The sequence below is a fragment of the Streptomyces sp. NPDC034670 genome (assembly GCF_055574875.1).
The window spans coordinates 30,465-88,135 of the sequence record NZ_JBVITR010000029.1 but is presented as its reverse complement, the minus strand read 5'-3'; the positions used below and the strand labels follow the sequence as shown (position 1 = coordinate 88,135).

Annotated in this window: 44 protein-coding genes and 2 pseudogenes (1 of these 46 only partly in view); 31 read left to right on the top strand and 15 right to left on the bottom strand. The window is 72.9% G+C overall.

Annotated features, from left to right (window positions below; translation table 11 throughout):
- On the bottom strand, positions 1-664 hold the beginning of the coding sequence (locus ACZ56B_RS20010) for a SpoIIE family protein phosphatase (RefSeq protein WP_468791867.1). The gene continues 2,093 nt to the left of window position 1, outside the view; 664 of the gene's 2,757 nt are visible here — the first part of the coding sequence; its start codon is at positions 662-664; its stop codon lies beyond the left edge, outside the window.
- 412 nt (positions 665-1,076) lie between these two features.
- Here ACZ56B_RS20010 and ACZ56B_RS20005 point away from each other — a divergent pair, with 412 nt between their 5' ends.
- From ACZ56B_RS20005 to ACZ56B_RS19960, 10 genes are all read left to right on the top strand, one after another.
- Positions 1,077-6,545, top strand: coding sequence for a HAMP domain-containing protein (locus ACZ56B_RS20005; protein WP_468791864.1), 5,469 nt, complete (start codon positions 1,077-1,079; stop codon positions 6,543-6,545).
- 304 nt (positions 6,546-6,849) lie between these two features.
- Complete coding sequence (locus ACZ56B_RS20000; protein ID WP_468791861.1) at positions 6,850-7,527, top strand: response regulator; 678 nt, start codon at positions 6,850-6,852, stop codon at positions 7,525-7,527.
- A gap of 204 nt (positions 7,528-7,731) precedes the next feature.
- Entirely contained in the window at positions 7,732-10,455 is a 2,724-nt protein-coding gene (locus tag ACZ56B_RS19995) for a DNA translocase FtsK (protein WP_468791858.1), read from the top strand.
- 252 nt (positions 10,456-10,707) lie between these two features.
- The gene (locus tag ACZ56B_RS19990; protein ID WP_468791855.1) at positions 10,708-11,541 is read left to right on the top strand and encodes a helix-turn-helix domain-containing protein; all 834 of its coding nucleotides are present in this window, start codon (positions 10,708-10,710) and stop codon (positions 11,539-11,541) included.
- Positions 11,542-11,634: 93 nt separating this feature from the next.
- Positions 11,635-13,107, top strand: coding sequence for a 30S ribosomal protein S12 methylthiotransferase RimO (rimO, locus tag ACZ56B_RS19985; RefSeq protein WP_468791852.1), 1,473 nt, complete (start codon positions 11,635-11,637; stop codon positions 13,105-13,107).
- Entirely contained in the window at positions 13,104-13,934 is an 831-nt protein-coding gene (gene pgsA, locus ACZ56B_RS19980) for a CDP-diacylglycerol--glycerol-3-phosphate 3-phosphatidyltransferase (protein ID WP_468791849.1), read from the top strand. Before rimO ends, pgsA begins: the two co-directional genes overlap by 4 nt.
- On the top strand, positions 13,931-14,476 hold the full coding sequence (locus ACZ56B_RS19975) for a CinA family protein (RefSeq protein WP_468791846.1): 546 nt from the start codon (positions 13,931-13,933) through the stop codon (positions 14,474-14,476). The genes pgsA and ACZ56B_RS19975 overlap by 4 nt, the downstream gene beginning before the upstream one ends.
- Positions 14,477-14,585: 109 nt before the next feature.
- A complete protein-coding gene (locus tag ACZ56B_RS19970; protein WP_003993396.1) occupies positions 14,586-14,966 on the top strand; it encodes a helix-turn-helix domain-containing protein in 381 nt (126 codons plus the stop codon).
- A 178-nt stretch (positions 14,967-15,144) separates the two neighbouring features.
- Positions 15,145-15,615: a Dps family protein gene (locus ACZ56B_RS19965; RefSeq protein ID WP_468791842.1), complete on the top strand. Its 471-nt coding sequence runs from the start codon at positions 15,145-15,147 to the stop codon at positions 15,613-15,615.
- Between the two features lie 156 nt (positions 15,616-15,771).
- Complete coding sequence (locus ACZ56B_RS19960) at positions 15,772-16,062, top strand: hypothetical protein (protein WP_468791839.1); 291 nt, start codon at positions 15,772-15,774, stop codon at positions 16,060-16,062.
- A gap of 68 nt (positions 16,063-16,130) precedes the next feature.
- On the opposite strand, the gene ACZ56B_RS19955 is transcribed toward ACZ56B_RS19960, so the two are convergent.
- Positions 16,131-16,964 (bottom strand): Fpg/Nei family DNA glycosylase, encoded by an 834-nt coding sequence (locus tag ACZ56B_RS19955; RefSeq protein WP_468791836.1) that lies wholly within the window; start codon positions 16,962-16,964, stop codon positions 16,131-16,133.
- 32 nt (positions 16,965-16,996) lie between these two features.
- Complete coding sequence (locus tag ACZ56B_RS19950; protein ID WP_468791833.1) at positions 16,997-21,916, bottom strand: ATP-dependent helicase; 4,920 nt, start codon at positions 21,914-21,916, stop codon at positions 16,997-16,999.
- A gap of 98 nt (positions 21,917-22,014) precedes the next feature.
- Between ACZ56B_RS19950 and ACZ56B_RS19945 the strand changes: the two are divergent.
- The 7 genes and pseudogenes from ACZ56B_RS19945 to recX all read left to right on the top strand — a co-directional run.
- Positions 22,015-22,767, top strand: a pseudogene (locus ACZ56B_RS19945) (AraC family transcriptional regulator); the annotation flags it as partial.
- 113 nt (positions 22,768-22,880) lie between these two features.
- Positions 22,881-23,630 carry an AzlC family ABC transporter permease gene (locus ACZ56B_RS19940; RefSeq protein ID WP_468791830.1) on the top strand — a complete coding sequence of 250 codons (750 nt, stop codon included), beginning with the start codon at positions 22,881-22,883 and terminating at the stop codon, positions 23,628-23,630.
- Entirely contained in the window at positions 23,627-23,935 is a 309-nt protein-coding gene (locus ACZ56B_RS19935) for an AzlD domain-containing protein (protein WP_468791827.1), read from the top strand. The genes ACZ56B_RS19940 and ACZ56B_RS19935 overlap by 4 nt, the downstream gene beginning before the upstream one ends.
- A gap of 319 nt (positions 23,936-24,254) precedes the next feature.
- Complete coding sequence (locus ACZ56B_RS19930) at positions 24,255-24,449, top strand: DUF3046 domain-containing protein (RefSeq protein ID WP_468791824.1); 195 nt, start codon at positions 24,255-24,257, stop codon at positions 24,447-24,449.
- A gap of 170 nt (positions 24,450-24,619) precedes the next feature.
- Entirely contained in the window at positions 24,620-25,771 is a 1,152-nt protein-coding gene (locus ACZ56B_RS19925) for an AI-2E family transporter (protein ID WP_468791873.1), read from the top strand.
- 313 nt (positions 25,772-26,084) lie between these two features.
- Positions 26,085-27,203 carry a recombinase RecA gene (gene recA / locus ACZ56B_RS19920; protein ID WP_468791821.1) on the top strand — a complete coding sequence of 373 codons (1,119 nt, stop codon included), beginning with the start codon at positions 26,085-26,087 and terminating at the stop codon, positions 27,201-27,203.
- Positions 27,204-27,206: 3 nt separating this feature from the next.
- A complete protein-coding gene (recX, locus tag ACZ56B_RS19915) occupies positions 27,207-28,019 on the top strand; it encodes a recombination regulator RecX (RefSeq protein ID WP_468791818.1) in 813 nt (270 codons plus the stop codon).
- A gap of 73 nt (positions 28,020-28,092) precedes the next feature.
- Here the strand turns inward: recX and ACZ56B_RS19910 are convergent, their stop codons facing one another.
- From ACZ56B_RS19910 to ACZ56B_RS19875, 8 genes are all read right to left on the bottom strand, one after another.
- Positions 28,093-28,512 carry a rhodanese-like domain-containing protein gene (locus tag ACZ56B_RS19910; RefSeq protein WP_468791815.1) on the bottom strand — a complete coding sequence of 140 codons (420 nt, stop codon included), beginning with the start codon at positions 28,510-28,512 and terminating at the stop codon, positions 28,093-28,095.
- On the bottom strand, positions 28,509-29,048 hold the full coding sequence (locus ACZ56B_RS19905) for a cupin domain-containing protein (protein WP_468791812.1): 540 nt from the start codon (positions 29,046-29,048) through the stop codon (positions 28,509-28,511). Before ACZ56B_RS19905 ends, ACZ56B_RS19910 begins: the two co-directional genes overlap by 4 nt.
- A gap of 91 nt (positions 29,049-29,139) precedes the next feature.
- Positions 29,140-29,187 carry a hypothetical protein gene (locus ACZ56B_RS19900; RefSeq protein ID WP_309506048.1) on the bottom strand — a complete coding sequence of 16 codons (48 nt, stop codon included), beginning with the start codon at positions 29,185-29,187 and terminating at the stop codon, positions 29,140-29,142.
- A gap of 183 nt (positions 29,188-29,370) precedes the next feature.
- Complete coding sequence (locus tag ACZ56B_RS19895; RefSeq protein ID WP_468791809.1) at positions 29,371-31,014, bottom strand: FAD-dependent monooxygenase; 1,644 nt, start codon at positions 31,012-31,014, stop codon at positions 29,371-29,373.
- A gap of 302 nt (positions 31,015-31,316) precedes the next feature.
- Positions 31,317-32,222, bottom strand: coding sequence for an amino acid ABC transporter permease (locus tag ACZ56B_RS19890; protein ID WP_468791806.1), 906 nt, complete (start codon positions 32,220-32,222; stop codon positions 31,317-31,319).
- Positions 32,219-32,884 (bottom strand): amino acid ABC transporter permease, encoded by a 666-nt coding sequence (locus ACZ56B_RS19885; protein ID WP_468791803.1) that lies wholly within the window; start codon positions 32,882-32,884, stop codon positions 32,219-32,221. The genes ACZ56B_RS19890 and ACZ56B_RS19885 overlap by 4 nt, the downstream gene beginning before the upstream one ends.
- A gap of 84 nt (positions 32,885-32,968) precedes the next feature.
- A complete protein-coding gene (locus tag ACZ56B_RS19880) occupies positions 32,969-33,811 on the bottom strand; it encodes a glutamate ABC transporter substrate-binding protein (protein WP_468791800.1) in 843 nt (280 codons plus the stop codon).
- A gap of 83 nt (positions 33,812-33,894) precedes the next feature.
- Entirely contained in the window at positions 33,895-34,671 is a 777-nt protein-coding gene (locus ACZ56B_RS19875) for an amino acid ABC transporter ATP-binding protein (protein WP_468791797.1), read from the bottom strand.
- Positions 34,672-34,955: 284 nt separating this feature from the next.
- On the opposite strand from ACZ56B_RS19875, the gene ACZ56B_RS19870 reads away from it, so the two are divergent.
- Together ACZ56B_RS19870 and ACZ56B_RS19865 are read left to right on the top strand one after the other, a co-directional pair.
- On the top strand, positions 34,956-35,642 hold the full coding sequence (locus tag ACZ56B_RS19870; protein WP_468791794.1) for a response regulator transcription factor: 687 nt from the start codon (positions 34,956-34,958) through the stop codon (positions 35,640-35,642).
- A gap of 9 nt (positions 35,643-35,651) precedes the next feature.
- Positions 35,652-37,085 carry a sensor histidine kinase gene (locus ACZ56B_RS19865; protein ID WP_468791791.1) on the top strand — a complete coding sequence of 478 codons (1,434 nt, stop codon included), beginning with the start codon at positions 35,652-35,654 and terminating at the stop codon, positions 37,083-37,085.
- Here the strand turns inward: ACZ56B_RS19865 and ACZ56B_RS19860 are convergent.
- Positions 37,064-38,059: a TAXI family TRAP transporter solute-binding subunit gene (locus ACZ56B_RS19860; protein WP_468791788.1), complete on the bottom strand. Its 996-nt coding sequence runs from the start codon at positions 38,057-38,059 to the stop codon at positions 37,064-37,066. The two genes, ACZ56B_RS19865 and ACZ56B_RS19860, sit on opposite strands and share 22 nt — an antisense overlap.
- Positions 38,060-38,164: 105 nt before the next feature.
- On the opposite strand from ACZ56B_RS19860, the pseudogene ACZ56B_RS19855 reads away from it, so the two are divergent.
- The 3 genes and pseudogenes from ACZ56B_RS19855 to ACZ56B_RS19845 form a co-directional block, all read left to right on the top strand.
- Positions 38,165-38,559, top strand: a pseudogene (locus ACZ56B_RS19855) (pyrophosphohydrolase domain-containing protein); the annotation flags it as partial.
- A 408-nt stretch (positions 38,560-38,967) separates the two neighbouring features.
- The gene (miaB, locus tag ACZ56B_RS19850) at positions 38,968-40,494 is read left to right on the top strand and encodes a tRNA (N6-isopentenyl adenosine(37)-C2)-methylthiotransferase MiaB (protein WP_468791785.1); all 1,527 of its coding nucleotides are present in this window, start codon (positions 38,968-38,970) and stop codon (positions 40,492-40,494) included.
- A 106-nt stretch (positions 40,495-40,600) separates the two neighbouring features.
- On the top strand, positions 40,601-41,317 hold the full coding sequence (locus ACZ56B_RS19845) for a class III extradiol dioxygenase subunit B-like domain-containing protein (RefSeq protein WP_468791782.1): 717 nt from the start codon (positions 40,601-40,603) through the stop codon (positions 41,315-41,317).
- A gap of 85 nt (positions 41,318-41,402) precedes the next feature.
- Here the strand turns inward: ACZ56B_RS19845 and ACZ56B_RS19840 are convergent, their stop codons facing one another.
- Positions 41,403-41,672 carry an antitoxin gene (locus tag ACZ56B_RS19840; RefSeq protein WP_468791779.1) on the bottom strand — a complete coding sequence of 90 codons (270 nt, stop codon included), beginning with the start codon at positions 41,670-41,672 and terminating at the stop codon, positions 41,403-41,405.
- A 23-nt stretch (positions 41,673-41,695) separates the two neighbouring features.
- Positions 41,696-41,974, bottom strand: coding sequence for a hypothetical protein (locus ACZ56B_RS19835; protein ID WP_468791776.1), 279 nt, complete (start codon positions 41,972-41,974; stop codon positions 41,696-41,698).
- A gap of 182 nt (positions 41,975-42,156) precedes the next feature.
- On the opposite strand from ACZ56B_RS19835, the gene miaA reads away from it, so the two are divergent.
- From miaA to hflX, 5 genes are all read left to right on the top strand, one after another.
- Positions 42,157-43,095, top strand: coding sequence for a tRNA (adenosine(37)-N6)-dimethylallyltransferase MiaA (gene miaA, locus ACZ56B_RS19830; RefSeq protein ID WP_468791773.1), 939 nt, complete (start codon positions 42,157-42,159; stop codon positions 43,093-43,095).
- A gap of 107 nt (positions 43,096-43,202) precedes the next feature.
- Positions 43,203-43,706, top strand: a complete 504-nt coding sequence (locus tag ACZ56B_RS19825) for a hypothetical protein (RefSeq protein WP_468791870.1) — start codon at positions 43,203-43,205, stop codon at positions 43,704-43,706.
- A gap of 58 nt (positions 43,707-43,764) precedes the next feature.
- The gene (gene dapF / locus ACZ56B_RS19820) at positions 43,765-44,634 is read left to right on the top strand and encodes a diaminopimelate epimerase (protein WP_468791770.1); all 870 of its coding nucleotides are present in this window, start codon (positions 43,765-43,767) and stop codon (positions 44,632-44,634) included.
- A gap of 300 nt (positions 44,635-44,934) precedes the next feature.
- Positions 44,935-47,115, top strand: coding sequence for a RelA/SpoT family protein (locus ACZ56B_RS19815; RefSeq protein ID WP_468791767.1), 2,181 nt, complete (start codon positions 44,935-44,937; stop codon positions 47,113-47,115).
- A gap of 621 nt (positions 47,116-47,736) precedes the next feature.
- The gene (hflX, locus tag ACZ56B_RS19810) at positions 47,737-49,230 is read left to right on the top strand and encodes a GTPase HflX (RefSeq protein WP_468791764.1); all 1,494 of its coding nucleotides are present in this window, start codon (positions 47,737-47,739) and stop codon (positions 49,228-49,230) included.
- Positions 49,231-49,470: 240 nt separating this feature from the next.
- Here the strand turns inward: hflX and ACZ56B_RS19805 are convergent, their stop codons facing one another.
- Positions 49,471-50,688 (bottom strand): trypsin-like serine peptidase, encoded by a 1,218-nt coding sequence (locus ACZ56B_RS19805; protein ID WP_468791761.1) that lies wholly within the window; start codon positions 50,686-50,688, stop codon positions 49,471-49,473.
- Positions 50,689-50,977: 289 nt separating this feature from the next.
- Here ACZ56B_RS19805 and ACZ56B_RS19800 point away from each other — a divergent pair, with 289 nt between their 5' ends.
- The 4 genes from ACZ56B_RS19800 (at position 50,978) to ACZ56B_RS19785 (ending at position 57,576) form a co-directional block, all read left to right on the top strand.
- Positions 50,978-52,447, top strand: a complete 1,470-nt coding sequence (locus tag ACZ56B_RS19800; protein WP_468791758.1) for an aminotransferase class III-fold pyridoxal phosphate-dependent enzyme — start codon at positions 50,978-50,980, stop codon at positions 52,445-52,447.
- 140 nt (positions 52,448-52,587) lie between these two features.
- Positions 52,588-54,729 (top strand): IucA/IucC family protein, encoded by a 2,142-nt coding sequence (locus ACZ56B_RS19795; RefSeq protein WP_468791755.1) that lies wholly within the window; start codon positions 52,588-52,590, stop codon positions 54,727-54,729.
- Positions 54,624-55,370 carry a GNAT family N-acetyltransferase gene (locus ACZ56B_RS19790; protein ID WP_468791752.1) on the top strand — a complete coding sequence of 249 codons (747 nt, stop codon included), beginning with the start codon at positions 54,624-54,626 and terminating at the stop codon, positions 55,368-55,370. Before ACZ56B_RS19795 ends, ACZ56B_RS19790 begins: the two co-directional genes overlap by 106 nt.
- A gap of 220 nt (positions 55,371-55,590) precedes the next feature.
- Complete coding sequence (locus ACZ56B_RS19785; protein WP_468791749.1) at positions 55,591-57,576, top strand: ATP-dependent DNA helicase; 1,986 nt, start codon at positions 55,591-55,593, stop codon at positions 57,574-57,576.
- Positions 57,577-57,671: the final 95 nt, after the last annotated feature.

Genomic DNA, 57,671 nt, shown 5'->3' with positions numbered 1-57,671 from the left:
AGAGTTCCTCCGCGTCCTCGTTCCAGGCGGTGACGGAGCCGGTCCGGTCGATCTGGACGACGGCCACGCGGACCCGGGTGTCGGCGAGCGGGAGGAGGTCGGCCGGCAGGGACGGACCGGCGGAGCGGGTCCCCACCGGGCGTTCGGGGAGGTCGAGTCGGAACCAGACGGTCTTGTGGGTGGGGGTGTACTCCACGCCCCAGCGGCCGGCCAGGGCCGCGCACAGCTGGAGGCCGCGGCCTCCTTCGCGGTCGGGGCTGCCCATGTTGACGGCCGAGCCCTGGACGGGGATCTCGCGCTCCGGATACCGGTCGGACACCTCGATCCGCACGCCGTCCTCGCCGCGCAGGCACAGCAGGTCGGCGGAGGTGCCCGCGTGGACGACGGCGTTGGTCACCAGTTCGCTGGTGAGGACCACCGCGTCGTCCACGACGTCACCGAAGCCCCAGCCCTGGAGGGTGTCGCGGACGAAGGAGCGGGCGCTCGCGACCGATCGCCCGACGGGCTCGAAGCTGGCGGCCGCACGCGCGGTGATCACAGAACTCCTCGACCGGTCGTCGGCGGACATGGTCCCGTGGCCGTCGGGCTCGAGCCGCTGTTGCGGCAGGCCGCCCCTCGGCCGTGGTTCCGGGGGCTGCTCCCCCGGGATCAGTCCGGTGGTCATGTGTGCGGCCGCCCTCCATGCCCGCTCGTCTCCCTGCCACCACCCAGGCCGGACGGACCGGCATGGCTGGACAGCCGGATGCAAGGTTACTTACCTTCGCGGTCCCCGTGGACGCCGGTCTGCCGTGTTTCCGTCCGGGGGTGTCCCGGGTCCGGAGGGCGTGCGGACGATGTGCGAAGCTGCCGAACTGTTATGGCCTGGTTCGGCAGGGGTGAAACACTGGGCAGGCTGGTGATGGAGATCCGGGCAGACCGTGTGTCTTCCGCGCCGGGCGGGCAGCAGCCCCCTCGGCGGCGTCCCGGTACGTCCGGCGGGAATCGCAGCAGTACGGGAACGGGCAGGAACAGGTACGCCCTCAGGGGTGGTACCCGAGAGCACAGCAGCAATGGTCGACCCCTGCGGGAGGGACACAGTGGAGTCTGGCGCAGCGACGCGGGGCACGAAGGCGCGCGCGAAAGGCGGACAGTCCCTGAACGGCCCACGCAAGACGAAGGGCGGGACCACCGTGGTGGACACGGCGGCGCTGAACCGGCTGCTGGTGGCCCTGGTGGCGATGCGGGACGGGAACTTCCGCAAGCGGCTCACGGTGTCCGGCGACGGTGTGATGTCGGAGATCGCGGCGGTCTTCAACGAGGTGGCCGACCGCAATCTGCACCTGACGGGTGAGCTGGCGCGGGTGCGGCGCATGGTCGGGCGGGAGGGGAAGCTCACCGAGCGGCTGGAGACGGGGGCCTCCGAGGGCTCCTGGGCGACCGCGATCGAGCACTCGAACGCGCTGGTGGACGATCTCGTACGGCCCGTGTCCGAGGTCAGCAGGGTGCTGTCCGCGGTGGCCGAGGGCGATCTGTCGCCGCGCATGGAGCTGCGGACCCAGGGGCCGGACGGGACCGGACACCCGCTGCGCGGCGAGTTCCTGAAGGTCGGGCGCACCGTCAACAATCTGGTCGACCAGTTGTCGACGTTCACCGACGAGGTCACGCGCGTGGCCAGCGAGGTGGGTACCGAGGGCAAGCTGGGCGGGCAGGCCCGGGTGCGCGGGATGTCCGGTTCGTGGAAGGACCTCACGGACTCCGTCAACACCATGGCGGAGCGGCTGACGGCGCAGGTGCGCGACATCGCGCTGGTGACCACGGCGGTCGCCCGCGGCGACCTGTCGCGCAAGGTGACCGTGCACGTCGAGGGGGAGATGCTGGAGCTGAAGAACACCGTCAACACGATGGTGGACCAGCTCTCCGCGTTCTCCTCCGAGGTGACCCGGGTCGCGCGCGAGGTGGGCACCGAGGGCGCGCTGGGCGGTCAGGCGCAGGTGCCCGGGGTGGACGGCGTCTGGAAGGAGCTCACCGACTCCGTCAACACCATGGCCGGGAACCTCACGGCCCAGGTGCGCGGGATCGCCGAGGTGACGACCGCGGTCGCCAACGGCGACCTGTCGCGGCAGGTGACCGTGCCGGCGCGCGGCGAGGTCGCGCAACTGGCCAAGACGATCAACCAGATGACCGAGACGCTGCGGATCTTCGCGGACGAGGTCACACGGGTCGCCAACGAGGTCGGCGCCGAGGGCCGGCTGGGCGGTCAGGCGAACGTGCCGGGGGCGGCGGGCACCTGGAAGGACCTGACGGACTCCGTCAACACGGTGTTCCGGAACCTGACCACGCAGGTGCGGGACATCGCGGCGGTGACGACGGCGGTGGCCAACGGCGACCTGTCGCAGAAGGTCACCGTGGACGTGGCCGGCGAGATGCTGGAGCTGAAGAACACCGTCAACACGATGGTGGACCAGCTGTCCGCCTTCGGCGCCGAGGTCACGCGCGTGGCGCGCGAGATCGGGGTCGAGGGCGAACTGGGCGGTCAGGCGCAGGTGCCGGGGGCGGCGGGCACCTGGAAGGACCTGACGGACTCCGTCAACACGGCGTTCCGCAATCTCACCGGACAGGTGAGGAACATCGCCCAGGTGACGACGGCGGTGGCCAACGGCGACCTGTCGCAGAAGGTCACGGTCGACGTGTCCGGCGAGATGCTCCAGCTGAAGAACACCGTGAACACGATGGTGGACCAGCTGTCGAGCTTCGCCGACCAGGTCACGCGGATGGCCCGGGACGTGGGCACGGAGGGCCGGCTGGGCGGTCAGGCGCGCGTGGACGGGGTGTCGGGCACCTGGAAGGAACTCACCGACTCCGTCAACTCGATGGCGGGCAACCTGACGTCCCAGGTGCGCAACATCGCGCAGGTCACGACGGCCGTCGCGCGGGGCGACCTGTCGCAGAAGATCGACGTGGACGCGCGCGGGGAGATCCTGGAGCTGAAGAACACCATCAACACGATGGTGGACCAGTTGTCCTCCTTCGCCGACCAGGTCACGCGCGTGGCGCGCGAGGTGGGCACCGAGGGCCGGCTGGGCGGTCAGGCGCAGGTGCCGGGGGTCGCCGGCGTGTGGCGGGACCTGACCGACTCGGTGAACGGCATGGCCGGCAATCTCACCGCGCAGGTGCGCAACATCGCCCAGGTGGCCACCGCGGTGGCCCGCGGCGACCTGTCCCAGAAGATCACCGTGGACGCGCGCGGGGAGATCCTGGAGCTGAAGAACACGCTGAACACGATGGTGGACCAGCTGTCGTCGTTCGCCCAGGAGGTCACGCGGGTGGCCCGTGAGGTGGGTACGGAGGGCATCCTCGGCGGTCAGGCCGAGGTGCAGGGCGTCTCCGGCACCTGGAAGGACCTCACGCAGTCGGTGAACGGCATGGCGAACAACCTGACCCTCCAGGTGCGCAACATCGCCGAGGTCACCACCGCGGTCGCCAAGGGCGACCTGTCGAAGAAGATCACCGTCGACGCCAAGGGCGAGATCCTCGAGCTGGTCACCACCGTCAACACGATGGTGGACCAGCTGTCGTCGTTCGCCGAGCAGGTGACCCGGGTGGCCCGCGAGGTGGGTACGGAGGGCATCCTCGGCGGTCAGGCCAACGTGCCGGGCGTGACGGGCATCTGGAAGGACCTGAGCGACAACGTCAACCTGATGGCCAAGAACCTGACCACCCAGGTGCGGAACATCTCCCAGGTCTCCGCCGCCGTCGCCAACGGCGACCTGACGCGGCAGGTCAGCATCGAGGCGCGCGGCGAGGTGGCGCAGCTCGCCGACACCATCAACACCATGGTGAAGACGCTGAGCGCGTTCGCCGAGCAGGTCACCAAGGTGGCCCGCGAGGTGGGCACGGACGGCATCCTCGGCGGTCAGGCGCAGGTGCCGGGCGTGGCCGGCACGTGGAAGGACCTCACCGAGTCGGTGAACCAGATGGCGTCCAACCTGACCGGTCAGGTGCGCAACATCGCGATGGTGACCACGGCCATCGCCAAGGGCGACCTGACGAAGAAGATCGACATCGACGCGCGCGGGGAGATCCTGGAGCTGAAGACGACCATCAACACGATGGTGGACCAGCTCTCCTCGTTCGCGGAGGAGGTCACGCGGGTGGCCCGCGAGGTGGGCACGGAGGGCCAGCTGGGCGGTCAGGCACGCGTGCGGGACGTCGACGGCACCTGGCGGGACCTGACCGAGTCCGTGAACGAGATGGCCGGGAACCTGACCCGGCAGGTGCGAGCCATCGCGCGCGTGGCGACCGCGGTGACCCGCGGCGACCTGAACCTGAAGATCGACGTGGACGCGTCCGGGGAGATCCAGGAGCTCCAGGACTACATCAACAAGATGATCGCCAACCTGCGCGACACCACCATCGCCAACAAGGAGCAGGACTGGCTCAAGGGCAATCTCGCCAGGATCTCCGCGCTGATGCAGGGCCGCCGGGACCTGGAGGACGTGGCCTCGCTGATCATGAGCGAGCTGACGCCGGTGGTCTCCGCGCAGCACGGCGCGTTCTTCCTGGCGATGCCGCTGGTCGACGGCGAGGACGTGAGCGGCGCGGACGACGAGCAGTTCGAGCTGCGCATGCTCGGTTCGTACGGCTACTCCATGGGTTCCATGCCGACGTCGTTCCGGCCCGGTGAGGGGCTCGTCGGGACGGCGGCCGTGGAGAAGCGCACGATCCTCGTGGAGAACGCGCCCAGCGGCTACCTGAAGATCTCCTCGGGGCTCGGGGAGGCACCGCCGGCGCAGGTGATCGTGCTGCCGGTGCTGTTCGAGGGGAAGGTGCTCGGCGTCGTCGAGCTGGCGTCGTTCACGCCGTTCACGGCGATCCAGAAGGACTTCCTCAACCAGATCGCCGAGATGATCGCGACGAGCGTCAACACCATCTCGGTCAACACCAAGACGGAACGGCTGCTGAAGCAGTCCCAGGAGCTGACCGAGCAGCTGCGGGAGCGGTCGGCGGAGTTGGAGCAGCGGCAGAAGGCGCTCCAGGCCTCCAACGCCGAACTGGAGGAGAAGGCCGAGCTGCTGGCCCGGCAGAACCGCGACATCGAGGTGAAGAACACCGAGATCGAGGAGGCGCGGCAGGTCCTGGAGGAGCGCGCCGAGCAGCTCGCGGTCTCCATGCGGTACAAGAGCGAGTTCCTGGCCAACATGTCGCACGAGCTGCGTACGCCGCTCAACTCGCTGCTGATCCTGGCCAAGCTGCTCGCCGACAACGCGGAGGGGAACCTCTCCCCGAAGCAGGTCGAGTTCGCCGAGACCATCCACGGTGCCGGGTCCGACCTGCTCCAGCTCATCAACGACATCCTCGACCTGTCCAAGGTCGAGGCGGGCAAGATGGACGTCTCCCCGACGCGCATCGCGCTGGTCCAGCTCGTGGACTACGTGGAGGCGACCTTCCGGCCGCTGACCGCGGAGAAGGGCCTGGACCTGTCGGTGCGCGTGTCCCCGGAGCTGCCGGCCACCCTGCACACCGACGAGCAGCGGCTGCTGCAGGTGCTGCGGAACCTGCTCTCCAACGCGGTGAAGTTCACCGACTCCGGATCGGTCGAGCTGGTCATCCGGCCGGCCCGGGACGACGTCCCGCAGGCCATCCGGGAGCAGTTGCTGGAGACCGGCTCGTTGGCCGACCCGGACGCGGACCTGATCGCGTTCTCGGTGAGCGACACGGGCATCGGCATCGCGGCCAGCAAGATGCGGGTGATCTTCGAGGCGTTCAAGCAGGCCGACGGGACGACCAGCCGCAAGTACGGCGGCACGGGCCTGGGGCTGTCCATCTCGCGGGAGATCGCGCAGCTCCTCGGCGGTGAGATCCACGCGCAGAGCGAGCCGGGCCGCGGCTCGACGTTCACGCTGTACCTCCCCCTGCATCCGAGCGAGTTGCCCCCGCACGGCTACCAGCAGTCCCTGCCCGCCCCGGAGGCCGCCGGCCTGGCGGCGCCGGACGGTCCGGCCCTGCCGGAGGCCGAGACGTCCGCCGAGGCGGCGTCGTACCGGGAGCCCCGGAACGGTCCGGCCGCGCTGTTCCGGCGCCGCCGCAGGGCCCTGCCCCAGCCGGAGCAGCGGCCCGCGCCGGAGCCGGAGCAGTGGTCGGCTGCGGAGCAGCCGGAGCCGGCGCCCCGGTCGCACCGCGGCATCCGCTTCGGCGGGCAGAAGGTGCTGATCGTCGACGACGACATCCGCAACGTCTTCGCGCTCACCAGCGTCCTGGAGCAGCACGGTCTGTCCGTGCTGTACGCGGAGAACGGCCGCGAGGGCATCGAGGTGCTGGAGCAGCACGAGGACCTGGCGGTGGTGCTGATGGACATCATGATGCCGGAGATGGACGGGTACGCGACGACCACGGCGATCCGCCGGATGCCGCAGTTCGCCGGGCTCCCGATCATCGCGCTCACCGCGAAGGCGATGAAGGGCGACCGGGAGAAGGCGATCGAGTCGGGCGCCTCCGACTACGTGACCAAGCCGGTGGACCCCGACCACCTGCTGTCGGTGATGGAGCAGTGGATGCGAGGGGAGTGAGGACGGCGTCCGAGGGCGCGCGACGTGCCGGGAGCTTCGGAAACCGCACGGAGTTGCTCACATGGTGTGCGCGAAGTCGTGTAGAAGTGCGGGATTCGGGGAACCTTCTGGTCTCCCGCCGCGTTTCTGCTACGTGCACAGTGACATCACGGTGACAGGGTGTGGTGACGGGCGGGGTGCGGCTACGATGACCGGCACAGGGACGGACGGCGCAAGGGAGCCGTCCTCTGGGGCGGCACCCACCGGTGCCTCTTCAGGCCCTGCGGACAGGGGAGGCCCCAAGCCGGGGCGAGGAGGGCGGGCCATGGTGCAGAAGGCCAAGATCCTCCTGGTCGATGACCGGCCGGAGAATCTGCTGGCGCTGGAGGCGATCCTCTCGGCGCTCGATCAGACGCTGGTGCGGGCATCGTCCGGGGAGGAAGCGCTCAAGGCGCTGCTCACGGACGATTTCGCGGTCATTCTGCTGGACGTCCAGATGCCGGGCATGGACGGTTTCGAGACCGCCGCGCACATCAAGCGGCGGGAGCGGACCCGGGACATTCCGATCATCTTCCTCACCGCGATCAACCACGGCCCGCACCACACGTTCCGCGGCTATGCGGCGGGCGCGGTCGACTACATCTCCAAGCCGTTCGACCCGTGGGTGCTGCGGGCGAAGGTCTCGGTGTTCGTCGAGCTGTACATGAAGAACTGCCAGCTGCGGGAGCAGGCGGCGCTGTTGCGGCTCCAGTTGGAGGGCGGCGAGAAGGACGCGGGCGAGCCGAAGGAGCCGGCGGGTCTGCTCGCCGAGCTCTCGGCGCGGCTCGCGGCCGTCGAGGAGCAGGCCGAGGCGCTCACCAAGCAGCTCAACGACGAGTCGACCGACGCGGCCGCGGTGGCCACGGCGGCGCACCTGGAGCGCAAACTCACGGGGTTGCGGCGGGCGCTGGACGCGCTGGAGCCGGGTACCGGCAGCACGTCGTCGGTGCCGTCGCAGAACTGAACCCGGCCGCAGGGGCGTTGGCCGGATACCCGCTGACGGGCACGGGCCCGCGCGTGATGTCGCGTCAGTTCCGCGGGCCCGAGCGCCTTCCCGTGCCTGTCCGCAGCCCTCGTTGTCAGCTTCACGCCTCCGGGAGAGCGACACGAACGGGTGAAGCATCCGTCACGCGTGTCCCCTGCCTCCTCCACCGGTAACCTCACACCCATGGCCTCACGTCCCTCCGCAGCCAAGAAGCCGCCCGCGAAGAAGGCGGCCGCTTCCGCGAAGGCTCCGGCGAAGAAGGCCGTCGCCAAGAAGGCCCCCCCGAAGAAGGCCCCCGCCAGGAAGGCGGCGGCGAAGAGGCCCGCGCCCAAACCGGTGTCGAGCCCGACCGGAGGCGTCTACCGCCTCGTGCGCGCCCTGTGGCTGGGGCTGGCGCACGCCGTCGGCGCCGTCTTCCGCGGTATGGGGCAGGGAGCCAGGAACCTCGACCCCGCGCACCGCAAGGACGGTCTGGCGCTGCTGCTGCTCGGTGTCGCGCTGGTCGTCGCCGCGGGCACCTGGGCCGACCTCGAGGGGCCGGTCGGCGACCTGGTGGAGATCCTGGTCACCGGAGCCTTCGGCCGACTGGACCTGCTCGTGCCGATCCTGGTCGCGGTCGTCGCCGTGCGCCTCATGCGGCACCCGGAGAAGCCGGAGGCCAACGGCCGGATCGTCATCGGCCTGTCCGCGCTCGTCATCGGCGTGCTCGGCCAGATCCACATCGCCTGCGGCTCACCCGCCCGCGACGACGGCATGCAGGGCATAAGGGACGCCGGTGGCCTCATCGGCTGGAGCGCGGCCACCCCGCTGTCGTACACCATGACCGACGTGCTCGCCGTGCCGCTGCTGGTGCTGCTCACGGTCTTCGGCCTGCTGGTCGTCACCGCCACCCCGGTGAACGCCGTCCCGCAGCGGTTGCGGCTGCTCGGTGTGAGGCTCGGACTCGTCCACGAGCCCGGGCCGGAGGAGTTCGGCGAGGACGACGAGCGCTACGAGGAGCAGTGGCGCGAGGCGCTGCCCGCGGGCCGCCGCGGGCGGAGGCCCGCGCCCCCGGAGTACGGCCCGGACGACGTGGAGCAGGAGGCGCCGTCCCGGCGCCGCGGCAGGTCCGCGGTGCCGCAGCCCGACGTGCGCCGGCCCATGGACGCCGTGGACGTGGCCGCCGCCGCGGCCGCCGCGCTCGACGGTGCCGTCCTGCACGGGATGCCGCCCTCGCCGGTCGTCGCCGACCTGACCCAGGGCGTGCGCACCGGGGACCGCGAGCCGACCACGCCGACGCCGGTCCCGGCCGCCCGCCCGCAGCAGGAGGAGCCGGAGCCGGACCGGCCCGGGCGGGCGAAGCCGAAGGCCGGCGTCCTGGACATGACGAAGGCGCCGCCCCGCGAACCCCGCGACCTGCCCGCCCGCGCGGAGCAACTGCGCCTCTCCGGCGACATCACCTACTCCCTGCCCTCCCTCGACCTGCTCCACCGCGGCGGCCCGGGCAAGGCGCGCAGCGCCGCCAACGACGCCGTCGTCGAGGCCCTGCGGAAGGTCTTCACCGAGTTCAAGGTGGACGCCGACGTCACCGGCTTCACCCGTGGCCCGACGGTCACCCGCTATGTCGTGGAACTCGGCCCGGCCGTGAAGGTCGAGCGGGTGACCGCCCTGACCAAGAACATCGCGTACGCCGTCGCCAGCCCGGACGTGCGGATCATCAGCCCGATCCCCGGCAAGTCCGCGGTCGGCATCGAGATCCCGAACACCGACCGGGAGATGGTCAACCTCGGCGACGTGCTGCGGCTCGCGGAGTCCGCCGAGGACGACGACCCGATGCTGGTGGCCTTCGGCAAGGACGTCGAGGGCGGCTACGTCATGGACTCGCTGGCGAAGATGCCGCACATGCTGGTCGCCGGCGCCACCGGTTCCGGAAAGTCGTCCTGCATCAACTGCCTCATCACCTCGATCATGATGCGGGCGACCCCCGAGGACGTCCGGATGATCCTGGTCGACCCCAAGCGGGTGGAGCTGACCGCGTACGAGGGCATCCCGCACCTGATCACGCCGATCATCACCAACCCCAAGCGGGCCGCCGAGGCGCTGCAGTGGGTCGTGCGCGAGATGGACCTGCGCTACGACGACCTGGCCGCCTACGGCTACCGGCACATCGACGACTTCAACCGCGCGGTGCGCGAGGGCAAGGTCGAGCCGCCCGAGGGCAGTGAGCGCGAACTCCAGCCGTATCCGTACCTGCTGGTGATCGTCGACGAGCTGGCCGACCTGATGATGGTCGCCCCGCGGGACGTCGAGGACGCCATCGTGCGCATCACGCAGCTCGCGCGGGCGGCCGGCATCCACCTGGTGCTCGCCACGCAGCGGCCGTCGGTCGACGTCGTCACCGGTCTGATCAAGGCGAACGTGCCCTCCCGGCTGGCGTTCGCCACCTCCTCGCTCGCCGACTCGCGGGTCATCCTCGACCAGCCCGGTGCCGAGAAGCTGATCGGCAAGGGTGACGGGCTGTTCCTGCCGATGGGAGCGAACAAACCGACCCGCATGCAGGGCGCGTTCGTGACCGAGGAGGAGGTCGCGGCGGTCGTCCGGCACTGCAAGGAGCAGATGGCCCCCGTCTTCCGGGACGACGTGGTCGTCGGGACCAAGCAGAAGAAGGAGATCGACGAGGACATCGGCGACGACCTCGACCTGCTGTGCCAGGCGGCCGAGCTGGTCGTCTCCACGCAGTTCGGGTCGACGTCCATGCTCCAGCGCAAGCTGCGCGTGGGCTTCGCCAAGGCCGGCCGGCTGATGGACCTGATGGAGTCCCGGAACATCGTGGGACCGAGCGAGGGTTCGAAGGCTCGTGACGTTCTGGTGAAGCCCGATGACCTGGACGGCGTGCTCGCGCTGATCCGGGGAGAGACCGAAGGGTAGGGGGACGGGACGCGGTTGTCGCTCCGGAGCATCCGGGCGGCCGATCGTGACCCACCCGTAAGGGACCGGTGGGCAACCGTTTCCCCTCGGCGCACGTCAAGTTGAGGAAAGCGACGAACAGCAGGTCCACCATCGGGTTGTCGGGCCATTCCGATGGCGTACAAAGTGCTACCGCCCGGTTGCCCCACCCATTTGTACCCCCCCTAGACTGAACCTCCAGCACAGGCGGCTACACGCTCGAAAGGCGCCCCCGTGTCCATCGGCAACTCCCCTGAAGACGAGCGTCCGTTCGAAGACGTTTCCGAGGAAGCCCGCCCCTCCGTCGGCCGTGCGCTGCAGCAGGCCCGCATCGCCGCCGGGCTCACCGTCGACGACGTCAGTACCGCCACCCGGGTCCGCACCGCCATCGTGCACGCCATCGAGGCGGACGACTTCACGCCCTGCGGCGGTGACGTCTACGCGCGCGGGCACATCCGGACCCTGGCCAGGGCCGTGAGCCTCGATCCGGCCCCGCTGATCGCCCAGTACGAGACCGAGCACGGCACGGGCCGCCCGGCCCCGACCCCGGCCGCGCCCCTCTTCGAGGCGGAACGCATCCGTCCGGAGCGGCGCGGGCCGAACTGGACCGCGGCCATGGTCGCCGCGATCGTCGTGGTGATCGGTTTCGTCGGTTTCACGATGGTCAAGGGCGGTGACGACGGCGGAGAGGGGAACGTCGCCGACGGCACCGCGCCCACCGAGTCCGCCTCGCCCACGCCCATGTCGGAGAAGACCGTCGCCCCCGAGCCCGAGCCGTCGGACAGCGCCATCGCCGCCGTGCCGCAGGACAAGGTGACGGTGCAGGTGAGCGCCACCGACGGACGCAGCTGGATCTCGGCCAAGGACCACAGCGGCCGGCTGCTGTTCGACGGTCTGCTCAAGCAGGGCGAGTCCAAGACCTTCCAGGACAGTTCGAAGATCAATCTGGTGCTCGGCGACGCCGGTGCGATCGACCTGTTCGTGAACGGCAAGAAGATCGAGGACGACTTCCAGCCGGGGGCCGTCGAGCGTCTCACCTACACCAAGGGCGACCCGCAGGCCGGATGAGCGGTCCCGGGCGGTGGACCGGCGACGGGGTCGGCCCGGGTCGGCCAACCCCGTCGACGTGGGCCGTCGACGGGACGAAGTAGTCTTGAGCCCATGCCTGAACGCCGTACCGTCGCACTCGTCACCCTTGGCTGCGCCCGTAACGAGGTGGACTCGGAGGAGCTCGCAGGCCGTTTGGAGGCGGACGGCTGGCGGCTCGTCGAGGACGCCGCCGATGCGGACGTCGCCGTCGTGAACACCTGCGGTTTCGTCGAGGCCGCCAAGAAGGACTCGGTCGACGCCCTCCTGGAGGCCAACGACCTCAAGGAACACGGCAGAACGCAGGCCGTCGTGGCGGTGGGCTGCATGGCCGAGCGGTACGGCAAGGAACTCGCCGAGGCTCTCCCCGAGGCCGACGGCGTGCTCGGCTTCGACGACTACACCGACATCTCGGACCGGCTCCGGACCATCCTGAGCGGCGGCATCCACGCCTCCCACACCCCGCGCGACCGGCGCAAGCTGCTGCCCATCAGCCCGGTGGAACGGCAGGAGGCGGGCGCGTCCGTCGCGCTGCCCGGTCACGGTCCGGTGGACCTGCCGGAGGGCCTCGCCCCGGCCTCCGGACCCCGCGCGCCCCTGCGCCGCCGGCTGGACGGCTCCCCGGTCGCCTCGGTGAAGCTCGCCTCCGGCTGCGACCGGCGCTGCTCCTTCTGCGCCATCCCGTCCTTCCGGGGCTCCTTCATCTCGCGCCGCCCCAGCGACGTGCTGAACGAGACGCGGTGGCTGGCCGAACAGGGCGTGAAGGAGATCATGCTGGTCTCCGAGAACAACACCTCCTACGGCAAGGACCTCGGTGACATCCGTCTGCTGGAGTCCCTGCTGCCGGAGCTCGCCGAGGTCGACGGCCTCGAGCGGGTGCGCGTCAGCTACCTCCAGCCGGCCGAGATGCGGCCCGGCCTGATCGACGTCCTGACCTCCACGCCGAAGGTCGCCCCGTACTTCGACCTGTCCTTCCAGCACTCCGCGCCCGACGTGCTGCGCGCGATGCGCCGCTTCGGCGACACCGACCGCTTCCTGGAACTGCTCGACACCATCCGGAGCAGGGCGCCGCAGGCCGGCGTGCGCTCCAACTTCATCGTCGGCTTCCCCGGCGAGTCCGAGGCCGACCTCGCCGAGCTGGAGCGCTTCCTGAACCACGCGCGGCTGGACGCCATCGGCGTCTTCGGCTACTCGGACGAGGAGGGCACGGAGGCGGCGACCTACGACACCAAGCTGGACGAGGACGTCGTCGCCGAGCGCCTGGCACGTGTCTCCCGGCTGGCCGAGGAACTCGTCTCGCAGCGCGCCGAGGAGCGGATCGGCGAGACCGTGCACGTGCTGGTGGAGTCCGTGGACGAGGAGGGCGTCCACGGCCGGGCGGAGCACCAGGCGCCCGAGACGGACGGCCAGGTGCTGCTCACGAGCGGCGAGGGTGTGAGCGTCGGCCGTATGGTCGAGGCGAAGGTGGTCGGCACGGAAGGTGTCGACCTGGTGGCCGAGCCGCTCCTCCAGGGCTCGCCCGCGTGCGGTGAGGAGGCGGGCAGATGACGGGTGTCCCGGCATCGGCGGCGGGAGGCCCCTCCGGCGCGAGGAGGGCGGCGGCGGGCGCCGCCGGGAGCGCTCCGGGGGCGCCGGCCGGGCGCACGGCCGCGCGGGAGTCCCGGGACGCGGCTCCGGGGTCGTCCGCCGGCGGCGAGGTGTCCGGGGGCTTCCTCGACGGCACCGCGGACGCCGGGTCCGGTGCGAAGCCGCCGCGCGGCGGGAAGATCGCGGCGGCGGCCGTCAACCAGGCCGGCGTCTGGAACATCGCCAATCTGCTGACCATGCTCCGGCTGCTGCTCGTCCCGGCCTTCGTCGTGCTGATGCTCGCCGACGGCGGACACGACCCGGCGTGGCGGTCGCTCGCCTGGGCGGCCTTCGCCATCGCCATGATCACCGACCTGTTCGACGGGCACCTGGCGCGCACGTACAACCTCGTCACCGACTTCGGGAAGATCGCCGATCCCATCGCCGACAAGGCGATCATGGGAACGGCGCTGATCTGCCTCTCGGCACTGGGTGACCTGCCCTGGTGGGTCACCGGGGTCATCCTCGGCCGGGAACTCGGCATCACGCTGCTGCGTTTCCTGGTCATTCGTTACGGCGTGATCCCGGCCAGCCGCGGGGGCAAGCTCAAGACCCTCACCCAGGGGGTGGCCGTCGGCATGTACGTCCTGGCGCTCACGGGATGGCTGGCCACGCTGCGGTGGTGGGTGATGGCGGCGGCGGTCGTGCTGACCGTGGTGACCGGACTCGACTACGTGAAACAGGCCATTGTGCTCCGCAGGCGGGGAATTGCCGAGCGCAAGGCGGCGTTGGAGGAGACGGAAGCGTGAGTTCCACGGCCACCGAGGTGGTGCGACTACTCACCGTGAACGGTGGGACGCTCGCTGTCGCCGAGTCGCTGACCGGTGGCCTGGTGGCGGCGGAGATCACCTCGGTTCCCGGGGCCTCCAAGGTCTTCCGGGGTTCGGTGACGGCGTACGCCACCGAGCTGAAGCACCGGCTGCTCGGTGTGGACGCCACTCTGCTGGCTCAGCGCGGAGCGGTGGATCCGCAGGTGGCGGCCCAGATGGCGGCCGGTGTCCGCAGGGCGCTGGGTGCCGACTGGGGCATCGCGACCACGGGTGTCGCCGGTCCGGACCCGCAGGACGGCCAGGCCGTCGGGACGGTGTTCGTGGCCGTGGACGGTCCCCGCGGAGCGGATTCCGGTTCCGCCTCCGGCGGAAAAGTGGAGCGCCTGCGGTTGAACGGCGACCGCGCGGAAATTCGTATGGAGAGTGTACGGAGCGTACTCGCACTGCTTCTGACGGAGCTTGCGAACGAACAGACCGGGAATGAGCGGGCACAGGATACGGAACGGAACGGGGGGTTTTGATGTTTGCAGCCCTGAGTGAACACGACATCGCTCCCCGCACGGCCGCGGCGCAAGGCGGTACGGTGGGGCGAGAAGGATGCGGCTACGCGGTCCGAGGAGGGAGCCACCGATGATTCTGCTCCGTCGCCTGCTGGGTGACGTGCTGCGTCGGCAGCGCCAGCGCCAGGGCCGTACTCTGCGCGAAGTCTCCTCGTCCGCCCGAGTCTCACTCGGCTATCTCTCCGAGGTGGAGCGGGGGCAGAAGGAGGCTTCCTCCGAACTGCTCTCCGCCATCTGCGACGCGTTGGACGTACGGATGTCCGAGCTCATGCGGGAAGTGAGCGACGAGCTCGCCCTCGCCGAGCTGGCCCAGTCGGCTGCAGCGACCCCCAGCGAGCCCGTGCCCACGCCGGTTCGTCCGATGCTGGGTTCTGTTTCGGTGACCGGTGTGCCACCGGAACGGGTGACCATCAAGGCGCCCGCCGAGGCGGTGGACGTCGTCGCCGCGTGACGCGGTACCCCGCACGCGCGGTGTGAGGTGTGAGAGGCCCCGGTCAGGGCCCTTCCGGAGATCCGGAGGGGTGCCGCCGGGGTTTTCGCACGTCCGGGTCGCTCCGCGTGCGTTTGCCGGTGCGGCAGGTGGCGGTCATCGTTGAGGGAGGAGGCGGGGGACAGCCACGGAGGTGCGGATGTACGTCGTGAAGAGCCCCTTGTCCGACGCGAACCTGAAGACGGTGTCCGAGGCGCTGCAGGGCGCCCTGGTGGACCTGGTGGACCTCGCCCTCGTGGCGAAGCAGATCCACTGGAACGTGGTCGGGCAGCGCTTCCGTTCCGTGCACCTCCAGCTGGACGAGGTCGTGGACCTCGCGCGCAGGCACACCGACACGGTGGCGGAGCGCGCCGCGGCCCTGGGCGTCTCGCCCGACGGGCGCGCCGCGACGGTGGCCGTCGGCAGCGGGATCGGGGTGACGCCCGAGGGCTGGGTCGACGACGCGACCGCGGTGGGAACCCTCGTGGAGGCGCTGGGCGCGGTGATCACCCGCATGCGGGAGCGGATCGCGGCGACCGGGGAGGCGGACCAGGTGAGCCAGGACGTCTTCGTCTCGATCACGGCGGATCTGGAGAAACAGCGCTGGATGTTCCAGGCCGAGAACGGGTGACGTGGCCCCGGCCCCGCAGGGCCGTGCGGTCCCCGCCGGGCCGCGGGGAGGGTGTGGTGCGCCCGTGGGCCGCCGGCGCGTCCGGCGCCCGGGTGCGAGCGGCCCCGCGGCTCCCGGCCGGCGACCTCGCGGCACCCGGCCGGGGAGGCGGGGGCCGTGACGGGACGGCTGGTGCGCTGGGGGGCCGCAGCGGGGCTCGGGGCGCTGTGGTGGTGGGCCCTGGCACGGCTGCTGCTGGTGCCCGGCGCCGGTGTGCTGGAGGGGGCGGTCGCGGCCGGCGGGTGGGGGATCGGTCTGCTGCCGGTGCACTGCGTGCCCAGGGCCCGGGCGGAAGGGGCACTGGCCGCCGGACGGTGGCGGCGGGCCTGGCGCGCGGGCGCCGCCTCCACGACGGCGGGCACCGCGAGAGCACCGCATCCCGGCCCGGGCGGGAAGGCAGGCGGGTGAGGACGGTCGCGGCGCCGGGGACCGGGCACAGGACCGTGCGAGCGGATGCCCGCCGCACCGCCTCCCCGTCACCCGCGTCGGGTCGCGGTGCGGCGGGGCCGGGACGGAGCGGGGGCCGGGCCCGGCTGGCAGACCGGGCACCAGTAGGTGGGACGTTCCCGGGAGCCGTCGCCCTGGTCGGCGAGGCGGATCGGAGTGCGGCAGCGCAGGCAGGGCCGGGACGCACGGCCGTACACGAACAGGTTCTGGCCGCTCAGGCCCGTCGTGTTGCGGACCGGGCGCTCGCGGTTGGACTCCAGCAGCCTCCTGGCGAGTCCGGGTAGTCGCGCGGCGCGCTCGGCGGGCAGCTCCCCCACGGGGAGCCAGGGGGTGACGCCGAGCAGGAAGCAGAGCTCGCTCTTGAACACGTTGCCGATGCCGGCGAGGTTGCGCTGGTCCAGCAGGGCCTCGCCGAGGGGGCGGGCCGGGTTCTTCAGGAGGTTGGCCAGCGCCCGGTCCGCGTCCCAGTCCGGGCCCAGGAGGTCGGGTCCGAGACGGCCGACCGCGCGGTCCTCGTCAAGGGTGCGCAGGAGTTCCACGACGGGGAGCCGGTAGCCGACGGCCGTGCGGTCGGCATTGCCGAGGATCGCGCGGATCTGGTGGGCGGGTCCGCCGTCCCAGCGCTGCCCGTCCGCGTACACCTTCCAGGAGCCGTCCATCCGCAGGTGGGAGTGGAGGGTCAGGCCGCCCTCGATGCGCGCGAGCAGGTGCTTGCCGCGCGGGGTGACGTCCAGGACGGTCCGGCCGGTGAGGTCGGCCGTGGCGTACCGGGGCACCCGGAGGTCACTGCGGGTCAGCACCTTGCCCGCGAGGGCGTCGTGCAGCCGCCGTGCGGCCCGCCAGACCGTGTCTCCTTCGGGCATGCGTCAAGGGTTGCACGCCGGACCGGCCCGGGTCAGGCGCGCAGGCGCAGGCCGCGCGGTGTGGCGACGAAGCCCGCGGCCTCCAGGAGGGCGCCGAGGGGGGACGTCAGGGCAGGGGCGCCGTTGACGCGTTCCACGGTGACCGTGCCGAGGGAACCCGCGCGGGCGGCCGAGGCGAGGGCTTCGGCGGCGGCCGGGAGGCGGAGGTCGTCGCCCGGTTCGCCGCCGGGGTCGGCGGGCCAGGCCAGCAGGGTCTTCCCGCCGCGTTCCACGTAGAGCGTCAGCTCGCCGTCGACGAGCACCACCAGGGAACCCGCCTTGCGGCCCGGCTTGTGCGCCGCGCCGGTCGGCGGCTCGGGCCAGGCCAGGGCGGCACCGTACGCGTTGGCCGGGTCGGCGGCGGCGAGGACGACGGCCCGGGAGGCGGAGGCCGGGCCGGTACGGCGGCCCGCGAAGGGGTCGTACGGCGCCCGCCCGCCGTTCCACCGGGGCGGCGGGACCTGCGGGGCGATGTCGCGGGGGGAGAGGTGGTCACCCGGCGCCGGAGCCGGGTACGGCGCGTCGTCCGAGCCGGGGGAGCCGTCATGGCCCGAGGCGGTCGCGGGGGAGCCGTCGAAGGCGTCGGCGAAGCCGTGGCCGGCGAAGGGGCCGGAGCCGCCGTCGAACGGACCGGGCACGCCCCCGTCCCCGGGGACGGGCAGGCCGTCGCCGCGCTCCCGGGCGCCTGCCACGGCACGGAGGCGGTCCACCGCACCGTCCATCGCGAACTGGGCGGCGCCCAGGCCCTCCACCACGTAGCCGCGGCGGGCCCGGCCCGTCTCCTCGAAGGCGGACAGGATCCGGTACACCGCCGAGAAGCCGCCCTCCACGCCCTCCGCGGAAACGGCACCCCGGGTCACCACGCCGTGCCGGTCGAGCAGGGTGCGGGCCAGTGCGTGGGCGCGGACCGTCGGGTCGGTCTCCCGGTCCGGGAGCAGGGACCAGCGGCCGGCGACGGTCGGCGGGCCGGTGCGGGAGGCGGCGCGGGCGGCCGCCGTGAGCGAGCCGTAACGTCCGCGCGGGACCGTACGCTTGGCGCGGTGGGCGGTGGAGCCCGCGGTGCGGCCCGAGCCCAGCAGCGAGCGCAGGGGGGAGAGGGTGTCGTTGGTCAGCCGCCCCGACCAGACCAGGTCCCACAGGGCGTCGGAGAGCTGCGCGTCGGTGGCCTCCGGATGGGTGGTGGCGCGGACCTGGTCGGCGATCTGGCGGAAGAACAGGCCGTAGCCGCCGGACAGGGCGTCCAGGACGGACCGGTGGAGGTCGGTCGGTTCCAGGGGGTGCGGGGGCGGCAGGAGCAGCGGAGCGGCGTCCGCCAGGTACACGGAGACCCAGCCGTCCTTCCCCGGCAGCGCGCCGGCGCCGGCCCACACCACCTCCCCGGCGGCGGTGAGCTCGTCCAGCATCGCCGGGGCGTAGTCCGCCACCCGGGACGGCAGGACCAGCTTCTCCAGGGCGGAGGCGGGCACGGCCGCGCCCTGCATCTGCTCGACGGCGCGCACCAGGCCGTCGACGCCGCGCAGCGCGTGTCCCTTGCCGAGGTGCTGCCACTGGGGGAGGAACTGCGCGAACGCGGCCGGCGGGACCGGCTCCAGTTCGTGCCGCAGGGCGGCCAGGGAACGGCGGCGCAGCCGGCGCAGCACGGCCGCGTCGCACCACTCCTGGCCGATCCCGGCCGGGTGGAACTCGCCCTGGACGACCCTGCCCGCCGCCGCGAGCCGCTGGAGCGCGCCCTCGGTGACCGCCGTGCCCAGTCCGAAGCGGGCCGCCGCGGTGGCCGACGTGAAGGGACCGTGGGTGCGCGCGTACCGTGCGAGGAGGTCGCCGAGCGGGTCCTTGACCGGCTCGGTGAACGCTTCCGGCACGCCGACCGGCAGCGCCGTGCCCAGTGCGTCGCGCAACCGGCCGGCGTCCTCGATCGCCGCCCAGTGCTCGGTGCCGGCGACACGGACCCGGATGGCACGCCGCGCGGCGGCCAGCTCCCGCGCCCACTGCGGCTCGGCCCCCCGCTCGGCCAGCTCGGCCTCGGTGAGCGGACCGAGCACGCGGAGCAGATCGGCCACCCCCTCCACGTCCTTGGCGCGCCGGTCCTCGGTGAGCCACTGCAGCTCGCGCTCCAGCTCGGTCAGCACCTCGGCGTCGAGCAGTTCGCGCAGCTCGGCCCGGCCGAGCAGTTCGGCCAGCAGCCGCGAGTCCAGGGACAGGGCGGCGGCGCGGCGCTCGGCGAGCGGGGAGTCGCCCTCGTAGAGGAACTGCGCGACGTACCCGAAGAGCAGGGAGCGGGCGAAGGGGGAGGGTTCGGGAGTGGTGACCTCGACGAGCCGCACCCTGCGGGACTCCAGGTCGCCCATCAGCTCGACGAGGCCGGGGACGTCGAAGACGTCCTGGAGGCATTCGCGGACCGCCTCCAGGACGATCGGGAACGAGCCGAACTCGCCCGCCACCTGGAGCAGCTGGGAGGCGCGCTGGCGCTGCTGCCACAGCGGGGTGCGCCGGCCGGGATTGCGGCGCGGCAGCAGCAGCGCGCGGGCGGCGCATTCGCGGAACCGGGACGCGAACAGCGCCGAGCCGCTCACCCGGTCGGTGACGAGCTGCTCGACCTCGTCCCGGTCGAAGACGACGTCCGCCGCGCCCACGGGGGCCCGGTCCGCGTCGTACTCGGCGCGGGCCCTCGCCGGCTCCTGGTCGAGCAGGTCCAGACCCATCAGGTCGGCGTCCGGCAGGCGCAGCACGATGCCGTCGTCGGCGTGCATCACCTGGGCGTCCATGCCGTACCGCTCGGAGAGCCGGGCGCCGAGCGCGAGCGCCCACGGGGCGTGCACCTGGGCCCCGAACGGCGAGTGCACGACGACCCGCCAGTCGCCGAGCTCGTCGCGGAAGCGCTCCACGACGATCGTGCGGTCGTCCGGGACGTGGCCGCAGGCCTCGCGCTGCTCGCCGAGGTAGGACAGGACGTTGTCCGCGGCCCAGGCGTCCAGCCCCGCCGCGAGGAGCCGCAGGCGGGCGTCCTGCGCGGGGAGCGAGCCCACCTCGCGCAGGAAGGCGCCCACCGCGCGGCCGAGCTCCAGCGGGCGGCCCAGCTGGTCGCCCTTCCAGAACGGCAGCCGTCCCGGCACCCCCGGCGCCGGGGAGACCAGGACGCGGTCCCGCGTGATGTCCTCGATGCGCCAGGAGCTGGTGCCGAGGGTGAAGACATCGCCCACGCGGGACTCGTACACCATCTCCTCGTCGAGTTCGCCGACCCGTCCGCCGCCCCTCCTGGGGTCGGCGCCCGCGAGGAACACCCCGAACAGGCCCCGGTCGGGGATGGTGCCCCCGGAGGTGACGGCGAGGCGCTGGGCCCCGGGGCGGCCGGTGATCTCGCCCGTGATCCGGTCCCACACCACGCGCGGACGCAGCTCCGCGAACGCGTCGGACGGGTAGCGGCCGGCGAGCATGTCCAGGACGCCCGTGAAGGCGGACTCGGGCAGGGAGGCGAAGGGGGCCGCCCGGCGGACCGTGGCGAGCAGGTCGTCGAACTGCCAGGTGTCCATGGCCGTCATGGCGACGAGCTGCTGGGCCAGGACGTCCAGGGGGTTCGCGGGGACGCGCAGGGACTCGATGGCGCCCGCGCGCATCCGCTCGGTGACCACGGCCGCCTGCACGAGGTCGCCCCGGTACTTCGGGAACACCACGCCCGTGGAGACCGCGCCCACCTGGTGCCCCGCGCGGCCGACGCGCTGCAGACCGGAGGCGACGGACGGCGGCGACTCGACCTGGACCACCAGATCGACGGCGCCCATGTCGATGCCCAGCTCCAGACTGGAGGTGGCGACCACCGCGGGCAGCCGGCCGGCCTTGAGGTCCTCCTCGACCTGGGCGCGCTGCTCCTTGGACACCGAACCGTGGTGGGCACGGGCGATGACCGCAGGAGCGCCTCGGGCGGCTCCGGAGCCGCCCATGAGTTCGGCGGGGGAGTGGTGCTCGCCCAGAGGTTCCCCGGTGGCCCGCTCGTGGGCGATCTCGTTGAGCCGGTTGCACAGGCGCTCGGCGAGGCGCCGCGAGTTCGCGAACACGATCGTCGAGCGGTGCGACTGGACCAGGTCGGCGATCCGCTCCTCGACGTGCGGCCAGATCGACGGGCGCTCGGCGCCCTCCGCGCCGTCGGCGACCGGGGCACCGCCCAGTTCGCCCAGATCCTCGACCGGCACCACGACGGAGAGGTCGAACTCCTTGCCCGACTCCGGCTGGACGGTCTCCACCCTGCGGCGGGGGGAGAGGAAGCGGGCCACCTCGTCGACCGGGCGGACGGTCGCCGAGAGGCCGATGCGGCGGGCCGGCGCGGGCAGGAGTTCGTCCAGCCGCTCGAGGGACAGCGCGAGGTGCGCTCCCCGCTTGGTGCCGGCGACCGCGTGCACCTCGTCCAGGATCACCGTCTCCACGCCCGTCAGCGCCTCGCGGGCAGCCGACGTCAGCATCAGGAACAGGGACTCGGGGGTGGTGATCAGGATGTCCGGCGGACGGGTGGACAGGGCACGGCGCTCGGCGGGCGAGGTGTCGCCGGAGCGGATCGCGACCTTCACCTCGGGTTCGGGCAGGCCCAGGCGCACGGACTCCTGCCGGATGCCGGTCAGCGGGCTGCGCAGGTTGCGCTCGACGTCGACGGCCAGGGCCTTGAGGGGGGAGACGTACAGAACGCGGCAGCGCTTCCCCGGATCGGCGGGCGGGGGAGTGGAGGCCAGCTGGTCCAGGGCCGCGAGGAACGCGGCCAGCGTCTTGCCGGAACCCGTGGGCGCGACCACCAGCACGTCCGAGCCCTCGCGGATGGCCCGCCACGCGCCGGCCTGGGCGGCGGTGGGCGCGGAGAACGCCCCCGTGAACCAGCCGCGGGTCGCGGGGGAGAAGCCGTCCAGGGCCCGGTGCGGTGTGCTGACCATGCGTCCATCGTGCACCCGAGCACTGACAAGGGGCCTGAGCTGGGCGAACGGAACGTCCCGGGTCCCGGGCCGGCACAGGGCTGCGGGACAATGGCCGCATGGCGGAATCGGGCGGGGAGCGTGCGCGGCACTGGCGGTACGCCGAACTCCCCGATGTCGACCTCCTGCGGGCCCGGTACATACGGAAGGCCTTCGTCCGGCACACCCACGAGCACTTCGTGATCGCCGCCGTCTCCGAGGGGGTGGAGGTCTTCCACCACGGCGGGAGCGACCAGTACGCGGGTGCCGGGTCCCTCGCCCTGGTGAATCCGGACACCCCGCACACCGGGCGGGCGGGCGTCCCCGAGGGGTGGCGGTACGGGGCGGTGTACCCGTCGCCGGAGGTGGTGGCCGCGATCGCCGCCGAGACCACCACGCTGCGCGGCACGCCGGGTTTCGTGTCGCCGGTGCTCGACGACCCGTACGCCGTCCGCCTGGTGCACCGGGTGCTGCGGGCCACCGACGAGGGCGACGCGCTCGCCGCCGACACCCTGCTGAGGGTCGCCGTGACCCGGTTGTTGCGGCTGAACGGCGGGTCGCTGCCGCGCAGGGAGGTGCGGACGGCCGGCGCCCGGACCGCCGCACGCGCGCGGGCCCTGCTGGAGGAGCGGATGACCGCGCCGCCGACGCTGGAGCAGCTGGCCGGTGAACTCGGCACCAGCCCGTTCGCCCTGCTGCGGGCCTTCCGGGACGCCTACGGGATGCCCCCGCACGCCTGGCTCACCGACGCGCGGGTGCGGCGGGCACGGCGGCTGCTGGACGCGGGGACGACGCCGTCGGAGGCGGCCGTCGCGGTCGGGTTCACCGACCAGCCGCACCTGAACCGCCACTTCGGCCGGATCGTGGGCGTGCCCCCGGGCGCCTACCAGCGCGAGCGCAAGAACGTACAAGACGCATCCCGTCGGCTGTTCGTACGGTGGGAGGCGTGGCAACGGAACAGACAGCTCTCGCAGACGTACGGGACACCGGGGGAGGGAAGCCGGACGGCGCCGTCGTACGGGACGCCCTCGGGGTCGGGACCGCCGTCGGACTCTCCGGGTTCGCCTTCGGAGTGACCTCGGCCGGCAGCGGGCTCACGCTGCTCCAGACCTGTGCGCTCAGCCTGCTGGTGTTCACCGGTGCGTCCCAGTTCGCGCTGGTGGGGGCGCTGGCGGCCGGCGGGAGCCCGTTCACGGCCGCGGCGGGGGCGTTCTTCCTGGGGGTGCGCAACGCGTTCTACGGGCTGCGCCTGTCCCGGCTGCTGGCGCTTTCGCGCAGGATGCGGCCGTTCGCCGCCCAGTGGGTCATCGACGAGACGGCCGCCGTCTCGCTCGCCCAGCCCGACCGGCGCAGCGCGCGCCTCGGGTTCCTGGTGACCGGGCTCAGCCTGTACCTGCTGTGGAACCTCACGACGCTGCTCGGCGCGCTGGGCGCCGAGGCCATCGGGGACACCGACGCGTGGGGCCTGGACGCGGCCGGCCCCGCGGTCTTCCTGGCGCTGCTCGCCCCGATGCTGCGGACCGGCACCGAGCGGACCGTCGCCGGCGTCGCCGTCCTCCTGGGGCTCGGCCTGCTGCCCGTCCTGCCCGCCGGCGTGCCGGTCCTGGTGGCCGCCCTCGCGGCACCGGCCGTCCTGTGGGCCGAGGGCCGCCGGGGGAGCACGGCGCGCGGTGACGTCCCGGAGGAGAACCGTTGAACATCTGGATCGCGATCGGTGTGACCGCCCTCGGCTGCTACGCCGTCAAACTGGCCGGGCTGCTGGTGCCCGCCGGAGTCCTCGAACGGCCGCTCGTCAGACGGCTCGCCGCGCTGCTGCCGGTCGCCCTGCTCGCCGCCCTGACGGCCCAGCAGGCCTTCGCCGACGGCCGGGCGCTGGTGCTGGACGCGCGGGCGGCGGGGCTGGCGGCCGCCGCCGTGGCACTGGTGCTGCGCGCCCCGTTCCTGGTCGTCGTCGGGGTGGCCGTGGTCGTCACGGCGGGAGTGCGCGCGCTGGGCGGATGAGGCGGCCGCGGGCCGGTCCGCGCCGGTGGTGCGCGGGGCGCGTCCGAGCCCGAAGCGGGCCGGACGGCACCCGCCCGGTCCGCGGAGCACGGGCCCCTGGACCTGCCGCCGGGTGCGCCGGTCGCGCGGTCGGCCGCCGGAGCGGCCGTACGCCACCGGCGTGCGCGGGGCCCCGGTCGTCACCACGGGCGGACCTCCGGCGCGGGCGCCGGCGCCCACCGGCGCGGCGGGACCGGCCGTGGGACCGACCGCAGGGCGGACAGCGGTCCCGGGAGGCCGTCCGGTCCGGGGCGCCCGGCGCACGCGGGATACTGGGGGCATGCGGTTGACGGTCTTCTGGGAGCGGATGGCGGAGCACTTCGGGCCGGGCTACGCCGACACCTTCGCGCGCGACCACGTCATGTCGGAGCTCGGCGGGCGCACAGTGCACGAGGCGCTGGCGGCCGGCTGGGACGCCAAGGACGTCTGGCAGGTGGTCTGCGCGGTGATGGACGTCCCCCGGGAAAAGCGCTGATCGTCACAGAGATCGCCGGGGGGCGGACGGCCGCCGGGGGCGTGGGTCAGACTTGCTCCGTGGCACCCACTGACGAGACCGGGCGGACGGCCCGGGACACCTCCGCACCAGGCAGCACACCGCGGCCCGCCGGCCCTCCGGCGGACCCCGCGGCGGGGCCGGGCGCCCGCATGCCGCGCTGGCTGCCGCGCGCCATGGTGCTCGCCCTCGCGCTGGTCGCCGTGTTCCAGCTGGGCAGCTGGGCCTTCCACCAGCTCACCGGTCTGCTGATCAACGTCCTCATCGCGTTCTTCCTGGCGCTCGCCGTCGAGCCGGCGGTGAGCTGGATGGCCGCGCGCGGGGTGCGCCGGGGGCTGAGCACCTTCCTGGTCTTCCTGACGGTGCTGATCGTGGCGGCGGGTTTCGTCACGCTGCTCGGTTCCATGCTGGCGGGACAGATCATCAAGATCGTCGAGGACTTCCCGGAGTACCTCGACTCCGTCATCAACTGGATCAACACGCACTTCGACACCGAGCTGCGGCGGGTGGACATCCAGGAGGGCCTGCTGCGCTCCGACTGGCTGCGCAACTACGTGCAGAACAGCGCCACCGGTGTCCTGGACGTCTCCGCGCAGGTCCTCGGCGGTCTCTTCCAGCTGCTGACCGTCGGCCTGTTCTCGTTCTACTTCGCCGCCGACGGTCCGCGCCTGCGGCGCGCCCTCTGCTCCGTCCTGCCGCCCGCCCGTCAGGCCGAGGTGCTGCGCGCGTGGGAGATCGCCGTGAACAAGACCGGCGGCTACCTGTACTCGCGCGGGCTGATGGCGCTGATCTCCGGCCTGGCGCACTACGTCCTGCTGGAGTTCCTCGAGGTGCCCTACGCGCCCGTGCTCGCGGTGTGGGTGGGCCTGGTCTCGCAGTTCATCCCCACCATCGGCACCTATCTCGCCGGTGCCCTGCCCATGCTGATCGCGTTCACGGTCGACCCCTGGTACGCGCTGTGGGTGCTGGTCTTCGTGGTGGTCTACCAGCAGTTCGAGAACTACGTCCTGCAGCCCAAGCTGACCTCCAGGACCGTCGACATCCACCCGGCGGTCGCCTTCGGCTCGGTCGTCGCGGGCACCGCCCTGCTCGGCGCCGTCGGCGCGCTGATCGCCATTCCCGCGATCGCCACCCTCCAGGCGTTCCTCGGCGCCTATGTGAAGCGGTACGACGTCACGGACGACCCCCGGGTGCACGGCCACCGCGGTTCCGGCCGCAGGACGGGACGCGTCACGCGCGCCCGGCGCCCGTGGGTCCGCCGACCGGAGGCGGGCACCCGGGGCGAGGACACCGGGGCCGGCTGACGCGGAGGCGGCGCTGAGCCGCGCGGCCGCGTCCCGGGTGGGCGGGGCGGGTGTGTCCCCCTCCCTTGGGCACGCCGCCCGCGGACGGTGCCCGGCCCCGGCGTGGGGGCCGGGCGGCGCGCTTGACACAAAAATCGAACAGCCATTCTCATGGAGGCTCCGGTGGGGCTCGCGGGTGGGTCTTTCATGCCGATTCGGCACGGTACGCACCCCCGTTGTCCACAGGCCGGACGTGCGTCGGGGCGCGTTGTCAGTGGCAGGCGTTAGCGTCTTTGACGTGAAGCGATCGACTCAAGCAAACCGGGTGGAACCCATGGCAGGAACCGACCGCGAGAAGGCGCTCGACGCCGCGCTCGCACAGATTGAACGGCAATTCGGCAAGGGCGCGGTCATGCGCATGGGCGAGCGGTCGAAGGAGCCCATCGAGGTCATCCCGACCGGGTCGACCGCGCTCGACGTGGCCCTCGGCGTCGGCGGCCTGCCGCGCGGCCGGGTGGTGGAGATCTACGGGCCGGAGTCCTCCGGCAAGACGACCCTGACCCTGCACGCGGTGGCGAACGCCCAGAAGGCCGGCGGGCAGGTCGCCTTCGTGGACGCGGAGCACGCCCTCGACCCCGAGTACGCGAAGAAGCTCGGCGTCGACATCGACAACCTGATCCTCTCCCAGCCGGACAACGGCGAGCAGGCCCTGGAGATCGTGGACATGCTGGTCCGCTCCGGAGCCCTCGACCTCATCGTCATCGACTCCGTCGCGGCGCTCGTCCCGCGCGCGGAGATCGAGGGCGAGATGGGCGACAGCCACGTGGGTCTGCAGGCCCGCCTGATGAGCCAGGCCCTGCGGAAGATCACCAGCGCCCTCAACCAGTCCAAGACCACCGCGATCTTCATCAACCAGCTCCGCGAGAAGATCGGCGTGATGTTCGGCTCCCCGGAGACCACCACCGGTGGCCGCGCGCTGAAGTTCTACGCCTCGGTGCGCATCGACATCCGTCGCATCGAGACCCTGAAGGACGGCACCGAGGCGGTCGGCAACCGCACCCGCTGCAAGGTCGTCAAGAACAAGGTGGCGCCGCCCTTCAAGCAGGCCGAGTTCGACATCCTCTACGGCCAGGGCATCAGCCGCGAGGGCGGCCTGATCGACATGGGCGTGGAGCACGGCTTCGTCCGCAAGGCCGGCGCCTGGTACACGTACGAGGGCGACCAGCTCGGCCAGGGCAAGGAGAACGCCCGCAACTTCCTGAAGGACAACCCCGACCTCGCCAACGAGATCGAGAAGAAGATCAAGGAGAAGCTGGGCGTCGGAGTGCGGCCCGAGGAGCCCGCCGAGCCGGGCGCGGATGCCGCGGACTCCACCGCCCCGGCCGAGGCGGCCGCGGTGTCGGCCCCGGCGGCGAAGGCGGGCAAGTCCAAGGCCGCGGCGGCCAAGAGCTGACCCGTGACCCGACGAACCGACTGGGCCGAGTACGAGTTCGCCGCCACCGGTGCCCCGCGGGGGAGGGGCACCGAGGGCGGTGAGGACTCAGCCGTGGCCGGTGACGAGGCGTACGACGACATCGCCGGCGCGGACGGCCGCCACCCCCCGGGTTCCGGCGGCAGCCGGCGGCACGGGGGCGGCGCACGGGCGGGCGGCTCGCGTGACGGCGGGACGCGCGGCGGGCGCAGACGCGGGCGCCGGGTCTCCGGCGCGGCGGCCGCGGAGGACGGGGGCGACTCCTCCTCGTCGAGGGCCGGGCAGGAGGAGCCTCCGGGGGACCCGGTGGAGCGGGCGCGGGCGATCTGCCTGCGCCTGCTCACCGGGACCCCGCGCACGCGGAAACAGCTCGCCGACGCCCTGCGCAAGCGGGAGATCCCGGACGAGGCCGCCGAGGAGGTGCTGTCCCGGTTCGAAGAGGTCGGGCTGATCGACGACAGCGCCTTCGCGGACGCCTGGGTGGAGTCCCGGCACCACGGCCGGGGGCTGGCCCGGCGCGCGCTCGCCCAGGAACTGCGGACCAAGGGCGTCGACCCCACCCTGATCGATACGGCCGTCTCGCAGCTCGACTCCGAACAGGAGGAGGCGACCGCGCGTGAACTGGTCGCCCGCAAGCTGCGCTCCACCCGGGGACTCGACCGCGACAAGCGGATCCGCCGCCTCGCGGGCATGCTGGCCCGCAAGGGCTACTCCGAGGGCCTCGCCCTCCGTGTGGTCCGGCAGGCGCTGGAGGAGGAGGGCGAGGACGCGGAGTTCCTCGACGGCGAGGGATTCTGAGAAGGCGGGGCAGCGGGGTGTCACGGCCGTCCCGGTGGCGCGGGCGCCGTCGTCTCCGCCTTTCCGCCGGCCCTCACGCCGGCACGGACAGCACCGGCAGTCCCGCCGCCCGCCAGGCCTGGAAACCTCCGATCAGGTCGGTGGCCCGGCGCAGTCCCAGGCGGTGCAGGGACTCCGCCGCCAGGCTGGAGGCGTATCCCTCGTCGCAGATCACGACGACGCGCAGGTCATGGCTGGTCGCCTCGGGAAGACGGTGGCTGCCCCGGGGATCGAGGCGCCACTCCAGTTCGTTGCGCTCGACGACGAGGGCGCCGGGGACGAGCCCGTCCCGGTCGCGCAGCGCGGCGTAGCGGATGTCCACCAGCAGGGCCTCGCCGGTACGGGCGGCCTCGTGCGCCTCGGACGCCTCGATCCGCTCGTAGCCCGCGCGTACCCGTTCCAGGAGCTCGTCGATCCCAGGAGGGCCGTCGGCCCGTTCGTCCGTCCCGTTCACTGCCAGTCCTCCGGACGTTCGACCTGCTCCAGGCGCAGGATCCGACCGCTGCGACTGTAACGGCGGATCAGTGGCAGGGGCGGGTGGTAGGCGTGCACGGAGACCGCGTGTCGGTCCGGGGACTCGTTGACCACCTCGTGCACGTGGTACCGGCCGAAGGCGCGGCCCCGCCCGGCCGGCAGCCGGCGTTCCCGGTCCACGCCCTCGGTCAGTTCCAGAGCCTTCCAGCCGTCGGTGGGCAGCCGCGCGGCGAGCGAGTTCTCCTTCAGCTCGCCCGAGGCGGTCATGAAGGCGCCGACGGAACCGGCGTGGTCGTGCCAGCCGGTCCCGGTGCCGGGCGGCCAACCGATCAGCCAGGCCTCGCTGCCGCCGGGTCCGTCGAGCCGCACCCAGGTGCGGCCCTCCGGATCGAGCGGGAGCGCGGCGATCAGCTCGCCGTCGGCGGCGATACGGCGTACGAAGTCGAGGAGGCCCGCCTGGGTGGGGGCGGAGACGGAAGGAGGGGCGGGGAAGGAGGCAGCGGGAGGGACAGACATGTGCACCGTCCTGAAGAGAGGTTCGCGGAGGCGCGCGGCAGCGGCGTGCGAGGCGGCCGGCGGCGCGTGGGAAATGAGGAGAAGCGCGAAGTCAGCAGGAGGGGCGACACACGCAGCCCGCGTAACGGACGAGGTCCATATGGACCCTCCGCCACAGGTGCACACAGGTGTCGGTCACGGTCCGGAGTGGACCATGAAACGGCCCGTCACTTCAACCCGTCCTCACCATCCGGACGCATGCCTCCGCGGACGCACGCCCCCGCGGGCGTACGGCGACGCGACACGACCGGGCTCGGCGCCGGTCGCGCCCCGGCGCGGCACCTCAGCCCGTCGCGGCCCCGGCCTCCGCCTCCGTCTTCGCCTTTGCTCCCGCCTCCGCCTCCGCCTCAGCCCCCGCCTCCACCGGTCCTCCGACGACCGCCTCCGCCGCCGCGTACAGGTCCGCCGGGCGGACCCCGCCCAGCGCCGTGACCAGATGGCCGTCGGGGCGCACCAGCAGCACGGTGTGGGCCGCCGCCCCCGGGTAGCTCTCGGCGACCAGCAGCTCGGCGGGGCACGGCAACGCCGAGACGGTCGCCGCCAGCCGGGGCATGATCCCGGCGGACCTCCAGTGCCTGCGCTCCCACACCCCGGTGCCCGGTGCGATCAGCACCACCAGCAGCGCCCCCCGGCCGAGCCGGTCCCGCAGCCGGACGAAGGTGCCGTCCTCCGCCGTGACGCGCACGTCGGCCACCGGTGCCCCGGGGGGCGTCCCGACGGGCACCTCGCCCTCGAGGCGTCCGGGCGCGAGCGGCGAGTCGGCGTACGTTCCCGGCGCGCCCAGCGCTCCCTGCCCCAGGTGGCCCTCCATCAGCAGCGTGTCGTGCCCCCGGGCGGTCCCCGGGACGTAGGAACGCAGTCCTCCGCCGCCCCGCAGCAGCGGCAGTGCCTGGTCGGCGGCGCGCAGCCGGCCGGCGACGACCGCGCGGCGCTCGGTCTGGTAGCTGTCGAGCAGCGCCTCGTGCGGACCGTGGTGCCAGGCCAGCGCCAGCTTCCAGGCGAGGTTGTCGATGTCGCGCAGCCCCTCGTCCAGTCCGTGCGTGCCCAGCGAGCCGAGCAGGTGGGCCGCGTCTCCGGCGAGGAACACGCGGTCGGCCCGCCACCGCCGGGCCAGCCGGTGGTGAACGGTGTGGACCCCGGTGTCCAGCAGCTCGTACGGCGGGGTCTCGCCGCGGTTCCAGCCGGCCAGCGTCTCCCGGACACGGGTCAGCAGCAGCTCGGGGGTGACCAGGTCCTTGCCCGGTGGCAGCAGCCAGTCCAGCCGCCACGCCCCCTCCGGCAGCGGACGTGCGACGACCTCTCCGGCCGAGGGGCCGGACGTGCGCCACGGCGGCATGCGGTGCAGCACCGTCTCGTCGTCCCAGGGGAGTTCCGTGCGCAGCGCGGCCACGGCGTACCGCTCCACCGCCGTGCGGCCGGGAAAGCGGATGTCCTGGAGCTTGCGCACGGTGGAGCGGGAGCCGTCGCAGCCGACCAGGTAACTGCCGCGCCACCAGGTTCCCCCGGGGCCGCGGGTGTGGGCGGTGACGCCCGAGGGTTCCTGTTCGAGGGAGTCCAGACGGCTGTCCGCCGCGACCTCGGCGAGCCGTTCGCGTGCGAGGGCCGCGCGCAGAGCACCCGTCAGGACGTGCTGGGCGATGTGCAGGGGCGCCGGCCGGTCGTCGTCGTGAGCGATCTCGTGCACCACCTGTTTGCGCCGCATCGACAGCCACCCGGTCGGGCGGACGCCGGCCCGGGCGAGCGGTACCCCGGTCAGCCGTTCCATCAGCGCGGTGGTGTCCTCGTGCAGCACGACGGTGCGCGCCGGACGCGGTTCGTCCCGGCCCGGGCCCTCGTCGAGGACCACGCACGGCACCTCCTGACGCGCCAGCGCCAGGGCGAGCGCGAGCCCGACGGGCCCCGCTCCGACGATGATCACCGGATCCACGACGTGGCGCCCCCTGCTCGAAGTGACGTCCGAAGGGACGGGGAGGAACAGAAAGAGGGAGCAGGGTGCACGATCACAGAACGTATGCAACCTATTGCCGCTGCTTGCGTCAAGTGACCGAAGGCCGGTGGCGATCATGAGGTGGCGCGGAGGCTGTCCCGGCACTCGACTGCTCATCACATGAGTCCGGGGCGTACCGCTCACCCGCACCGGTGATGCCGGCCGGTCACCCGACACGGCCGTGGCCCGCCGGGAAGCGGCGGCCCACGGTCATGGCGTACGGCGGGCGGGCGCCGGCCGGATCAGGTGGCGTCCTTGCCGGTGGGGCCACCGACCTCGGCCGCGTTCAGGTCGTCGACCTCGCCGGCGCCGACGACCGCGCCCGTGCCGCGCTTGCTGCGGCGCAGCCGTGCCTCGAGCCAGGAGGCGAAGGAGGTGAGGGCGAAGTTGAGCGCGATGAAGATCACGGCCACCACCGTGAAGCTGGCGATGACGTTGGCGCCGTAGTAGCCGCTCATCGTGTTGGCCGAGGCGAGCAGCTCGGGGAAGGTGAGGACGGCGCCGCCGAGAGCGGTGTCCTTCACGATGACGACGAGCTGGCTGACGATGGCCGGAAGCATCGCGGTGACCGCCTGCGGCAGCAGGACCAGCCGCATCAGCTGGCTCTTGCGCAGGCCGATCGCCATCGCCGCCTCGGACTGGCCCTTGGGCAGGGAGAGGATGCCGGCGCGCACGATCTCCGCGAGGACCGAGGCGTTGTAGAGCACCAGGCCCGTGACGACCGCGTACAGCGGGCGGTCGTCGGAGCTGACGTCGGTGTACTCGGCGAACAGCGCCAGGCCGAAGATCATCAGCACCAGCACGGGGATGGCGCGGAAGAACTCGACCACGACCCCGGCGGGAACCCGTACCCAGGCGTGGTCCGACAGGCGGGCGATACCGAGGACCGCGCCGAGCGGCATCGCGATGAGCACCGCGAGCACGGCCGCCTTCAGCGTGTTCTGCAGACCCGGCCAGATGTACGTGGACCAGGCCTCGCCGCTGGTGAAGAACGGCTTCCACAGGGCCCATTCCAGCTGGCCCTTGTCATGGAGGGTGCTGAACACCCACCACAGCAGGGCCGCGAGGGCGAGCAGGAAGACTGCCGTGAAGACGATGTTCCGCCGCTTGGCGCGAGGGCCCTGGGCGTCGTACAGAACGGAGCTCATCGCTTCACCGCCACCTTCTTGCCCACCCAGCCGAGGATCAGGCCGGTCGGCAGCGTCAGAACCACGAAACCGAACGCGATGACCGCGGAGATCAGCAGCAACTGCGCCTCGTTCTCGATCATCTCCTTCATCAGCAGGGCCGCCTCCGCGACACCGATGGCGGCGGCCACCGTGGTGTTCTTGATGAGCGCGATCAGCACGTTCGCCAGCGGACCGACGGACGAACGGAAGGCCTGGGGCAGCACCACCAGGCCCAGCACCTGGTTGAAGTTGAGGCCGAGCGCGCGGGCGGCCTCCGCCTGGCCGACCGGCACCGTGTTGATGCCGGAGCGCAGCGCCTCGCACACGAAGGCCGCGGTGTAGAGGATCAGACCGAGGACGGCGAGCCGGAAGTTGATCGTCTCGAAGTCCTCCGCGCCGAGACTGATGCCCAGCGTCTGGTTCAGGCCCAGCGACGTGAACAGGATGATGACGGTCAGCGGGATGTTCCGCACGATGTTCACGTACGCGGTCCCGAAGCCGCGCATCAACGGCACCGGGCCGACGCGCATGGCGGCCAGCAGGGTGCCCCAGATCAGGGAGCCGACGGCGGAGAGCACAGCGAGCTGCACTGTCGTCCAGAAGGCTCCCAACAGGTCGTAATCCTCAAGAAAGTCGAACACGATCTCCCGCGCTTCCGCGTGTAGGGATGCCCGCCCCGGTGCGCCGCCCCTTCCGGTGGGCGGCGCACCCTGTCAGGCGCTGCCTCAGCTCTTGATGTCGCCGATCTTCGGCGCCGGCTCGTTCTGGTAGTTGGCCGGGCCGAAGTTGTCCTTGACGGCCTTGTCCCAGGACTTGTCCGCGACCATCTCCTCGAGGGCCTTGTTGATCTTGTCCTTGAGGTCGCTGCCCTTCTTGACGCCGATGCCGTAGTTCTCGTTGGTCAGCTTGAAGCCGCCGAGCTTGAACTTGCCCGCGAACTGCGACTGGGCGGCGTAACCGGCGAGGATGGAGTCGTCGGTGGTCAGCGCGTCGACGGCGCCGTTCTGCAGACCGGGCAGGCAGGCGGAGTACGTCGGGTACGGCTGCAGCTGGGCCTTGGGCGCCAGCTTGTCCTTGACGTTCTGCGCCGAGGTCGAGCCGGTGACCGAGCAGAGCTTGGCGTCGTTCAGGTCCTCCGGCGACTTGATCTTGTCGTCGTCGGCACGGATCAGCACGTCCTGGTGGGCGAGCAGGTAGGGGCCGGCGAAGTCGACCTTCTCCTGGCGCTCCGGGGTGATCGAGTAGGTGGCGGCGATGAAGTCGACGTCACCGCGCTGCAGCATGGTCTCGCGGTCGGCGCTCTTCGCCTCCTTCCACTCGATCTGGTTCTCGTCGTAGCCGAGCTTCTTGGCGACGTACGTGGCGACGTCCACGTCGAAGCCCGCGTAGCCCTGCGGGGTCTTCTGGCCGAGGCCCGGCTGGTCGAACTTGATACCGATGGTGATCTTGTCGCCGCCCCCGGAGGAGGACGAACCGCTGTCGTCGCCGCCGTCGCCACCGCAAGCGGTGGCGGTCAGGGCGAGGGCGAACACGGCGGCCGAGGCGACGGTGACCTTGCGGAGGTTCATGGTGCACATCCTTATGACTGGTGAGGTGATGCGGCCCGGTCGAATGCCCGGTGGCGCAAGCCGTCGGAGCGCGAGGCGCGCCGTCAGTGGTGCAGGATCTTCGACAGGAAGTCCTTGGCACGGTCGCTGCGCGGGTTGCTGAAGAACTGGTCCGGCGTGGCCTGTTCGACGATGCGGCCGTCCGCCATGAACACCACGCGGTTCGCGGCCGAGCGGGCGAACCCCATCTCGTGGGTGACGACGATCATGGTCATGCCGTCGCGGGCGAGCTGCTGCATGACCTCCAGAACCTCGTTGATCATCTCCGGGTCGAGAGCCGACGTCGGCTCGTCGAAGAGCATGACCTTGGGCTCCATCGCCAGGGCCCGCGCGATGGCGACGCGCTGCTGCTGGCCACCGGAGAGCTGTGCGGGGTACTTCTCGGCCTGCGCGCCCACGCCGACCCGGTCGAGCAGGGCACGGGCCCGTTCCTCGGCGGCCTGCTTGTCCTTCTTGCGGACCTTGACCTGGCCCAGCGTCACGTTCTCGAGCACGGTCTTGTGCGCGAAGAGGTTGAAGGACTGGAAGACCATCCCCACGTCGGCCCGCAACCGGGCGAGCTCCTTGCCCTCGTGGGGCAGGGGCTTGCCGTCGATCGTGATCGACCCGGAGTCGATCGTCTCCAGGCGGTTGATGGTGCGGCACAGGGTGGACTTCCCGGACCCGGAGGGTCCGATGACCACGACGACTTCGCCACGGGCGATCGTCAGGTCGATGTCCTGGAGTACGTGCAACGCGCCGAAGTGCTTGTTGACGCTCTTCAGGACGACCAGATCGCCGGTCGCGGCCACATCTTCCTTGGCCACCGATACTTCGGTCATCGCTCTCAGGCTCCGTCCTCCTCGGTTTCGGAGGACAGTAGTAATCCTTCAGACCTGCGTCATTACATCTGAGGGGAATCTGAGCATCACGATCCGGTAGCAATCAGACACGTGTCGTAGCACTTGTGAGCAGGGCGCATTTCGGCCGGATAACGGTACGGAAGCGCAACCGGAACCCTCTTGACGCCGTCCTCGTCCATCGGCGTCACTGCAAGGTGCACGCGCGCGTGCACACGTTTCGTATCCAGGCAGACCGTACGGCCGATGAACGGAAAGGGGACCCGGTGAGACTGCTCCTCGTCGAGGACGACAACCACGTCGCCGCCGCCCTGTCGGCGGTGCTGGCCCGGCACGGGTTCGACGTCACCCACGCGCGCAGCGGCGAGGAGGCCCTCCAGGCGCTCGTCCCCGAGGGCAACGGCTTCGGCGTCGTCCTGCTCGACCTGGGCCTGCCCGACCAGGACGGCTACGAGGTCTGCGGCAAGATCCGCAAACGCACCAGCACGCCGGTGATCATGGTCACCGCGCGCTCCGACGTGCGCTCCCGCATCCACGGCCTCAACCTCGGCGCCGACGACTACGTGGTCAAGCCGTACGACACGGGGGAGTTGCTGGCCCGGATCCACGCCGTCAGCCGGCGTACCGTCCAGGAGGAGACCACCACCGCCGCCGAGGCCGAACTGCACCTGGGACCGGTGCGCATAGAGCTGCCGACCCGCCAGGTCAGCGTGAACGGTTCGGCCGTCCAGCTGACCCGCAAGGAGTTCGACCTGCTGGCCCTGCTCGCGCAGCGGCCCGGGGTCGTCTTCCGCCGGGAGCAGATCATCAGCGAGGTGTGGCGCACCAGCTGGGAGGGGACCGGTCGCACCCTGGAGGTGCACGTCGCCTCCCTGCGCGCCAAGCTGCGCATGCCGGCCCTCATCGAGACCGTACGCGGGGTCGGCTACCGGCTCGTCGCGCCCGCGGCCTAGCGGGGCCGGGTGCACACGCGTCTGCTCCCGCTGCTCATCGTCCTGATGGCGGCCGTCCTCCTCGCGCTCGGCGTCCCGCTCGCCGTGAGCCTGGCCGGCGCGCAGCAGCAGAAGGTCATCGTCGACCGGATCGACGACACGGCGCGCTTCGCGGCCCTCGCCCAGTTCGTCACCGAGCCGTCCGAACCGGCCGCCGGGTACACCAGCGAGCGCCGGGAGACGCTCCGCAACGAACTGCGCAGCTACCACGAGGTCTACGGCATCCGCGCCGGCGTGTTCTACCGCAACGACGCGCCCATGGCGCACGCCCCGGACGACTGGTTCCTCCCGCAGTCGGGTGAGGTGCGGGACGCCTTCGAGGAGGCCCGGCTCAGCCGCCGCAGTCACGACCCCGAGCAGGTGTGGCCCTGGCAGCGGCGCAGCCTCGTGGTGGCCTCGCCGGTCATCCGGGACGGCGACGTCGTCGCGGTCGTCGTCACCGACTCGCCCACCGGGCCCCTGCGCTCCCGCATCCTGCGGGGGTGGCTGGTCATCGCCGCGGGCGAGGCCGCCGCCATGCTGCTGGCCGTCGGCGCGGCCCTGCGCCTGACCGGCTGGGTGCTCAAACCGGTGCGGATCCTGGACGCCACCACCCATGACATCGCCACCGGGCGGCTGAAGTCCCGGGTCGCCGTGGCCGGCGGCCCTCCGGAACTCAGACGCCTCGCCCGGTCGTTCAACGAGATGGCGGACCACGTCGAGAGCGTGCTGGAGCAGCAGCGCGCCTTCGTCGCCGACGCCTCCCACCAACTGCGCAACCCGCTCTCGGCGCTGCTGCTGCGCATCGAACTGCTGGCCCTCGAACTGCCCGAGGGCAACGAGGAGATCGCCTCGGTCCAGGCCGAGGGCAGGCGCCTGGCGCAGGTCCTGGACGACCTGCTCGACCTGGCGCTCGCCGAGCACAGCGAGGCCCAGCTCCAGGTCACCGACATCGGCGCGCTGGCCGGCGAGCGCGTCGCGGCCTGGGCCCCCACCGCCGAGGCCAAGGGCGTCCGCCTGGTCGGGAACTGCCCGCCGACCACGGCATGGGCCGACCCGGTCGCGCTCTCCAGCGCGCTGGACGCGGTCATCGACAACGCGGTGAAGTTCACGCCCGGGGGCGAGACCGTCGAGGTGGCCGTCAGCTCCAACGGCGACACCTCCACCGTCGTCGTCACCGACAACGGCCCGGGCCTGACCGACGAGGAACTCACCCGCGTCGGCGACCGGTTCTGGCGCAGCGGCCGGCACCAGAACGTCAAGGGCTCCGGCCTCGGCCTGTCCATCTCCCGGGCGCTGCTCGCGGCGGGCGGCGGCTCCCTCGCCTACGACCACCACGAGCCGCACGGGCTGAGGGTGACGGTGACGGTACCGAGGAACGCCCTCACGGGCGGGGAGAGGGATCAGGGCTTGACGGACCGGTAGTGGCGGCGGGCGCCCTCGTGCAGCCGCAGCGGGTCCGTGTAGATGGCGGTGCGTATGTCGACCAGCTGTGCGGAGTGGACGTCCCTCCCGATGCGGTCCCGGCTCCTGAGCACGATGCGGGTCAGCCACTCGGTGAGCCGGGGGTCCGCGTCCGTCCTGGTGATCAGGAGGTTGGACACCGCCATCGTCGGGACGGCCGAGCCGAACTGGCTGCCGGGGTAGGCCGACTCCGGCATGCTGGTGGCCCGGTAGTAGCGCGCGGCCCCGCCCTGCTTGTGCAGCTCGGCGACGAGGTCGGCGCCTATCGGCACGAACCGCAGCGCGGAGTTCCCGGCGAGCGTCTTCAGGCCGTCCGTGGGCAGCCCGCCCGACCAGAAGAACGCGTCCAGACCGTTTCCCAGCCGCTTCGGTCCGGTGTCGATGCCGTCCGGGGAGGGCCTGATGTCCGTCTCCGGGTCGATGCCGGCCGCCCTGAGCACCCGGTTGGCGATGAGCCGGACCCCCGACTTGGGCGGCCCTATGGCGACCCGCTTGCCCCGCAGGTCCGCGACGGAGCGGATGCCGGAATCGGGCGGGACCACGAGCTGCACGTAGTCGTCGTACAGGCGCGCCACCCCGCGCAGCCGGTCGGCGCCCGGCCGGTGGTCCAGCCGGTACGTCTCCACCGCGTCGGCCGCGGCGATGGCGAAGTCGGCCTGCCCGGTCGCCACGCGCCGCACGTTCTCCTGCGAGCCGTCACTCGTCTCCAGCCGGACCTCGAGGTCGGGCATGTGGGTGCCGAGCGAGTCGCGCAGCAGCTCGCCGTACTTCTGGTAGACCCCCGGGCGCGTTCCCGTGCTCAGCGTGATCGCCCCGCCGGGCGGTTCCTCGCTCCAGGGCGCCAGCCACCACAGCAGCAGCCCGAGCGCCACGAAGCCGGCGACCGCGCCCCGCAGGGCCCGGCGCCCGCCGATCCGGGACAGCGCGTGGGACATGCGCGCGATCCTGCCAGCCCGGTGCCCCGCTGACCAGGGCGGGGCTCACAGCAGGGCCCGCACGCGGGCCCGGGAGGCGCCCGGGGCGGCCGTTCCGGGCGCCGCATGAGCTCTTCGCCCGCCGACCTGCTCCGTGCGTTCCACCGAGCCTTCGGGCCGGACGTCCGCGACACGCCGTCCGAGGACCCGCCGGACCTGGCCGCCCATCGTGGCGAACCGCTGGCGAGGAGGCCGCGCAGGCCGTCGAGGTGTCGGTGAGGGGCCCGCTCGACCGGCCCGCCCACGAACTGGCCGACGTCGTCCACGTCGCGTACGGCACGGCACGCGCGCACGGGATCGGCCTCGACGCGGTCATCGCCGAGGTCCACCGCTCCGGCATGACCAAACCGGGCCCGGACGGCCGGGTCAGCCGCCGCGCCGACGGCAAGGTCCTCAAGGGCGGGCACCACGAGGCCCCGGACGTCTCGGCGGTGCTGCGGCGACAGGACTGGACGCCGCGCGGACAGGACCGAGCGGCACCGCTCGTCCCCCGCGGGACCCGGCCGGACGCCGCCGGATGCGGAACGTCCCCCTTCGTCCGGCGACGGACGTCGTACCGGCGTCCCCCACAGGCGGCGGTCGTCGCGGTCACCGCGGTGCCGGCCCCTCCCGTGCTCCGCGGGGACGGCGCGCCCTCGCCCCGGACGGCCGCACTGCCGGCCGCCGTGGGGTCACCGCCCGCGTGCCGGCCGTGACCGGCCCGACGGGCGAGAGCGTGCGGAGCGCGGTGGGGCCGGCCCGTGCGGCGGTGCTCCGGGGTCTTCGCGCACCACCCGGCGTTCCGGGGCTGACGGACGCCCCGGAACGCCGGGTCCGGGAGCACGGCCTCGGCGGCGGAGGCCGCCCGCGGCACCGCCTACCCTTATGGCATGAGCAGCATCGACCGGAGCCAGTCAGCGGGCGGCACGCGCACCTACGAAGTACGCACCTACGGGTGTCAGATGAACGTCCACGACTCCGAGCGGTTGGCCGGGCTGCTGGAGGACGCGGGCTACGTCCGCGCCCCCGAGGGCTCCGACGGCGACGCGGACGTCGTCGTCTTCAACACCTGCGCCGTGCGCGAGAACGCCGACAACAAGCTCTACGGCAACCTGGGACACCTCGCCCCCAGGAAGGCGCGGCGCCCCGGCATGCAGATCGCGGTCGGCGGCTGCCTGGCGCAGAAGGACCGCGACACGATCGTGAAGCGTGCGCCCTGGGTCGACGTGGTCTTCGGCACGCACAACATCGGCAAGCTGCCCGTCCTCCTGGAGCGCGCCCGCGTCCAGGAGGAGGCCCAGGTCGAGATCGCCGAGTCGCTGGAGGCCTTCCCCTCCACGCTGCCGACCCGCCGGGAGAGCGCGTACGCGGCCTGGGTGTCGATCTCCGTCGGCTGCAACAACACCTGCACCTTCTGCATCGTCCCCGCGCTCCGCGGCAAGGAGAAGGACCGGCGCCCCGGCGACATCCTCGCCGAGATCGAGGCCCTGGTCGCCGAGGGCGTCTCGGAGATCACCCTGCTCGGCCAGAACGTCAACGCCTACGGTTCCGACATCGGCGACCGCGAGGCGTTCAGCAAGCTGCTGCGGGCCTGCGGGGGGATCGACGGCCTGGAGCGCGTCCGCTTCACCTCGCCGCACCCGCGCGACTTCACCGACGACGTCATCGCCGCCATGGCCGAGACCCCGAACGTGATGCCGCAGCTGCACATGCCCCTCCAGTCCGGCTCGGACGCGGTCCTGAAGGCGATGCGCCGTTCCTACCGGCAGGAGCGCTACCTCGGCATCATCGAGAAGGTCCGCGCCGCCATCCCGCACGCGGCGATCAGCACCGACATCATCGTGGGCTTCCCCGGCGAGACCGAGGAGGACTTCGAGCAGACCCTGCACGTCGTCCGCGAGGCCCGCTTCGCGCAGGCGTTCACCTTCCAGTACTCCAAGCGCCCGGGCACCCCGGCCGCCGAGATGGACGGCCAGGTCCCCAAGAAGGTCGTCCAGGAGCGGTACGAGCGGCTCGTCGCGCTCCAGGAGGAGATCTCCTGGGAGGAGAACAAGAAGCAGGTGGGACGGACCCTGGAGCTGATGGTCGCCGAGGGCGAGGGCCGCAAGGACGACACCACCCACCGCCTCTCCGGCCGCGCCCCCGACAACCGCCTGGTGCACTTCACCAAGCCGGAGCAGGAGGTCCGTCCCGGCGACGTGGTCACCGTCGGGATCACCTACGCCGCCCCGCACCACCTGCTCGCCGAGGGACCCGTGCGGGACGTGCGCCGCACGCGCGCGGGTGACGCCTGGGAGAAGCGGAACTCCGAGAAGACGGCGAAGGCCGCGCAGCCGGCGGGCGTGATGCTGGGACTGCCGAAGGTCGGCGTGCCCGAGCCGCTCCCGGCGGTCGCGAGCGGCTGCGGCTGCGACTGACGCGGACGGACCGACCGGCGTAGGCCCGGGCCGCCGGACCGGAGGGGGAGCCCCGGTCGACCGGGCCGTGGCGGCGAACCGCTCCACGGGGGTTACGCTGCCGATCATGCTAGTCGCCGCAGCAGTCTGCCCCTGCCCGCCGCTGCTCGTTCCCGAGGTCGCCGCGGGCGCCGCCGCCGAGCTGGACGCCGCGCGCGCCGCGTGCGCGGACGCGCTGGAAGTGCTCGCCGCCGCCCGGCCCGACCGGCTCGTGGTGGTCGGTCCGGCGGCGGCCGCCGGGCCCGAGAGCTACCCGGAGGGCAGCCCGGGGTCCTTCCGCGGCTTCGGCGTCGACCTGGACGTACGGCTGGGACCGGACAGGGGCACGCCGGCCGGGCCGGAACTCCCGTACGGGCTCGCCGTGGGCGCGTGGCTGCTGGGCAGGGCCGGGTGGGCGGCCGCCCCCGTCGAAGGGCTGGGAGTGGGGGACCGGCTCGCGGCCGAGCGGTGCGCCGAAGAGGGGGAGGCGGTCGCCACGCGAGCGGAACGGGTGGCGATGCTGGTGCTGGGCGACGCCAGCGCCTGTCGCACCCTCAAGGCCCCGGGCTACCTCGACGAGCGGGCGGCTCCCTTCGACGCGGAGGTCGCGCGCGCGTTGGGCGCCGCCGACACCGCGGCCCTGCGCGCCCTGGACACCGGGCTGGCGCGCGAGCTGAAGGCGTCCGGCCGTGCCCCCTGGCAGGTCCTCGCGGGCGCCGCGGCGGGGAACCCGGACCTGGCGGGGGCCCTGCTCTACGAGGACGCCCCGTACGGGGTGGGCTACATCGTGGCCGCCTGGTCGTAGGGACCGGCCGGACCGGTCCGGCCGGAGGGCCGGCGGACGGCCGGGAGCCCTCGGTGCGCTCCGCGGCTGCCCGGCGGCGCACCGCTCAGGAAGCGGGCGGCGGCCCGGCCGGCGGCGCCGTGCCGCCCGCCTGCGGGCCGGGGTCGTTCCTGTGCGCGAGCCGGTCCATGGCGCCCTTGGCCTTGCCCGTGCTCGTCTGGATCCTGTCGCTGTACTTGCCCTTGGTCCGCTCGTCGACGGCCCGCGCGGCCTTGTCCAGGCCGTGCTGGATCCTGTCCCCGTGCTGCTGCGCGAGATCGGAGACCTTGCCCTTGGCAGGGTCGAGTTTGGCCTTCAGATGGTGCAGGAGACCCATGACGTACCTTTCCTCGCGGGCGTCTACGTGTGGGCGCCCTTGCCGGCCTCGCTGTCGGCGGCCCCGGAGGACTGCTGCTTCGGGATCTCGACGTCGTCGGTGCCGGCGGCCCCGCCGGTCTGCCCCGTCTCCTCCGCCGCCGGCCCGGCGGTCCCCGGCGCCTCGGCCGACGTCTTCGGCCGTGCGGTCCCGGCCGCGTCCTCCGTCCGCGGCGCGGCCGCCGTCCGGCCGTCCCGGACCTCGTCGGTCCGCGTCCCCTCCGCGGTCCTCGACCTCCGGAAAAGCCGTGCAAAAACTCCCATGTCCACTCCATACGGTACTCGTGCGGGCGACATCCCGCGTGGCCCGGTGCGTCCGTTCGCGCGACCGGGCCCGCTGCCGCCGCGCTCCGGCGGCGGAAGGCTCGCAACGGGCAACGAGCCCGTACCGGCCGCGTCACGTAACTCGTTCGAGAGGGGGCCGCGGGGTTTGCGAGACTGGATCGGTGAGCAGCGCATCCCTCGCCCCCCGCGTCATCGCCGTCGTCGGCCCCACTGCGGCCGGAAAGTCCGATCTGGGGGTCTTCCTGGCCCGGCAACTGGGCGGTGAAGTCGTCAACGCCGACTCCATGCAGCTCTACCGGGGGATGGACATCGGCACCGCCAAGCTGACGCCCGAGGAGCGCGGCGGCGTCCCGCACCACCTGCTGGACGTCTGGGACGTGACCGTCACCGCCTCCGTCGCCGAGTACCAGCGCCTGGCGCGGAGCCGGATCGACGCGCTGCTCGCCGAGGGGCGCTGGCCCGTCCTGGTCGGCGGTTCCGGCCTCTACGTCCGCGGAGCCGTCGACAACCTGGAGTTCCCCGGCACCGACCCCGAGGTCAGGGCCCGCCTGGAGGAGGAGCTGACCCTGCGCGGCCCGGGCGCGCTGCACGCGCGCCTCGCCGCCGCTGACCCCGAGGCCGCGCGGGCCATCCTGCCGGGCAACGGCCGCCGCATCGTCCGCGCGCTCGAGGTGATCGAGATCACCGGCCGGCCCTTCACCGCCAACCTCCCCGGCCACGAGTCGGTCTACGACACCCTCCAGATCGGCGTCGACGTGGCCCGGCCCGAGCTGGACGAGCGCATCGCCCGCCGGGTCGACCGGATGTGGGAGGCGGGCCTCGTGGACGAGGTGCGCGCACTGGAGGCGCAGGGGTTGCGTGAAGGGCGTACGGCCTCGCGCGCGCTCGGCTACCAGCAGGTCCTCGCCGCCCTCGCCGGGGAGTGCACCCTGGAGGAGGCCCGGTCCGAGACCGTGCGTGCCACCAAGCGCTTCGCGCGCCGTCAGGATTCATGGTTCAGGCGCGATCCCCGGGTGCACTGGTTGAGTGGGGCCGCGGCGGATCTCGGGGAACTTCCGCAGCTCGCGTTGTCGTTGGTCGAACGACCGGTTACAGCCTGATCACGTCATGGCATCGGGACGCCCAGGCCGTCATCGGGGCCTGTGGCGCCGTGCCATCATCGAGCTTCGATCGACCAGTGGAGTCCAAGTTGGGAGGGCGCGTGGCGATGGAGGCCGGCCCTCGCGACACCGCACACGGCACCGAACGCCTCACCACCGAGCGGGGTGCGCCGGAGCAGGAGACCGACCGCCTCAGCCCCGACGGGCCCGAGGAGGTACAGGGCGGTGTGACCGACGACGGCCCCGACCCGGAGCAGATGTTCACGGGCGGTGACGAGGTCGAGGTCGAGCTGCGCCCGCAGCGCCGGCTGCGCATCTGGCAGCTCGCACCCATCGTCGGTCTGGCCGCGGTCGGTTCCCTGATGTTCGCCTTCCCCCTCGCCTTCGACTTCGGCGACAGCGGGGCCGTGATCGCGATGCTGGGACTGCTGATCTGCTCCTGCTCGGCCGGCTGGGGGATGATGGCCGCCCGCCGGGTGGGCCACACCTGGCCGGGCCTGCCGGCCAGGGGTTCCGGACGCAGGCCCGACTGGCGGGTCGTGATCGGCTACGCCGTGACGGTGGCCGCCGTGGTGGCCCTGGCGGTCTGGCGGGTCGCCCGGCTCCGCTGACGCCCGCCCCGGCCGCGGGCGGGGGAGGCGCCGTCGCACCACCCCGTACGATCGAGGGATGAGCACGCGGATCGCCTTCCTCAAGGGGCACGGCACCGAGAACGACTTCGTGATCGTCCCGGACCCGGAGAACACCGTCGACCTGTCCCCGGCCGCCGTCGCCGCCCTGTGCGACCGCCGCGCGGGCATCGGCGCCGACGGACTGCTGCACGTGGTGCGGTCCGCGGCGCACCCCGAGGGCCGGTCCATGGCGGACGAGGCCGAGTGGTTCATGGACTACCGCAACGGCGACGGCTCGGTCGCCGAGATGTGCGGCAACGGAGTACGGGTGTTCGCGCGCTACCTCCAGCGCGCCGGACACGTGACCGAGGGGGACCTCGCGGTCGCCACGCGCGGGGGAGTGAAGGCCGTGCACATCGCCAAGGACGGTGACATCACCGTCGGCATGGGCAAGGCGCTGCTTCCCGGGGGCGACGTCACGGTGGGCGTCGGCGGGCGCAGCTGGCCCGCACGGAACGTGAACATGGGCAACCCGCACGCGGTGGCCTTCGTGGACGACCTCGCCCACGCCGGCGATCTGCTCGCCCCGCCTCCCGTCAGCCCGGCCTCCGCCTACCCGGACGGCGTGAACGTCGAGTTCGTGGTCGACCGCGGCCCGCGGCACGTGGCGCTGCGGGTGCACGAGCGCGGTGCCGGCGAGACCCGTTCGTGCGGCACGGGCGCCTGCGCGGTCGCCGTGGCCACCGCCCGCCGGGACGGCGTCGACCCGAGCGTCACCGGAACCCCGGCCACGTACACCGTGGACGTGCCCGGCGGCACCCTGGTGATCACCGAACGGCCCGACGGCGGGATCGAGATGACCGGGCCCGCGGTGATCGTCGCCGAGGGCGTGATCGAGGCGGAGTGGCTGGAAAGCGCCCTCCGTTGATCGGGTCGACGGATCGTCGTCCCGGCCTCGGCCCGGCCGGACGCGGGCATCCGCGGGGTGCGGAGCCCGTTTTCCCTTCGAGATCACGGTGGGCCGTCGGACGTGTGGCGTGAAACCGCCCCGGGAGGGGCCTTCGCTCGAAAGAGTGATCCGTTTCACGCTGGGCGAGAGGCGGTCGGCCGCACCCGGTCGGGATCGGTAGCATCAAGCACCGGCCCGGACGGGGAGGCGAACGCCGCCTCCGAGCCCGAGTCCGCCCTGGGGCACACCGTCCGCCGGTCCACGCAGTCGGAGGTGCCCATGAACGCGGAGGCCGCCAACCCTGCGACCCCGGGCCCCGTGACATCTGATCACGTCACCCCCGCGGGGCCGCGCAGAAGGGCCCGCCCCCGGCTCGACCTGCGCCGCCTGGGACGCGCGGCGCTGCTCGGCCCCGCCGCCCGCGACCGGCTCCCCGACGCCATCGGCCACGTGGTCGACGCCCACCGCGCGCACCACCCCGACGCCGACCTCGAACCCCTGCGCCGGGCCTACCTCCTGGCCGAGTCCTCCCACCGCGGCCAGATGCGCAAGAGCGGGGAGCCGTACATCACCCACCCGCTCGCCGTGACCCTGATCCTCGCCGAACTCGGCGCGGAGACCACGACCCTGACGGCCTCCCTGCTCCACGACACCGTCGAGGACACGGAGGTGACGCTCGACCAGGTGCGGGAGCAGTTCGGCGAGGAGGTCCGCTACCTCGTCGACGGCGTCACCAAACTGGAGAAGGTCGACTACGGGGCCGCCGCCGAACCCGAGACCTTCCGCAAGATGCTCGTCGCCACCGGCAACGACGTCCGCGTGATGTCGATCAAACTCGCGGACCGCCTGCACAACATGCGCACCCTCGGAGTGATGCGCCCCGAGAAGCAGGAGCGCATCGCCAAGGTGACCCGGGACGTCCTGATCCCCCTCGCCGAGCGCCTCGGGGTCCAGGCGCTCAAGACGGAACTGGAGGACCTGGTCTTCGCGATCCTCCACCCCGGGGAGTACGCGCACACACGGGAGCTGGTCGCCCGCAACGCCGCCCGCGCGGACGACCCGCTCGCCGAGGTCGCCGACGACGTGCGCACGGTGCTCCGCGAGGCCGACATCCCCGCCGACGTCCTCATCCGCCCCCGCCACCTCGTCTCCGTCCACCGGGTCTCCCGCAAGCGCGGGCGGCTGCGCGGCGCCGACTTCGGCCGCCTGCTGGTGCTGGTGAACGAGGACGCCGACTGCTACGGCGTCCTCGGCGAGCTGCACACCTGCATGACGCCCGTGGTGTCGGAGTTCAAGGACTTCATCGCCGTACCGAAGTTCAACCTGTACCAGTCGCTGCACACCGCCGTGGCGCGCGAGGACGGCCAGGTCGTCGAAGTCCTCATCCGCACCCACCAGATGCACAAGGTCGCCGAGGCCGGGGTCGTCGCCCTCGGCAACCCCTACGCGGCCCCGGCGGAGGAACAGCCCGCGGGCGACGGCGAGCGCGCCGACCCCACCCGGCCCGGCTGGCTCTCGCGGCTGCTGGACTGGCAGCGGGCCGCGCCCGACCCCGACACCTTCTGGTCCACCCTCCGCGAGGACCTCGCCCAGGACCGCGAGATCACCGTCTTCCGCCCCGACGGCGGCACGCTCGGCCTGCCCGAGGGGGCGACCTGCGTGGACGCCGCGTACGCCCAGTACGGCGAGGACGCGCACGCGTGCATCGGCGCCCGGGTCAACGGCCGCCTGGCGACGCTGAGCACCGTGCTGAGGGACGGCGACACCGTCCAGCTCCTCATGGGCCAGGACCCCGCCTCGGAGCCCTCCAGGGAGTGGCTGGAGCACGCCCACACCCCCGCGGCCCGCATCGCCATCCAGCGGTGGCTGGCCGCCCACCCCGCGCAGGACGACGCACCCGCGGCGCAGGCCCCGACGCGATCCGCGACGGCCGCGCGGCCCACCGCCGGCGACCCCGCCGCCCCACAGGCCCCGCCGGCGCCGGCCGCGGCGCCCGGCCGTCCCGCCGCCGCCCAGGTCCTGGCCGACCGGCCCGGCGCGGCCGTGCGGCTCGCCCGCTGCTGCACGCCCGTGCCGCCCGACGAGGTGACCGGTTTCGCCGTGCGCGGGGGAGCCGTCACCGTGCACCGGGTCGAGTGCGCCGCGGTCGCGCGCATGAAGGACTCCGGGCGCGCGGAGGTCGGCGTGCGCTGGGGGGAGGGCGCCGAGTGCCGGGTCACGCTGGTCGCGGAATCGTTCGTCCGCCCCCACCTGCTCGCGGACCTCACCGAGGTCATGGCCCTCGAGGGCGCCGAGATCGTCTCCGCCACCGTCGAACCGCCGACCCGGCAGCAGGTGCGGCACACCTACACCGTGCAGCTGCCGGACGCCGCGGGGCTGCCCGCCCTCATGCGCGCGATGCGCAACGTGGCCGGCGTGTACGACGTGAGCCGGGCGCAGTCGCAGGCACCGGGCGCCTGACGCGTCCCGCCCGGGAGCGGGCGGCCGGCGCGGAGCCTCGCCCGGCCCGGCCGGACCCGGAGCGCGTCGTCCCCCGCTCGGCACTCGGACCCTGGCCGGCGAAGACCCCGGTCAGCTCGTGCTCCGGGTCCGGCGCCAGGAGACCGGCCGCACCGCCTCCGAGGGACCGGAGCGCACCCGGGTGACCCGCCACCGGGGCGGCACGGCCACGGCCGCCGGCCTCGCCCGGCTCGCCTCCGCCGGGCGCGCCCCGGCCCGCTTCCCGGACCCTCCGCTCCGCGGAGCCACGACCCCGCGGACGCCCGGGGACCCGCGGGGAAAGTCCACGGAGCGGTCCGCGACGCCCGCCCGCGGGCCGGGCGCGTCCGTACACCGACCGGGCGCCCCCGCGCATCGACCGGGCGGGGGCGGGGAATAACACGATGGCGAGACGGGTCGTGCCGTGCGACCATCGTCAGGTCCGCACGGCACGGGGCACGGGAATCTCCCGGGGCACCCGTGCGTTGAGGACAGTGACGGAACGGTCCCACGGACAGGTTCCCCCGGCCGGGCCCGGGGCCCGGCGGACAGCCGAAGCCCACTCCGTCGCCGCAGACGGTTTCCCATCGACGTAAGGACCCAATGACCTCCTCTTCTTCCCCTTCCCAGGACACCAAGCGCCTCGCGCACACCTACCCCGAGGGTCTTCGGGCCGATGCCCTGATGGAAGAGGACGTCGCCTGGAGCCTCGAGATCGACGGAGAGCGGGACGGCGACCAGTTCGACCGCTCCGAGCGCGCGGCCCTGCGCCGCGTCGTGGGCCTCTCCACCGAGCTCGAGGACGTCACCGAGGTCGAGTACCGGCAGCTCCGCCTGGAGCGGGTCGTGCTCGTCGGCGTGTGGACCTCGGGAACCGTGCAGGACGCGGAGAACTCCCTCGCGGAACTCGCCGCCCTCGCGGAGACGGCCGGCGCCCTCGTGCTCGACGGCGTGATCCAGCGCCGCGACAAGCCCGACGCGGCGACCTACATCGGATCCGGCAAGGCCGAGGAACTGCGCGACATCGTGCTCGAGACGGGCGCGGACACCGTCGTCTGCGACGGTGAGCTCAGCCCGGGCCAGCTGATCCACCTCGAGGACGTCGTCAAGGTCAAGGTCATCGACCGGACGGCCCTGATCCTGGACATCTTCGCCCAGCACGCCAAGTCCCGTGAGGGCAAGGCGCAGGTCTCGCTCGCACAGATGCAGTACATGCTGCCGCGGCTGCGCGGCTGGGGTCAGTCGCTGTCCCGGCAGATGGGCGGCGGCAAGGGCGGCGGCCTCGCCACCCGCGGTCCCGGTGAGACCAAGATCGAGACCGACCGGCGCCGGATCCGCGAGAAGATGGCGAAGATGCGCCGCGAGATCGCGGAGATGAAGACCGGCCGCGAGGTCAAGCGCCAGGAGCGCAGGCGCAACAAGGTGCCGTCCGTGGCCATCGCGGGCTACACCAACGCGGGCAAGTCCTCGCTGCTCAACCGCCTCACCGGCGCGGGCGTCCTGGTCGAGAACGCCCTGTTCGCGACCCTCGACCCGACCGTGCGCCGGGCCGAGACCCCGAGCGGACGGGTGTACACGCTGGCCGACACGGTCGGGTTCGTCCGGCACCTGCCGCACCACCTGGTCGAGGCCTTCCGCTCCACGATGGAGGAGGTCGGCGACTCCGACCTGATCCTGCACGTCGTGGACGGTTCCCACCCGAACCCGGAGGAGCAGCTGGCCGCCGTGCGCGAGGTGATCCGGGACGTCGGCGCCACCGACGTACCCGAGATCGTCGTGATCAACAAGGCCGACGCGGCCGACCCGCTCACCCTCCAGCGGCTGCTGCGGGTGGAGAAGCGGTCCCTCGCCGTCTCGGCCCGCACCGGTCAGAACATCGAGCAACTGCTGGCGTTCATCGACGCCGAGCTGCCCCGCCCCTCGGTGGAGATCGAGGCGCTGGTGCCGTACACCCACGGCAAGCTGATCGCCCGTGCCCACGACGAGGGCGAGGTGATCTCCGAGGAGTACACCCCGGAGGGCACCCTGCTCAAGGCGCGGGTGCACGAGGAACTGGCGGCGGACCTCACGCCGTACGTCCCGGCAGCGGCCGGCTGACCCCTCACCCGGTGCGAAGGCCCGTCCCCCGCCCACGGCGGGAGGCGGGCCTTCGGCGTACCCGGCTCACGACCACCGCGGGCCCCGCCCGCGCTCCGACGGAACGCGGATCCCCCGTCGCCGCTGCCGTCGGCGACCCGGGGGCGGTGGCGCCGGGTTTGCCGCCCGCCGCCTCCTGCCCGGGACCGCCGCGGTGTCCCTCCCCGGATGTCCGGCGGCACACGGGGAGGGACGGACCGGTCACTGCCCGGCGAACTTCTCGCTGACCGCGTCGTACACGCCCTTGGCCTCGTCACCCAGCCGCGGACCGGCCAGCCAGCCCGAGGTCACCGGGCCGATCGAGGTGTTGGACACCAGGACCGGCTCGCCGTCCGGACCCGTCGCGACCCAGCCACCACCGGACGAGCCGGCGGTCATGCTGCAGCCGATGCGGTACATCGTCGGGTCGGCCGCGTCGATGGACAGCCGGCCCGGCCGGTCCTGGCAGCGGTACAGCGTCTGGCCCTCGTACGGCGGAGCGGCCGGGTAGCCGATCGCGGTCACGTCCTTCATCCGCGGCACGGCGGGAGCGTCGAAGTCCACCGGCAGCGCCGCGCCGACCGTCTCCTCCAGCGACTTGCCGCCGCTGCCCTTCTCCGGCGTCACGTGGATGACGGCGAAGTCGTACGCGGCACCGTCACCGCCCGTCGAACCGCCCTGCTCGATCCACTGGTCCGAGGTCTGCGCCCAGTCGCCCCACCAGACGCCGTACGGGGCGATCTCCTCCTGGGTGGCGTTCTCGAGTTCCTTGGCCGACTTGCCCGAGTCGTTGTAGGACGGCACGAAGGCGATGTTGCGGTACCAACCGCCCTTCTTGCCGGCGTGCACGCAATGACCGGCCGTCCAGACCATGTTGGACTTGCCGGGGTTGGCCGGGTCCTGCACCACCGTCGCGGAGCAGACCATCGTGCCCTCGGGGGAGTCGAAGAAGACCTTGCCGGCCGTGGGGGCGTTGGCGTGGTAGGACGGCGGGACGGTCTGCGCCCGCACCGGCCTCGGTGTCGGGTCCGTCACACCCCGGTCACCGGAGATGTCGCTCTCGTCGACCTCCTGGTCCGGCTCCTCGGCGTCCCGCATGCGGTCCGGGTCCCACAGGTCCTCGATGATCGGGTTGACGAACTCGTTGGCCTCGCGCAGCCAGTCGTCCTTGCTCCAGTCCTTCCACGCGCCGTCCCGCCACTTGTCGATGTCGATCCCGTGCTCCTTGAGCCGGTCCTTGAGGTCGTCCGGGATCTTGAGCCTGCCGTCGGCGGCGGTCGCGGAGGCGTCGGCGCCCCCCGCGTCGGCGCCCCCCGCGTCACAGGCGGTGGCGGTGAGCGCGAGCGCCGAGGCGAGCGCGACGGCGGTCAGGACGGGGGAGGTTCCGCGCCGTGCCCTCCCCTCGCGCCGAGCGGTGGACGACGGCCGTATGGAACGCATATCTGACTCCCCCTGAGGTGGACGAACGTGGTGCTCCGGCCGTGCGCGCACCTGAACCCACGCGCAGTTCACAGGCGTTCTCACGGCCTCCGGGAACGGCACCACACACTATGCGCTCGCGGTGGGGGACACCCGACGGAACAGCAACGGTTCCGTCACGGCAGGGATCTCGGGGCAACCCGTAACCCGGGGGGCGGTCCGGGGTTGGTAGCGGTGGGACCCGCCGTCCGCGCGGTGTCCCCGCACCCGTGCCCGTGGCCGGCGAGAGCGCAGTGGAGGACGGAGGACGGTGGTGGAATTCACACACGAGGGACGGGGAACGGCGGGCCCGGCCGACCGGCCCGTGCGGGAGCCCGCGGCCCGCACCTGCGCCCGTGCCCTGCCGGTCGTGCCGGTGAGAGCGCGCGGAATGACCATCGAGGGAGCGGACGGACGGCGCTATCTCGACTGCCTCTCCGGCGCCGGAACGCTCGCCCTCGGGCACAACCACCCCGTCGTGCTCGAGGCGATCCGCAAGGTCATCGACTCGGGCGCACCGCTCCACGTCCCCGACCTGGCGACCCCGGTGAAGGACGCCTTCGTCGCCGAGCTGTTCCGCACACTGCCCCCGGGCCTCGCCGACCGCGCACACGTGCGTTTCTGCGCACCGGACGGCACCGACGCCGTGGCGACGGTCCTCCGGCTCGTCCGCGCCGCGACCGGTCGCGCCGGTGTGCTCGCGTTCACCGGTGCCCACCGGACGCCGGGCGGCGGCTCCCCGGACGCGGTCCGCGCCGCTTCCTCCGATGCGCGGATCACCCTGCTGCCCTACCCGCAGGACTACCGCTGCCCCTTCGAGGGCGGAGGCGAGCACGGAGCCGAACCGGCCGCCCGCCGGGTCGAGGCCGTCCTCGGCGGTCCCGCCACCGGCGTACCGCTTCCCGCCGGGGTGATCGTCGAGCCCGTGCAGGACGACGGCGGAGTGCTTCCGGCACCGGACGCCTGGCTGCGGCGCATACGACGTCTGACGGCCGACCGGTCCGTTCCGCTGATCGTCGACGAGACCCTGACGGGGGCCGGGCGGACCGGCGCCTTCTGGGCGGTGGAGCACAGCGGGGTCACACCCGATGCGATGGTGCTGCCCGCCGCCGTCGGAGGCGGCCTGCCGCTGGCCGTCGTGGTCCACCGGGACGACCTCGACGTCCGTGTCCCCGGCACCCGCACCGGCACGTTCCCCGGCAACCAGCTCGCCATGGCCGCGGGCACGGCGACCCTCGGCCACATCCGGGAGAACGGCCTCGCCGGCCGCGCGGCCGCGCTGGGTACCCGCATGCTGGACCGGCTCCGGGCACTCGCGGGTGAGCTCGACTGCGTGGGGGAGGTGCGGGGGCGGGGGCTGATGATCGGGATCGAGCTGGTGGATCCGGAGGGCGAGGACGACGGGAACCGCGGCACCACCGGCCCGGGGCCGGCCAGGACGCCGGACGCCGCGGGAGGGAGCCGGCCCCGCCCCGCCGCGCCCGGACTCGCGGCCGCCGTGCAACGGGAGTGCCTGCGGCGCGGCCTGATCATCGACCTGAGCGGCCCCCGCGCGAGCGTCGTACGGCTGCTCCCGCCGCTGACGACCACGGACGAACAGGCGGGTGTGGTGCTCGACCGACTTGCCGACGCGCTCCGGGCGGCGGCACGCGACCGCTTCGCCCACCGCCGGGCGGAACCGCCCCGCCGCCCGCACCGCGAGCCCCGTCGCCCCGCAGGCCGCACCGGGCCGACGGGATGACGTGACCGCGGCGCACGAGCGCCCCGCTGCCCCTCCCGGCGGACGTCCGGGCGACGGGCCCTCACCCGCAGGGTGAGCACGGCCGACACCGCCCCCGGACCGACACCGCACGACCACGAGCCATTCCACGAGGACCCGCCGTGCACCCGACCCCCGCTCCCGACGACCGCACCCTGGGACAGCCGTGCGGCCCGAGCACCGACGACACCCGGTCCGCTGCCGGGCGGACCCGCACCGCGGTACCGCGCCAGGGGAGGGAGTCGCCGGGCGACGGGCTGCTCCGGGACCCCGGCACGGATCCCCTGGAGCACCCCGACCCGCACAGGGCGGCCCAGGCCGCGGCGGTGGAGAACCTGCTGCGCTGCTGGGTACGCGAGACCGGCCTGCCCGCTCCGGACGGCGGCGTGCTGCGCGTCCCCCTGCCGGCCGGCGGCACCTGCCTGCTCGTCCCCGTCCTGTACTGGTCGCCGACGGGCTGGCACCGCTTCGGCCCGCCCCGCCTGGACCACGCCCCGCACTCCGCCCCGCCGGTCGACGCCGTCCTCCTCGCCGCTCTTCTGGGCAGGGAGAGCGCCGGCATCCGGGGGCCGGGCCCGGCCGGCCCGCGGCCCGAGCGCCTGCCCGACACGCCGCGCTCCACCGGCACGCCCACCGGCCCGACGGCCGGCCCGACCGCTGCGGACCCGGCGTCCCCCGTCCCCGGGCCCCTCCTCCCCGCCCCCGTCCCCGCCTCCGGGGCCGGGCTTCCCCGGGCCCTGGCTCCCGAGGCCGGCGACGCCACCGACCTCGCCGCGTGCGTCGCCGATTCCCTCCGGCGCACCGGCGCCTTCCTCGCCGCCCGGCGGAAGGACCCGGCCGACGCCCCCGATCTCTTCCTCGCGGCGGAACAGGCCCTCCTCCTCGGCCATCCGCTGCACCCGGCCCCGAAGAGCCGCGAGGGCCTCTCCGACACCGAGGCACGGCTGTACTCGCCCGAGTCGCGCGGCTCCTTCCCCCTCCACTGGATGGCTGTCGCCCCCTCCCTGCTCGCCACCGACTCCGCCTGGACCGAGCGCGGACGCCGGATTCCCGCGACCCGCCTCGCCGCACGTCTCGCCGGAACCGGACTGCCGTTGCCGGACGGATACGCGGCTCTCCCCGTACACCCCTGGCAACTGCGCGAGATCCGGCACCGTGCCGGGACCGCCGCCCTGCTGGACGCCGGGCTGCTCCGCGACCTCGGCAGCCACGGCCCGCCCTGGCACCCCACCTCCTCCGTGCGCACCGTTCACCGGAGCGACGCCCCCGCCATGCTCAAGCTCTCGCTGGGCCTGCGCATCACCAACTCCCGCAGGGAGAACCTCCGCAAGGAACTCCACCGCGGTGTCGAGGTCCACCGCCTGCTGCGCACCGGGCTGTCCCGGCAGTGGCGGGCCGCGCACCCGGACTTCGACGTCGTCCGCGACCCGGCCTGGCTCGCCGTGGACGGGCCGGCCGGTGACCCCGTGCCCGGGCTGGACGTGGTGATCCGGCACAACCCGTTCCGGCCCCACCACGACGTCGCCTGTGTCGCCGGACTGGTCTCGCCGCGCCCGTACCCGCGACCGGGCACGGAGACCGCTCCCACGGCGCGTTCCGCCACCCGCGCCGCCCGGGACCGCGCGGGCACGCGTGCCCCGGTCATGGGCTCCCGGCTGGCGGAACTCGTCACACGTCTCACCGCTCGTACGGGACGCTCCCGCGGTGCCGTCGCCACCGAGTGGTTCCTGCGGTACCTCGAGCACGTGGTGCGGCCCGTCCTGTGGCTCGACGGAGAGGCCGGCGTCGCCCTGGAAGCGCACCAGCAGAACACCCTGCTCCTGCTGGACGCCGACGGCTGGCCCGCGGGCGGGCGCTACCGGGACAACCAGGGCTACTACTTCCGTGAGTCCCGCCGTGCGGAACTCGACGCCCGGCTGCCCGGCATCGGTGAGCACAGCGACACCTTCGTCTCCGACGAGGTGACCGACGAACGGTTCGCGTACTACCTGGCCGTCAACAACGTGTTCGGTCTCGTCGGGGCCTTCGGCTCCCAGCGTCTCGCCGACGAACGGCTGCTGCTCGCCGCCTTCCGCCACTTCCTCGCCGGGGTCTCCTCCGGCCCGGCACGCACGCGGAGCCCGCTGCCCGCCCGCCTGCTGGACTCACCCGTCCTGCGGTGCAAGGCCAACATGCTGACCCGGCTGCACGGCCTCGACGAACTCGTCGGCCCGGTCGACACCCAGTCCGTCTACGTCACCATCGCCAACCCCCTGCACTCCTGATGGCCCACCCGTTCCCCGACACGACCGCCATCGGCGGTCCCGCGGCCCCCCCGGACCGGGCCCGCCCCCGCGACCTGCTCGACCGCATCGGTGACTGGGGTCCGGTCCGCACTCCCGCAGGCCTGTTCCGGCTCGTCCCCGTACGCGTCGAACGCGACCTGCCGCTCCTCGCACGGTGGATGAACGACCCCGTCGTCGCCGCGTTCTGGGAACTGTCCGGACCGCCGGCCGTGACGGCGGACCACGTGCGGGCCCAACTCGCGGGCGACGGACGCAGCGTTCCGTGCGTCGGCGTGCTGGACGGCACGCCGATGAGCTACTGGGAGATCTACCGGGCGGATCTCGACCCGTTGGCCCGCCACTATCCGGCCCGGCCCCACGACACCGGGATCCACCTCCTCATCGGCGCCGACGCTGACCGGGGGCGGGGCCTGGGCGGCACGCTGCTCAGAGCCGTCGCCGATCTCGTCCTCGACAGACGTCCCGCCTCCGCACGCGTCGTCGCGGAGCCCGACCTTCGCAACGTCCCCTCCGTCACCGCCTTCCTGCGCGCCGGTTTCCGCTTCTGCGCCGAGCTCGACCTGCCCGGCAAGCGGGCCGCCCTCATGGTGCGGGAGCGGTCCCTGCGTCATCTCCTGTAGCGCTCCGTCACAGCGCTCTCACCTGTGGTACACCGTTCACGCCGTACCGGCTCCCTCCGCACCGCGGCGGCCTCTCCGGTGCCGGTGCCCGCCGGCGTGCCGGCACCGGGCCACCACCGGTGACCGCCGCCCCGATCCGAGGAGTCCCCGTCTTGGCCGCACCCCCCGACCTCAGCGTGATCGCCCGAATGTCGGTGCCGGGCCGTAGGGTGGTCGCGCTATGACGAAGCCCTCACTCCCCGAACTCCTGCACGCTGCCGTCGCCGCCGTCGGCGGCACGGAGCGCCCCGGCCAGGTGGCCATGGCCGAAGCCGTCGCCGAGGCGATCGACGACGGCTCCCACCTGCTGGTCCAAGCCGGCACCGGCACCGGAAAGTCGCTGGGCTACCTGGTGCCCGCGCTCGCGCACGGGGAGAGAGTCGTCGTGGCGACGGCCACCCTGGCCCTGCAGCGCCAGCTCGTGGAGCGTGATCTGCCGCGCACGGTCGAGGCGTTGCACCCCCTGCTGCGCCGCCGCCCCGAGTTCGCGATGCTCAAGGGCAGGTCCAACTACCTGTGTCTGCACCGTCTTCACGAGGGAGTGCCGCAGGACGAGGAGGAGGGCCTCTTCGACCAGTTCGAGGCGGCCGCGCCCAGCAGCAAGCTGGGCCAGGACCTGCTGCGTCTGCGCGACTGGTCGGACGAGACGGAGACCGGCGACCGGGACGACCTCACGCCCGGCGTGTCCGACCGGGCCTGGTCCCAGGTGTCGGTGTCGTCGCGGGAGTGCCTGGGCGCCGCGAAGTGCGCCTACGGCGCCGAGTGCTTCGCCGAGATGGCCCGTGAGCGCGCCAAGCTGGCCGAGGTCGTCGTCACCAACCACGCCCTGCTCGCCATCGACGCCATCGAGGGCGCGCCGGTCCTCCCGCAGCACGAGGTGCTGATCGTCGACGAGGCCCACGAGCTGGTCTCCCGGGTCACCGGAGTCGCCACCGGGGAGCTCACCCCGGGGCAGGTCAACCGCGCGGTGCGCCGTGCCGCCAAGCTCGTCGACGAGAAGGCCGCCGACCAGCTCCAGACCGCCGCCGAAGGCTTCGAACGGCTGATGGAGCTGGCGCTTCCGGGCCGGCTGGAGGAGATTCCGGAGGACCTCGGATACGCCCTCATGGCGCTGCGCGACGCCTGCCGGACCGTGATCTCCGCCATCGGGAACACCCGCGACAAGTCCGTCCAGGACGAGGACGCGGTCCGCAAGCAGGCGCTGGCCTCCGTGGAGAACGTCCACGACGTGGCGGAACGGATCACGAACGGCTCCGAGTGGGACGTCGTCTGGTACGAGCGCCACGAACGGTTCGGCGCCTCCCTGCGCGTCGCCCCCATGTCCGTCTCGGGCCTGCTGCGGGAGAAGCTCTTCGCCGACCGCTGCGTCGTCCTGACGTCCGCGACCCTGAAACTGGGGGGCGACTTCAACGGCGTGGGGGCCTCTTTGGGCCTCGGTCCCGAAGGCGCCGAAGGCGAGGACCTCCCTCCGTGGAAGGGCGTCGACGTCGGCTCGCCGTTCGATTACCCCAGACAGGGCATCCTGTACGTCGCCAGGCACCTGGCCCGCCCGGCCCGTGACGGCGACCGCGCGGACATGCTCGACGAACTCACCGAGCTGATCCAGGCGGCGGGCGGTCGCACCCTGGGGCTGTTCTCCTCGATGCGGGCCGCCCAGCTCGCCGCCGAGGAACTGCGCTCCCGGATCCCCGAGTTCCCGATCCTCCTGCAGGGTGAGGAGACGCTCGGGGAACTGATCAAGAACTTCGCGGCCGACCCCAGGACCTGCCTCTTCGGCACGCTGTCGCTCTGGCAGGGCGTCGACGTACCGGGGCCGAGCTGCCAGCTGGTCGTCATGGACAAGATCCCGTTCCCGCGCCCGGACGACCCCTTGATGAGCGCCCGGCAGAAGGCCGTGGAGGAGGCGGGCGGCAACGGCTTCATGGCGGTCGCCGCCACCCACGCGGCGCTGCTCATGGCGCAGGGAGCCGGCCGTCTCGTCCGGGCGTCGGGGGACCGGGGTGTGGTGGCCGTGCTGGACCAGCGGCTGGCGACGGCTCGTTACGGCAGTTACCTCAAGGCTTCGCTGCCCGACTTCTGGTACACCACGGACCGCAACCAGGTCAGGAAGTCGCTGGCCGCGATCGACGCGGCGGCGAAGCAGGCCGAAGCCGAGGCGGAAGCGTAGGAAGAGCGGGGTGGGGGGGGGGGGGGGGGGGGCACCCCCCAGAGGGCGGGGGGCCTCGCTCGCCCCCGGACGGCGGTTTTTCCCCGGAAGGGGAG

Bases quoted from the DNA above. Each gene is read 5' to 3' on its own strand.
- ACZ56B_RS19845 (WP_468791782.1), top strand. From the start codon at position 40,601: ATGCTAGTCGCCGCAGCAGTCTGCCCCTGCCCGCCGCTGCTCGTTCCC.
- ACZ56B_RS19950 (WP_468791833.1), bottom strand. From the start codon at position 21,916: ATGGTCAGCACACCGCACCGGGCCCTGGACGGCTTCTCCCCCGCGACC.
- ACZ56B_RS19825 (WP_468791870.1), top strand. From the start codon at position 43,203: ATGGAGGCCGGCCCTCGCGACACCGCACACGGCACCGAACGCCTCACC.
- ACZ56B_RS19875 (WP_468791797.1), bottom strand. From the start codon at position 34,671: ATGACCGAAGTATCGGTGGCCAAGGAAGATGTGGCCGCGACCGGCGAT.
- ACZ56B_RS19840 (WP_468791779.1), bottom strand. From the start codon at position 41,672: ATGGGTCTCCTGCACCATCTGAAGGCCAAACTCGACCCTGCCAAGGGC.
- ACZ56B_RS19880 (WP_468791800.1), bottom strand. From the start codon at position 33,811: ATGAACCTCCGCAAGGTCACCGTCGCCTCGGCCGCCGTGTTCGCCCTC.
- ACZ56B_RS19995 (WP_468791858.1), top strand. From the start codon at position 7,732: ATGGCCTCACGTCCCTCCGCAGCCAAGAAGCCGCCCGCGAAGAAGGCG.
- miaB (WP_468791785.1), top strand. From the start codon at position 38,968: ATGAGCAGCATCGACCGGAGCCAGTCAGCGGGCGGCACGCGCACCTAC.
- ACZ56B_RS19835 (WP_468791776.1), bottom strand. From the start codon at position 41,974: ATGGGAGTTTTTGCACGGCTTTTCCGGAGGTCGAGGACCGCGGAGGGG.
- ACZ56B_RS19955 (WP_468791836.1), bottom strand. From the start codon at position 16,964: ATGCCCGAAGGAGACACGGTCTGGCGGGCCGCACGGCGGCTGCACGAC.
- dapF (WP_468791770.1), top strand. From the start codon at position 43,765: ATGAGCACGCGGATCGCCTTCCTCAAGGGGCACGGCACCGAGAACGAC.
- recA (WP_468791821.1), top strand. From the start codon at position 26,085: ATGGCAGGAACCGACCGCGAGAAGGCGCTCGACGCCGCGCTCGCACAG.
- ACZ56B_RS19970 (WP_003993396.1), top strand. From the start codon at position 14,586: ATGATTCTGCTCCGTCGCCTGCTGGGTGACGTGCTGCGTCGGCAGCGC.
- ACZ56B_RS19805 (WP_468791761.1), bottom strand. From the start codon at position 50,688: ATGCGTTCCATACGGCCGTCGTCCACCGCTCGGCGCGAGGGGAGGGCA.
- ACZ56B_RS19890 (WP_468791806.1), bottom strand. From the start codon at position 32,222: ATGAGCTCCGTTCTGTACGACGCCCAGGGCCCTCGCGCCAAGCGGCGG.
- pgsA (WP_468791849.1), top strand. From the start codon at position 13,104: ATGACGGGTGTCCCGGCATCGGCGGCGGGAGGCCCCTCCGGCGCGAGG.
- ACZ56B_RS20000 (WP_468791861.1), top strand. From the start codon at position 6,850: ATGGTGCAGAAGGCCAAGATCCTCCTGGTCGATGACCGGCCGGAGAAT.
- rimO (WP_468791852.1), top strand. From the start codon at position 11,635: ATGCCTGAACGCCGTACCGTCGCACTCGTCACCCTTGGCTGCGCCCGT.
- ACZ56B_RS19905 (WP_468791812.1), bottom strand. From the start codon at position 29,048: ATGTCTGTCCCTCCCGCTGCCTCCTTCCCCGCCCCTCCTTCCGTCTCC.
- ACZ56B_RS19815 (WP_468791767.1), top strand. From the start codon at position 44,935: ATGAACGCGGAGGCCGCCAACCCTGCGACCCCGGGCCCCGTGACATCT.
- ACZ56B_RS19925 (WP_468791873.1), top strand. From the start codon at position 24,620: ATGCCGCGCTGGCTGCCGCGCGCCATGGTGCTCGCCCTCGCGCTGGTC.
- ACZ56B_RS19930 (WP_468791824.1), top strand. From the start codon at position 24,255: ATGCGGTTGACGGTCTTCTGGGAGCGGATGGCGGAGCACTTCGGGCCG.
- ACZ56B_RS19785 (WP_468791749.1), top strand. From the start codon at position 55,591: ATGACGAAGCCCTCACTCCCCGAACTCCTGCACGCTGCCGTCGCCGCC.
- hflX (WP_468791764.1), top strand. From the start codon at position 47,737: ATGACCTCCTCTTCTTCCCCTTCCCAGGACACCAAGCGCCTCGCGCAC.
- ACZ56B_RS19860 (WP_468791788.1), bottom strand. From the start codon at position 38,059: ATGTCCCACGCGCTGTCCCGGATCGGCGGGCGCCGGGCCCTGCGGGGC.
- ACZ56B_RS19965 (WP_468791842.1), top strand. From the start codon at position 15,145: ATGTACGTCGTGAAGAGCCCCTTGTCCGACGCGAACCTGAAGACGGTG.